Origin of the sequence: Aestuariivita sp., assembly GCF_021404545.1 — a bacterium.
Classification (GTDB): Bacteria; Pseudomonadota; Alphaproteobacteria; order Rhodobacterales; family Rhodobacteraceae; genus Aestuariivita.
The window spans coordinates 1-55,212 of the sequence record NZ_JAAWWD010000062.1; the positions used below are offsets into that span (position 1 = coordinate 1).

Annotated in this window: 57 protein-coding genes, 1 tRNA gene and 2 pseudogenes (1 of these 60 only partly in view); 28 read left to right on the plus strand and 32 right to left on the minus strand. The window is 62.6% G+C overall.

Annotation, left to right across the window (positions count from 1 at the left end):
* Positions 1 to 156: 156 nt before the first annotated feature.
* Together HEP69_RS19255 and HEP69_RS19260 are read right to left on the minus strand one after the other, a co-directional pair.
* On the minus strand, positions 157 to 909 hold the full coding sequence (locus HEP69_RS19255; RefSeq protein WP_290560128.1) for a TIGR02391 family protein: 753 nt from the start codon (positions 907 to 909) through the stop codon (positions 157 to 159).
* A 331-nt stretch (positions 910 to 1,240) separates the two neighbouring features.
* A tRNA-Arg gene (locus HEP69_RS19260) sits at positions 1,241 to 1,317 on the minus strand.
* A 207-nt stretch (positions 1,318 to 1,524) separates the two neighbouring features.
* Between HEP69_RS19260 and HEP69_RS19265 the strand changes: the two are divergent.
* Positions 1,525 to 1,717, plus strand: a pseudogene (locus HEP69_RS19265) (IS3 family transposase); the annotation flags it as partial.
* Between the two features lie 526 nt (positions 1,718 to 2,243).
* On the opposite strand, the gene HEP69_RS19270 reads toward HEP69_RS19265, so the two are convergent.
* Genes HEP69_RS19270 through HEP69_RS19280 form a run of 3 tightly spaced genes read right to left on the minus strand, consistent with a single transcriptional unit; the run spans position 2,244 to position 4,905 of the window.
* Positions 2,244 to 2,897 carry a DUF938 domain-containing protein gene (locus tag HEP69_RS19270; RefSeq protein ID WP_290560129.1) on the minus strand — a complete coding sequence of 218 codons (654 nt, stop codon included), beginning with the start codon at positions 2,895 to 2,897 and terminating at the stop codon, positions 2,244 to 2,246.
* Entirely contained in the window at positions 2,897 to 3,973 is a 1,077-nt protein-coding gene (locus tag HEP69_RS19275; protein WP_290560130.1) for an FAD-binding oxidoreductase, read from the minus strand. Before HEP69_RS19275 ends, HEP69_RS19270 begins: the two co-directional genes overlap by 1 nt.
* Complete coding sequence (locus tag HEP69_RS19280) at positions 3,970 to 4,905, minus strand: aldo/keto reductase (protein WP_290560131.1); 936 nt, start codon at positions 4,903 to 4,905, stop codon at positions 3,970 to 3,972. Before HEP69_RS19280 ends, HEP69_RS19275 begins: the two co-directional genes overlap by 4 nt.
* A 69-nt stretch (positions 4,906 to 4,974) precedes the next feature.
* Between HEP69_RS19280 and HEP69_RS19285 the strand changes: the two genes are divergently transcribed.
* Entirely contained in the window at positions 4,975 to 5,631 is a 657-nt protein-coding gene (locus HEP69_RS19285) for a DUF2461 domain-containing protein (protein ID WP_290560132.1), read from the plus strand.
* 13 nt (positions 5,632 to 5,644) lie between these two features.
* Here the strand turns inward: HEP69_RS19285 and HEP69_RS19290 are convergent, their stop codons facing one another.
* The 9 genes from HEP69_RS19290 to HEP69_RS19330 all read right to left on the minus strand — a co-directional run bounded on the left by HEP69_RS19290 (position 5,645) and on the right by HEP69_RS19330 (position 14,675).
* The gene (locus HEP69_RS19290) at positions 5,645 to 6,421 is read right to left on the minus strand and encodes an SDR family oxidoreductase (protein WP_290560133.1); all 777 of its coding nucleotides are present in this window, start codon (positions 6,419 to 6,421) and stop codon (positions 5,645 to 5,647) included.
* Positions 6,418 to 7,773: a TRAP transporter large permease subunit gene (locus tag HEP69_RS19295; protein WP_290560134.1), complete on the minus strand. Its 1,356-nt coding sequence runs from the start codon at positions 7,771 to 7,773 to the stop codon at positions 6,418 to 6,420. Before HEP69_RS19295 ends, HEP69_RS19290 begins: the two co-directional genes overlap by 4 nt.
* Positions 7,773 to 8,306, minus strand: coding sequence for a TRAP transporter small permease subunit (locus HEP69_RS19300; protein WP_290560135.1), 534 nt, complete (start codon positions 8,304 to 8,306; stop codon positions 7,773 to 7,775). The genes HEP69_RS19295 and HEP69_RS19300 overlap by 1 nt, the downstream gene beginning before the upstream one ends.
* Before the next feature lie 46 nt (positions 8,307 to 8,352).
* Complete coding sequence (locus HEP69_RS19305) at positions 8,353 to 9,381, minus strand: TRAP transporter substrate-binding protein (protein WP_290560136.1); 1,029 nt, start codon at positions 9,379 to 9,381, stop codon at positions 8,353 to 8,355.
* A gap of 81 nt (positions 9,382 to 9,462) precedes the next feature.
* Complete coding sequence (locus HEP69_RS19310; protein WP_290560137.1) at positions 9,463 to 10,212, minus strand: SDR family oxidoreductase; 750 nt, start codon at positions 10,210 to 10,212, stop codon at positions 9,463 to 9,465.
* Positions 10,209 to 11,939, minus strand: coding sequence for a thiamine pyrophosphate-binding protein (locus HEP69_RS19315; protein ID WP_290560138.1), 1,731 nt, complete (start codon positions 11,937 to 11,939; stop codon positions 10,209 to 10,211). The genes HEP69_RS19310 and HEP69_RS19315 overlap by 4 nt, the downstream gene beginning before the upstream one ends.
* Positions 11,936 to 12,898 (minus strand): transketolase C-terminal domain-containing protein, encoded by a 963-nt coding sequence (locus tag HEP69_RS19320; protein ID WP_290560139.1) that lies wholly within the window; start codon positions 12,896 to 12,898, stop codon positions 11,936 to 11,938. The genes HEP69_RS19315 and HEP69_RS19320 overlap by 4 nt, the downstream gene beginning before the upstream one ends.
* Positions 12,898 to 13,896, minus strand: a complete 999-nt coding sequence (locus HEP69_RS19325; RefSeq protein WP_290560140.1) for a thiamine pyrophosphate-dependent dehydrogenase E1 component subunit alpha — start codon at positions 13,894 to 13,896, stop codon at positions 12,898 to 12,900. The genes HEP69_RS19320 and HEP69_RS19325 overlap by 1 nt, the downstream gene beginning before the upstream one ends.
* Complete coding sequence (locus HEP69_RS19330; protein WP_290560141.1) at positions 13,893 to 14,675, minus strand: IclR family transcriptional regulator; 783 nt, start codon at positions 14,673 to 14,675, stop codon at positions 13,893 to 13,895. The genes HEP69_RS19325 and HEP69_RS19330 overlap by 4 nt, the downstream gene beginning before the upstream one ends.
* A 96-nt stretch (positions 14,676 to 14,771) precedes the next feature.
* Here HEP69_RS19330 and HEP69_RS19335 point away from each other — a divergent pair, with 96 nt between their 5' ends.
* Positions 14,772 to 15,569, plus strand: a complete 798-nt coding sequence (locus HEP69_RS19335) for a hypothetical protein (RefSeq protein ID WP_290560142.1) — start codon at positions 14,772 to 14,774, stop codon at positions 15,567 to 15,569.
* Positions 15,570 to 15,574: 5 nt separating this feature from the next.
* On the opposite strand, the gene HEP69_RS19340 is transcribed toward HEP69_RS19335, so the two are convergent.
* The 12 genes from HEP69_RS19340 to katG form a co-directional block, all read right to left on the minus strand.
* A complete protein-coding gene (locus HEP69_RS19340; protein WP_366111691.1) occupies positions 15,575 to 16,426 on the minus strand; it encodes a PaaX family transcriptional regulator C-terminal domain-containing protein in 852 nt (283 codons plus the stop codon).
* Positions 16,390 to 18,426, minus strand: coding sequence for a phenylacetic acid degradation bifunctional protein PaaZ (gene paaZ, locus HEP69_RS19345; protein WP_290560143.1), 2,037 nt, complete (start codon positions 18,424 to 18,426; stop codon positions 16,390 to 16,392). The genes HEP69_RS19340 and paaZ overlap by 37 nt, the downstream gene beginning before the upstream one ends.
* Positions 18,427 to 18,459: 33 nt before the next feature.
* Complete coding sequence (locus HEP69_RS19350) at positions 18,460 to 19,224, minus strand: Phenylacetic acid catabolic protein (protein WP_290560144.1); 765 nt, start codon at positions 19,222 to 19,224, stop codon at positions 18,460 to 18,462.
* A 9-nt stretch (positions 19,225 to 19,233) separates the two neighbouring features.
* The gene (gene paaE, locus HEP69_RS19355; protein ID WP_290560145.1) at positions 19,234 to 20,304 is read right to left on the minus strand and encodes a 1,2-phenylacetyl-CoA epoxidase subunit PaaE; all 1,071 of its coding nucleotides are present in this window, start codon (positions 20,302 to 20,304) and stop codon (positions 19,234 to 19,236) included.
* A gap of 11 nt (positions 20,305 to 20,315) precedes the next feature.
* Positions 20,316 to 20,672, minus strand: coding sequence for a nuclear transport factor 2 family protein (locus HEP69_RS19360; RefSeq protein WP_290560146.1), 357 nt, complete (start codon positions 20,670 to 20,672; stop codon positions 20,316 to 20,318).
* A gap of 17 nt (positions 20,673 to 20,689) precedes the next feature.
* Positions 20,690 to 21,148 carry a 1,2-phenylacetyl-CoA epoxidase subunit PaaD gene (paaD, locus tag HEP69_RS19365; RefSeq protein ID WP_290560147.1) on the minus strand — a complete coding sequence of 153 codons (459 nt, stop codon included), beginning with the start codon at positions 21,146 to 21,148 and terminating at the stop codon, positions 20,690 to 20,692.
* A 1-nt stretch (position 21,149) separates the two neighbouring features.
* Positions 21,150 to 21,911, minus strand: coding sequence for a 1,2-phenylacetyl-CoA epoxidase subunit PaaC (paaC, locus tag HEP69_RS19370; RefSeq protein ID WP_290560148.1), 762 nt, complete (start codon positions 21,909 to 21,911; stop codon positions 21,150 to 21,152).
* Positions 21,911 to 22,249, minus strand: a complete 339-nt coding sequence (paaB, locus tag HEP69_RS19375; protein ID WP_290560149.1) for a 1,2-phenylacetyl-CoA epoxidase subunit PaaB — start codon at positions 22,247 to 22,249, stop codon at positions 21,911 to 21,913. The genes paaC and paaB overlap by 1 nt, the downstream gene beginning before the upstream one ends.
* Positions 22,246 to 23,220, minus strand: coding sequence for a 1,2-phenylacetyl-CoA epoxidase subunit PaaA (paaA, locus tag HEP69_RS19380; RefSeq protein ID WP_290560150.1), 975 nt, complete (start codon positions 23,218 to 23,220; stop codon positions 22,246 to 22,248). Before paaA ends, paaB begins: the two co-directional genes overlap by 4 nt.
* 17 nt (positions 23,221 to 23,237) lie before the next feature.
* The gene (gene pcaF / locus HEP69_RS19385) at positions 23,238 to 24,440 is read right to left on the minus strand and encodes a 3-oxoadipyl-CoA thiolase (RefSeq protein ID WP_290560151.1); all 1,203 of its coding nucleotides are present in this window, start codon (positions 24,438 to 24,440) and stop codon (positions 23,238 to 23,240) included.
* 138 nt (positions 24,441 to 24,578) lie between these two features.
* Positions 24,579 to 25,412, minus strand: coding sequence for a 3-keto-5-aminohexanoate cleavage protein (locus HEP69_RS19390; RefSeq protein WP_290560152.1), 834 nt, complete (start codon positions 25,410 to 25,412; stop codon positions 24,579 to 24,581).
* Positions 25,413 to 25,590: 178 nt separating this feature from the next.
* The gene (gene katG / locus HEP69_RS19395; protein WP_290560153.1) at positions 25,591 to 27,783 is read right to left on the minus strand and encodes a catalase/peroxidase HPI; all 2,193 of its coding nucleotides are present in this window, start codon (positions 27,781 to 27,783) and stop codon (positions 25,591 to 25,593) included.
* Positions 27,784 to 27,991: 208 nt separating this feature from the next.
* Between katG and HEP69_RS19400 the strand changes: the two genes are divergently transcribed.
* From HEP69_RS19400 to HEP69_RS19410, 3 genes are all read left to right on the plus strand, one after another.
* Positions 27,992 to 28,915 carry a LysR substrate-binding domain-containing protein gene (locus tag HEP69_RS19400; RefSeq protein ID WP_290560275.1) on the plus strand — a complete coding sequence of 308 codons (924 nt, stop codon included), beginning with the start codon at positions 27,992 to 27,994 and terminating at the stop codon, positions 28,913 to 28,915.
* Between the two features lie 42 nt (positions 28,916 to 28,957).
* The gene (locus tag HEP69_RS19405; protein ID WP_290560154.1) at positions 28,958 to 29,788 is read left to right on the plus strand and encodes an MBL fold metallo-hydrolase; all 831 of its coding nucleotides are present in this window, start codon (positions 28,958 to 28,960) and stop codon (positions 29,786 to 29,788) included.
* Between the two features lie 68 nt (positions 29,789 to 29,856).
* Complete coding sequence (locus HEP69_RS19410) at positions 29,857 to 31,278, plus strand: FAD-binding oxidoreductase (RefSeq protein ID WP_290560155.1); 1,422 nt, start codon at positions 29,857 to 29,859, stop codon at positions 31,276 to 31,278.
* A gap of 191 nt (positions 31,279 to 31,469) precedes the next feature.
* On the opposite strand, the gene HEP69_RS19415 is transcribed toward HEP69_RS19410, so the two are convergent.
* The 4 genes from HEP69_RS19415 to HEP69_RS19430 form a co-directional block, all read right to left on the minus strand.
* Positions 31,470 to 32,000, minus strand: coding sequence for an adenine phosphoribosyltransferase (locus tag HEP69_RS19415; RefSeq protein WP_290560156.1), 531 nt, complete (start codon positions 31,998 to 32,000; stop codon positions 31,470 to 31,472).
* 38 nt (positions 32,001 to 32,038) lie between these two features.
* On the minus strand, positions 32,039 to 32,668 hold the full coding sequence (locus HEP69_RS19420; RefSeq protein WP_290560157.1) for a LysE family translocator: 630 nt from the start codon (positions 32,666 to 32,668) through the stop codon (positions 32,039 to 32,041).
* Positions 32,669 to 32,725: 57 nt separating this feature from the next.
* A complete protein-coding gene (locus tag HEP69_RS19425) occupies positions 32,726 to 33,565 on the minus strand; it encodes a hypothetical protein (RefSeq protein ID WP_290560158.1) in 840 nt (279 codons plus the stop codon).
* A gap of 79 nt (positions 33,566 to 33,644) precedes the next feature.
* The gene (locus HEP69_RS19430) at positions 33,645 to 34,517 is read right to left on the minus strand and encodes an S-methyl-5'-thioadenosine phosphorylase (RefSeq protein ID WP_290560159.1); all 873 of its coding nucleotides are present in this window, start codon (positions 34,515 to 34,517) and stop codon (positions 33,645 to 33,647) included.
* Between the two features lie 205 nt (positions 34,518 to 34,722).
* On the opposite strand from HEP69_RS19430, the gene HEP69_RS19435 reads away from it, so the two are divergent.
* Positions 34,723 to 36,348, plus strand: a complete 1,626-nt coding sequence (locus HEP69_RS19435; RefSeq protein WP_290560160.1) for a SulP family inorganic anion transporter — start codon at positions 34,723 to 34,725, stop codon at positions 36,346 to 36,348.
* 118 nt (positions 36,349 to 36,466) lie between these two features.
* Here HEP69_RS19435 and HEP69_RS19440 read toward each other — a convergent pair whose 3' ends face one another.
* Positions 36,467 to 37,072 (minus strand): flavin reductase family protein, encoded by a 606-nt coding sequence (locus HEP69_RS19440; RefSeq protein ID WP_290560161.1) that lies wholly within the window; start codon positions 37,070 to 37,072, stop codon positions 36,467 to 36,469.
* Positions 37,073 to 37,156: 84 nt separating this feature from the next.
* Here HEP69_RS19440 and HEP69_RS19445 point away from each other — a divergent pair, with 84 nt between their 5' ends.
* From HEP69_RS19445 to HEP69_RS19510, 14 genes and pseudogenes are all read left to right on the plus strand, one after another.
* Positions 37,157 to 37,645, plus strand: a complete 489-nt coding sequence (locus HEP69_RS19445) for an N-acetyltransferase (protein ID WP_290560162.1) — start codon at positions 37,157 to 37,159, stop codon at positions 37,643 to 37,645.
* A gap of 58 nt (positions 37,646 to 37,703) precedes the next feature.
* The gene (locus HEP69_RS19450; protein ID WP_290560163.1) at positions 37,704 to 38,471 is read left to right on the plus strand and encodes an EcsC family protein; all 768 of its coding nucleotides are present in this window, start codon (positions 37,704 to 37,706) and stop codon (positions 38,469 to 38,471) included.
* A 131-nt stretch (positions 38,472 to 38,602) separates the two neighbouring features.
* Positions 38,603 to 39,076, plus strand: coding sequence for an NUDIX hydrolase (locus tag HEP69_RS19455; protein WP_366111654.1), 474 nt, complete (start codon positions 38,603 to 38,605; stop codon positions 39,074 to 39,076).
* A 69-nt stretch (positions 39,077 to 39,145) separates the two neighbouring features.
* On the plus strand, positions 39,146 to 39,592 hold the full coding sequence (locus HEP69_RS19460) for a DUF1178 family protein (protein WP_290560164.1): 447 nt from the start codon (positions 39,146 to 39,148) through the stop codon (positions 39,590 to 39,592).
* Position 39,593: 1 nt separating this feature from the next.
* Complete coding sequence (locus tag HEP69_RS19465; RefSeq protein ID WP_290560165.1) at positions 39,594 to 40,238, plus strand: SDR family NAD(P)-dependent oxidoreductase; 645 nt, start codon at positions 39,594 to 39,596, stop codon at positions 40,236 to 40,238.
* Positions 40,239 to 40,241: 3 nt separating this feature from the next.
* On the plus strand, positions 40,242 to 40,694 hold the full coding sequence (locus HEP69_RS19470) for an SgcJ/EcaC family oxidoreductase (protein WP_290560166.1): 453 nt from the start codon (positions 40,242 to 40,244) through the stop codon (positions 40,692 to 40,694).
* 79 nt (positions 40,695 to 40,773) lie between these two features.
* Entirely contained in the window at positions 40,774 to 42,012 is a 1,239-nt protein-coding gene (locus HEP69_RS19475; protein WP_290560167.1) for an aspartate kinase, read from the plus strand.
* 211 nt (positions 42,013 to 42,223) lie between these two features.
* Complete coding sequence (ptsP, locus tag HEP69_RS19480; RefSeq protein WP_290560168.1) at positions 42,224 to 44,467, plus strand: phosphoenolpyruvate--protein phosphotransferase; 2,244 nt, start codon at positions 42,224 to 42,226, stop codon at positions 44,465 to 44,467.
* Between the two features lie 342 nt (positions 44,468 to 44,809).
* Entirely contained in the window at positions 44,810 to 45,604 is a 795-nt protein-coding gene (gene phnC, locus HEP69_RS19485) for a phosphonate ABC transporter ATP-binding protein (protein ID WP_290560169.1), read from the plus strand.
* 60 nt (positions 45,605 to 45,664) lie between these two features.
* A complete protein-coding gene (gene phnD, locus HEP69_RS19490; RefSeq protein WP_290560170.1) occupies positions 45,665 to 46,570 on the plus strand; it encodes a phosphonate ABC transporter substrate-binding protein in 906 nt (301 codons plus the stop codon).
* A 59-nt stretch (positions 46,571 to 46,629) separates the two neighbouring features.
* A complete protein-coding gene (phnE, locus tag HEP69_RS19495) occupies positions 46,630 to 47,514 on the plus strand; it encodes a phosphonate ABC transporter, permease protein PhnE (RefSeq protein ID WP_290560171.1) in 885 nt (294 codons plus the stop codon).
* A complete protein-coding gene (gene phnE / locus HEP69_RS19500) occupies positions 47,511 to 48,827 on the plus strand; it encodes a phosphonate ABC transporter, permease protein PhnE (protein WP_290560172.1) in 1,317 nt (438 codons plus the stop codon). Before phnE (HEP69_RS19495) ends, phnE (HEP69_RS19500) begins: the two co-directional genes overlap by 4 nt.
* Positions 48,814 to 49,302: pseudogene (locus HEP69_RS19505) on the plus strand (AAA family ATPase); the annotation flags it as partial. The gene phnE (HEP69_RS19500) and the pseudogene HEP69_RS19505, both read left to right, overlap by 14 nt.
* 57 nt (positions 49,303 to 49,359) lie before the next feature.
* Positions 49,360 to 49,980 (plus strand): chloramphenicol acetyltransferase, encoded by a 621-nt coding sequence (locus HEP69_RS19510; RefSeq protein WP_290560277.1) that lies wholly within the window; start codon positions 49,360 to 49,362, stop codon positions 49,978 to 49,980.
* Positions 49,981 to 50,164: 184 nt separating this feature from the next.
* On the opposite strand, the gene phnF is transcribed toward HEP69_RS19510, so the two are convergent.
* Positions 50,165 to 50,875 (minus strand): phosphonate metabolism transcriptional regulator PhnF, encoded by a 711-nt coding sequence (gene phnF, locus HEP69_RS19515; protein WP_290560173.1) that lies wholly within the window; start codon positions 50,873 to 50,875, stop codon positions 50,165 to 50,167.
* Positions 50,876 to 50,978: 103 nt separating this feature from the next.
* On the opposite strand from phnF, the gene phnG reads away from it, so the two are divergent.
* The 7 genes in view from phnG to HEP69_RS19550 are tightly spaced (at most 9 nt apart) and all read left to right on the plus strand, a layout consistent with a single transcriptional unit that may run on beyond the window.
* Complete coding sequence (gene phnG, locus HEP69_RS19520; protein WP_290560174.1) at positions 50,979 to 51,434, plus strand: phosphonate C-P lyase system protein PhnG; 456 nt, start codon at positions 50,979 to 50,981, stop codon at positions 51,432 to 51,434.
* On the plus strand, positions 51,434 to 52,003 hold the full coding sequence (gene phnH / locus HEP69_RS19525) for a phosphonate C-P lyase system protein PhnH (protein ID WP_290560175.1): 570 nt from the start codon (positions 51,434 to 51,436) through the stop codon (positions 52,001 to 52,003). Before phnG ends, phnH begins: the two co-directional genes overlap by 1 nt.
* Positions 52,003 to 53,094: a carbon-phosphorus lyase complex subunit PhnI gene (locus HEP69_RS19530; RefSeq protein ID WP_290560176.1), complete on the plus strand. Its 1,092-nt coding sequence runs from the start codon at positions 52,003 to 52,005 to the stop codon at positions 53,092 to 53,094. Before phnH ends, HEP69_RS19530 begins: the two co-directional genes overlap by 1 nt.
* Positions 53,091 to 53,693: an HAD family phosphatase gene (locus tag HEP69_RS19535; protein ID WP_290560178.1), complete on the plus strand. Its 603-nt coding sequence runs from the start codon at positions 53,091 to 53,093 to the stop codon at positions 53,691 to 53,693. Before HEP69_RS19530 ends, HEP69_RS19535 begins: the two co-directional genes overlap by 4 nt.
* Complete coding sequence (locus HEP69_RS19540) at positions 53,690 to 54,523, plus strand: alpha-D-ribose 1-methylphosphonate 5-phosphate C-P-lyase PhnJ (RefSeq protein ID WP_290560179.1); 834 nt, start codon at positions 53,690 to 53,692, stop codon at positions 54,521 to 54,523. Before HEP69_RS19535 ends, HEP69_RS19540 begins: the two co-directional genes overlap by 4 nt.
* The gene (locus HEP69_RS19545) at positions 54,520 to 54,921 is read left to right on the plus strand and encodes a VOC family protein (protein WP_290560180.1); all 402 of its coding nucleotides are present in this window, start codon (positions 54,520 to 54,522) and stop codon (positions 54,919 to 54,921) included. The genes HEP69_RS19540 and HEP69_RS19545 overlap by 4 nt, the downstream gene beginning before the upstream one ends.
* A 9-nt stretch (positions 54,922 to 54,930) precedes the next feature.
* A protein-coding gene (locus HEP69_RS19550) for an NIPSNAP family protein (protein WP_290560181.1) crosses the window boundary here: on the plus strand, positions 54,931 to 55,212 show its 5' portion. 60 nt of this gene lie beyond the right edge of the window; 282 of the gene's 342 nt are visible here — the first part of the coding sequence; its start codon is at positions 54,931 to 54,933; the stop codon falls past the right edge of the window.

Consider the following 55,212-nt stretch of genomic DNA (forward strand, 5'->3'; position numbering starts at 1 on the left):
ACGAAACCGGCAGCAGCTCAAAGTCATCATCACAGCCGTCGCCAGAAAGCTGGTCACCATCGCGAACGCTTTATGCAAAAGCCGTCAGAAATGGGCGGCATCCACAACCTGACAGATACAGTTGCTAGGGTCCGATCTTCTTGGATGTCCCGTGATCTATTTGCCGTCCAACGTCCGGCGAGCATCAACAATGCGCAAGAGATGGCTAGCGAGCAAAACAATCTCAATCGCTTCTTGAGCATCATCCATAGATACATTTCGGTGAGAGTGCGGGTTCTTGTAGGACCCGATGGCCCCCGCAAAAAGGTGCATCAATGCTTCGGCCTCGGCGTCCTGTTGTGTAGGGTCGCGCAGTGGTCCATCCTTGAGATTGAAGGCGCGGCGTATCATTGGGACGCCATGATCTCCTTCGGGAAAGCCTGCGGCAGTACGAACTGCAATCTCGACCGCCCGCATTGCCTTAAATACGGCCTCAGCATAGTCTCCCCGAACAAATGCGATCCAGACGTTTGTGGCAATCTCAGGGTGGAGTAAATCGCGTTGCAACCGACGCGCGGTCACATATTGGTCGAAATCTGTCACTGTTTTTAGAGATTTAGCTCGCCTGCTGAGAAGCTTCCAACTCTCGTTTCCAGGTTCCGGCACAAGAAAGCCCTGAGATTGTAGCCATGCCAGAGCTTCTGAAACAGCCAGGCTAACTCGCTCTATATATTCTCTTGGATAACTAGGGGTCCTGTCATTGTGCCCGGCCGAATTCTTTGTCTCCAACATCAAGTTGTGAATGCTGAAGGTGCGATCGCCGCGTTCACATCTTTCGCGAAGGAAGAAAAGCAATTTACCCGCCAACTCTTCAGGTTCAAACGCAAGTACAACCTCTGGATCCGGAAAACCTGCAGGAAGCTCGTGCACAATTAGACCCTATCATAAAATGAGTGTCCTTCTTTGCGCATGTATCAAACCGTTGGCCGAACTCCAAGATGCACGAATGGCCGCTTTGGTGAAGCTGCACAGCAGCGCTCGACGATGTTGCAGGAGTCAGCTTTGGGCCGTCTTCGCCGACAGACAGCCGCTCGAGCGCCAGAAGACCCTAGCAGCGTGACATACTCTGTTGTCTGAAGCACTAGATCCGGAAGATGCGAACCGGACGTCTGCGACCGAGCCACAAGCATCCGGTTCGCGGTGATTGGGTCAGTTCTTGACGTAAAAGCCAATTTCGTCTGACGTTCGACAGGAGGGCAAGTGGCGGACCGAGGAGGATTCGAACCCCCGACCCCTTGATTCGTAGTCAAGTACTCTATCCAGCTGAGCTATCGGTCCACTAAAGTGGGATCTAGACGTCACGGAGGTGCATTGCAACCCCCCAAATTGCAGCGCGAGCTGGGCCGAGTTCTGTGTCATTCGCATCCGCGCTTATACGGGTCGCTTAAGACCGGTCTGTCCGGTTTGTAAGGTCAGTGAAGGTGGCGCCAATTTCGACCGGGCGCCTTGGCCTGGCCCAAGAGGCTTAAGGACGGCTTTGAGCACATGCTGATGTTTGAGATCGAAATCATCACCGATGGCGGCCGAAAAAATGCGGATCGTCGAGAAAACGAGGCCGACAAGGGTATCCTTGCGGTTGCCTGGCGTAATGGCGTGGTGATCGCTGTATCGGTGGCGCAAACTCATGCTCGATGGGGGCTGTAATGCCATGGCCGAAGACGACGATTTCACCGGGAACAGCACCGCATGTGTGAGCGGCGCCTAGATCCATAGACGCTTTGCTTGGTACTTTGCGGACGCAACGGACGATGCACTTGTCAGGTCAGGTTCGATATTCGGACGTGTTGAGGACCGACGCGGTGGCGCAGGTCACCGAACGCGGTTTCTCGGCCAAAGAGGTGGCGGAAACGGCTGGGGCTCAGCACGACCTCGCTCTAAAGATGGACGGCACGGTTTTCGAGGCCGCTGGGGCAAACGCACCAGGAAGCGGAGGGCCGCCGTCTCAAGAAGGAGCTGGTCCGGGTTGGGGAGGAGCGTGACATCCCAAAAAAGGCCACCGCGCAGTTCGCCAGGGACGCCAAGCGCTCAGTGACGCACATCGTCCGCACCATCCGGTCCGTGTTCTTTGCAAGATGCTCAGCGTTCAGGCGCCAAAACTTTCCGGCGTATCGATGTTTCGCACCGAAAAACATCGCTGCAATGGACCATGGATCGACAAGGCACAAACATTCATACCAGACCGGCCGACGGCCGCACGGCACCTCTTAAGACGAGCCGACCCGCCCCGAGATCGCGAGATTGTTTGCTGGCATCTCGTGGATCTTGACCGTGAGGCCTTCGGCCCGCATCCAGCCGGTGACGATGCCGACATCTTTGTAACCGATCATCGGGCCACTGGCGGTCAGGCTTGCGTGAAAGCGGCTGTCGCCCTCCGATGTGAGCGCACCGTCGCGCATGAACGGACCGTAAAGGACAAAGCACCCCTTCGGTTTGAGCGCATGGGTTGCCTCGGTGATGACCGTGCGCGCTTCATCCGTTCGGATGAGGTGCAATAGGTTGATCAGCACGATCAGATCAACCGAACGGGCTTCTCCCCAACCGGGCTGTGTCGCGTTAAGCATGTGCGGGGCCTTAAGGTTGGCAAGTTCCGCCCCCGATGCGTAGGCTGAGATCGAGGACAGACGGTCCTGCGCCACTTCGGTTGGTTGCCAGGTGAGTTGAGGCATCGCGCGGGCGAAGGCCACGATATGTTGGCCGGTCCCGCTGGCCAGCTCCAGCGCGGTGCCGGATCCGGGTGCCGCATCCATCAACAAGGATACAAGCGCATCGGCATTGCGGTCCGCGGCGGGCGCATAGAGTTTGTCCGCTTCTAGCGGGTGCGCGACCGAGGCCGTGGCGGGCAGGGTGCGCCGGGCCATCAGCGCAGCCTTGCAGGCGTCAGATCGGCGACCGTTTCGACCGGCAGATCGGCGGGGCGACCAGCGACCAGATCTGCCACCAGCTGTGAGGCGGCCGGCGCGGTCTGGAAACCGTATCCGCCTTGCCCTGCGACCCAGATGAAATCGGGGTTGGCAGGGTCAGGCCCCAGAACCAGCGCGCGGTCGGGGCTGAAACTGCGCAGGCCCGCCCAACTCCCTTCCAGCCGGGTGACGGGCTCGGTCACCATCTCTTCATACCGCGCGAGGCCCTCGGCCAGCACCATATCATCTGCCCAGGCGTCATGGGCGTGGGTTGCGTCCTCTTCGGCTGGTGAGACGAGCCACTTGCCCGCATCCGGTTTGGCATACCAGGTCTCTCCGGTCCCCAGCAGCATTGGCCAACCTGTCACATCATGTCCGCCCGGGGCGGGCAGGCGGGCCATCGAGCGGCGCTTCGGCGTGATACCCATGGGCTCAATCCCGGCCATTTCGGCAAGCCCGTCGGCCCAGGCGCCCGCCGCGTTCACCAGCATGCGCGCGCGGTATTCCCTGTCACCTGCCATAACTGCCCATCCACCATCCGCACGCCGGATCGCGGTGGCGCGCGCATTGGTTACGACGCTGCCGCCACTTGCGCGGATTTCCCTGGCGAAGTCCTGGATGACGCGGTCGGTATCGATGTCCCAGGCGTCTTTGTGAAACCCGGCATGGGCGACCGTCTCAGGGTTCAGGATCGGCACAAAGGCGCAGGCTTCGGCTACGCTGATCACATCGAGCGTAAGATCACCCACATCCTGGGTAAAGCTCTCGTGCTGATCGGCGCGGCCCAGTACCATCAGCCCCCGGTCCGAGAGGTAGCCACCATGCGCGGTGCGAAAGTAATCTCCCGACGCCTTGTTCAGCGCCACGGTGGCGGGCAGACCATAGCTTACCTCATAAAGGGCGGCCGATCGGCCCGACGCATGATAGCCCAGCGCGGATTCGGCCTCCAGCAGCGTCACCTGCCCCAGAGCGGAGAGCCGTGCGCCGACAGACACACCGGCGATGCCGCCGCCGATCACCAGAAAGTCGATCATGCCTGTTCCTCGATCCGGTCGGTCGGAGGGGGAGGTGTTGGGCTCAGCGCGCTGAGGCGGGCATAAAGCGCATTGTCCATGTCGAACGCCAACGCCGCCAGTGACGGGGCCAGTTGCTCTGCCGTGCGGCCCGAGATGATCGGCATCGGCGCGGTCTCATGCCGGGCGACCCAAGCAACGGCAAGGGTCGCGGGATCAGCACCGATCTCTGCGGCGACCTCGGCGAGACCGCGCGCTGTGTCCTGCATCCAATCCTGACCATAGCGCGCGGCATAGCGTGTGTCCTCGCTCAGCCGCCCTGCGCCGCCTGCGCTGTATTTGCCGGTCAAGAGCCCGCCGCCCAATGGCGAATAGGCCGCCACGGCAATGTCCTGATCGGCGCACATGGGCAGGATTTCAACCTCGGCCTGACGTTTGACAAGGTTGTACATCGGTTGCAGCGCGTCGATGGCCAGGTCGAACTCCCGCGCGACAGAGACGGCCTTCATCACTTGCCAGGCGGCGAAGTTCGACAGACCGATATAGCGGATCCGCCCCTTGGCCTTGAGCTGGGCAAAGCTCTCCATCGTTTCGCGCAGATCGGTGTCGGGGTCGAACATGTGCAGGTAGTAAAGATCCACGACATCCAACCCCAGCGCGGCGCGCGTGGCATCGAATTGCGCGCGCATGTTTGCGGCGCTCGCCCCGTCGCCATGTCCGAATTTCGAGGCGATGAACAGCCCCTCGCGGCCCTCTTTCACGAATTGGCCAAGCAACTCCTCCGACGCGCCACCGGTATAAACGCGTGCGGTGTCAAAATGGGTGATCCCGGCGGCGCGGCAGGTGTCGAACATCGCGCGCGATTGGGCGCCATCGGCCTTGCCGCCGAATTGCATCGTGCCAAAGATAAATCGGCTTGGGCGGGCGCCATCGAGGCATGTCATCTGTGTCATGGACCAAGGGGTGCCATGGCTCTAGGTTTCTTGCAACGGGCAATAGCACACCAGCGGAAAGGCACACAGATGGCAGACGGGTTCGAAGCGATGATCCATGCCGCGCGCGGCTTTTTCGCAGAGCTTGCCCGCAACAATGAGCGGGCGTGGTACGAGGCCAACAAGGCGCGCTATGTTGACCAGATCAAGAAGCCGGCAGAGTTCTTTGCAGATCTGATCGCCGAGGATCTGGCGCGTCTGACTGGGGCAGCGGTCAAGCCCAAGCTCTTTCGGATTCACCGTGATGTGCGCTTTTCCAAGGACAAGACGCCCTATAACACACATCTGCATCTGTTGTGGTCGCCGGTCTCGGGCGGTGTGCTGGCGCCCGGCTGGTTTTTCGGGCTGGGGGCGGATTACTTCACACTGGGGCTGGGCGTAATGGGCTTGCAGGGCGAGAGCCTGGCGCGCTACCGCGCCTTTGTCGACCGGCACGGCGATGCGGTGCAGGGGGCGCTGGCGCGCTCGGGTGCCACGCTGTCGGATTGGGGCCCTGCGCCGCTCAAACGGGTGCCCAAACCCTATGCGGCGGACCATCCGCATGGGGATCTGCTCCGGCGCAAGGCGTTGACAGTCGCGCTGGAGATGCCAGAAGATTGGGAAGCGGTCGGGTTGGTCAAATCGGTCAACGCTCAGTTCGCCCGGCTGCGGCCCCTGCACGATGTGCTGGCCCGGAGCGACGGGTAGTCGGGTCGGGGCCTCAGAGGGTCAGACCGCCATCCACGGGCAGGCAGACGCCGGTGATGAACCCCGCCTCGTCCGAGGCCAGGAACGCCGCCGCCTGGGCCACGTCCCAGGGTGTGCCCTGACGGCCCATCGGTGTCATGGCAGCCCGTTTGGCAGCCAGTTCCTTGGGGTCGGCATCGGGAGCGACAACGGCGGTGACATGCGGCGTGTCGATGGGGCCGGGCAGCACCACATTGGCGCGGATGCCTTTCGGGGCGTATTGCGCCGCAATGGAGCGTGCCATCCGGTCAAGCGCGGCCTTGGAGACCTCATAGGAGGCATAGGAGTAGAGCCCCGACCGGATCGACGCCACGGATGAGATAAAGACCAGCGCGCCGCGCCCGGCCTCCTCCATCATCGGCAGAACCGCGCGGGAGAGGTGGAAGGCAGCACCCAGATTGATGTCGAAGACGCGGGTCCAATCCTCGGGCGTGGTCTCGGTCACGCCGCCGGGCAAGCTGGTGCCGATGTTGAAATGCATCACATCGATCCCACCCCAGTCGCGCAGGATGCCCGTGGCCCGCCCGATGGCGGCGGGATCGGTCATGTCGCCCGCGCAGGCCATGGCCTGACCGCCCTCGGCAGTGATCAGGGCGACGGTCTCCTCCGCCGCCTCAAGCGCGCGGTCCACGACCAGAACGCGGCCCCCCTCCCGCGCGTAAAGCAGCGCTGCCGCTTTGCCATTGCCCATGCCGGGCCCGATGGAGCCGCCACCCGCAACCAGGATTGTCTTTCCGTCAAAGCGCCTCATTTCAGCAGCACATTCGGCAGGTACATCACAAAGCTCGGGTAAGCGATGAAAAGGCCCAAAGCGATCAGTTGCAGCACCACGAACGGCACGATCCCGCGATAGACCTGACCCATCTGAACCCGGTCGCGCGCCGCCCCTTTGAGATAGAACAGAGCAAAACCGAAAGGCGGCGTCAGGAACGAGGTTTGCAGGTTCACCGCCATCAGCACCGCGAACCAGTAAACCAGATCGGCGCGCGGCACATGGTCACCCAGATCCATCACCTGAATGATCGGGGTGAAGATCGGCAACAGGATCAGTGTGATCTCGATCCAGTCAAAGAAAAAGCCCATCACAAAGATCAGAATCATCATCATCGCCAAGAGCCCCCAATCGCCCAGTTGCAGCGACCGCGCTGCGTTGATGATGAAGGTCTCGCCGCCTACATGGCGGAACACATAGGAAAAGGCAGTCGCCCCCACGAAGATGAAAAACAGCATCGCGATGGTGCGGATCGACCGGTCCATCGCGTCGCTGAGCACCGGCAGGTTGAGCCGTCCGCGCACAAACCCCAGCACCAGCGCGGCAAAGGCGCCGACGCCCGAAGCCTCCGTCGGGGTGGCGATCCCGCCGAGGATAGAGCCCAGGACCGCCACGATGATCAAAAGCGGCAGGGCAAGGGCCACCAGGAACTCGCGCCAGAGGCCGGTTTCGCCATCGATCTTGGGCGCGGCTGGCGCGCTGGCGGGATCGAGGGCGGCGCGGATCACGATATAGACCACATAGATCGCCGCCAGCGCCAGACCGGGCAGGAAGGCCGCGACGAACAGCTTGGCGAGGTTGAGCGTTAACAGATCGCCCATAAACACCAGCATCACCGAGGGCGGGATCAGGATGCCCAGAGTGCCGGCACTGGCGACCGTGCCCGAAGCGAGCGCGGGCGAATACCCTTTGTCCAGCATCGTCGGCAACGCCAGCACCGTCAGCATCACCACGGATGCGCCGATGATGCCGGTGGCCGCGGCCAGGATCGTGCCCATCAGCGTCACCGCCAGCGCCAGCCCCCCGGGCACGACACGCAGCGCCTTTTGCAGGGCGATCAGCAGATCCTCGGCGATCCGGGTCTTTTCCATGATCAGCCCCATGAAGATGAACATGGGCGCCGCTACCAGCACCGGGTTCTCGATGATGCCGCCAAAGATCCGGTTGGGCATCAGCGTGACCTGAACGAACCGCATCTCGCCCAGGGCAATGGCGATGCCGCCAAAGCTGAGCGTGACCCCCATCAGAACAAGGCCCACCGGCAGGGTGGAAAAGAGCCCCAGCATCAGAAACAGGAACATCAGGGCGGGCAGAAGGGTGTCAAGATCCATCAGTCACGCTCGAACGGATCAGAGAGGCGCGCGGGATCGCGCAGGACCACCCAGATGCGCAGGGCAACTGACAGGGCGGCGGTGATGGTCAGCACGGCGGTCAGCGGGATCGCGGATTTGATGATCCAGCGGTTGGGCAGACCCAGACCACCCGGCGCGCCTTCGCCACGGACATAGGCGCGCATCGCAAAATCATATCCGAACCAGGCCAGAAAGATCATGAAGGGGATCAGGAACAGGAGGATCGCCACCAGTTCCAGCCAGAGCCGCAGGCGCGGACCCAACTGTTTGGCAAAAAGGTCGATGCGCACATGGGCATCCTTGAGATAGGCATAGCCGAACCCCAGAATCGCAATCGCCCCATGCAGGTGCCATTCCAGCTCCGACAGCACGAACGAGCCTGTGTCGAAGAACTTGCGCCCGATCACATCGTAAAGGATCACCGCCGTCAGAACGAGCAGCAGGCACCCGATAAAGGCGGCGGCCAGGCGGCTGGGCAACGACAGCCAGCGGGAGAGGGTGAGCGCATTCATTATTCAAACCCCCGGGCGCGGGGAAGCCCCGCGCCCGAGATGGACCTCAATCAACGGTGCCCAGACGTTTCCAGTCGGCATATTCCTCGCGGAAGGCGCTGATATGATCCCAGACACGGGCGAATTCTTCGCTTTCGGCGGTCTTTTCGGCGACGACTTCCTGCCAGGCGCTTTCGAAGGCCGTCAGCATCTCATCGGACCAGCGGTGCACGATGGTGCCGTTTTCGGCAATCATTTTGGCCAGGGGCTCGGCCTGGATCGATTCGCCCTGAGCGATGGTGCGGGCGACATTGGCGGCACAGACCTCGGTGATGGCGGCGCGTTCCTGATCGTTCAGCCCGGCCCAGGTGTCGGTGTTCATCATGAACACGATCAGTGATGTCTGCTGGTGCCAGCCGGGGAAATAGTAATGTGTGGCGTGCTCATACATCCCCAGCGCGTTGTCGATCGCCGGAAAGCTGATTTCGGCCGCGTCGATGGTGCCCAGGTTCAGCGCGCTCATCGTATCTGCGGGGGGCAGGGATTGGGCCTGCACGCCCAGCTTCTGGAACACGGCGGCTCCCAGACCGAAGACCCGCATCTTCTTGCCCGCCAGATCCTCAACCGAGTTGATCTCTTCACGGAACCAGCCCGACGCCTCGGGGGCAAGGATCGCACACAGCTCGGAATGTACGTTGAAGGGCGCGCTGATCTCGTTCCACAGCTCATAGCCGCCGCCATTATACCACCAGGCGACGTATTCCTTGACGTCCGGCCCGAACGGGAACGCGGTAAAGAGCGAGGCCGAGGGCACCACGCTTTCGGCAAAGCCGGGCGAATACCACGCGGCCTCGATGGCGCCTGTGCTGATGGCATCCCAGATCTCGTTGCCCGCGACGATCTCACCAGGATTGCGGAACACGATCTCGATCGAGCCACCGGTGAGCGTCGAAATCCGGTCGCCCAGCCCCTGGGCGCTGTCGCCCAGCAGGGGCAAGGTGCCAGGATAAATCGATTGCATCTCGATCTCGCGCGCGCTGACCGCCGTGGCGGCAGCGGTAAGGGCGATGGCGGCTGTGACTGTTTTGAGGTTCATGTGGGTCTCCTCCCTTGGAACGTCATGATTTCAGGGTGATGCGCCTGCCCCCTCTTTTCACCGGGGGGCTTGGGCGGGTGATCAGGGTGGTGCCTGCGCATAGGCGCGGGCCTGGGTCACGCCGACACCGGCGGCAAGATAGCCGCCATCGACGGCCAGGCATTGGCCGGTGATGTGAGACGCACGCGGGCTTGCCAGGAATGCGGCGGTCTCCGCGATCTCTTGAGGTTGGGCATATCGCCCCTGCGGGATGGTCGCGACATAGTCGGCCACCTGTTCGGGCGGGTGCGATCCGGCGGCCAGCGGCCCTTCGACCGGGCCGGGGGCGATGGCATTGCAGGTGATGCCGCGCGGGGCAAGCTCTACGGCAAGCTGGCGCGCGAGATGGATCATCGCGGCCTTCGACGTGCCGTATCCGACGCGCCCAAACCCGGCCCGGATGCCGGAAACAGAAGCGACCATGATCACCGCGCCTCCTTCCAGCATGGAGGGCAGGGCGGCCTGGGTCAGAAACACCGGTGCGGTCAGGTTGACCGTCATGAAACGGTCCCACAGCTCGCGGTCGAGTTGGTCGAAGGGCACGATCTGACCGATCCCGGCACAGTGGATCAGGGCACCGATGGGGCCGTCTTCGATTAACCCATGTGCACAGGCGGCTGGCTCGGTGATATCCACCACCCGGGCTGCCGCGCCGACTGTGCGCGCGGCCTCGTGCAGATGCGGGTCGATATCCCACAGCACCACATGCCAGCCGTCGCGGATCAGCGCGGCCCCGATCGCCAGACCGAGAGTGCCGCCGCCTCCGGTCACGATGGCGGTGCGCGACGTCATGCGACGCGGTCCCCCTTCTTGACCTGAACGGTGCGGTTGTCGACAGCGGGCAGCATGCGCGCGGGATCGCGGGTCACCATCACGTCGATCACGCTGGGCCGGTCGGTTTCGGCAAAGGCCGCCGCCAGCGCCGGGGTCAGTTCATCCGGCGTTTCGACACGCTGGCCGTGACAGCCCATCGCGTTGGCGACGGCGGCGTAATCCGTCTCGGCCAGATCGGCGCTTTGGTAATTGCCCGCGCCATACATCAGATGTTGCAGCGCCTTGACATAGCCGGAGGCAGCATTGTTCACCACGATCACCGTCACGCCCAGACCCATGCGGCGGGCGGTCTCCAGCTCTCCCAGAACCATGTTGAACCCGCCATCGCCTGTCAGGCCCACGACCGTCGCGCCGGGTTTCGCAAGCTGCGCACCCATGGCGCCGGGTAGCCCATAGCCGATGGAGGCGAAACCGCGATCGGGCACGAAATGCCGTCCAGCCTGCCCGGTGTCGAACAGCAGCCCGCCCCAATGCGCGGCAAAGCCCCCATCGGCAATCAAATAGCCATCGGCGGGCAGCGCCTTTTGCACTTCGGTGATCAGCCGGGCCATGTGAACCGGGGTTTCCTCGGACTGCAGCCGGTCGGATACCTCTGTGCGCCAGGTCGCCATCCGAGCAGGGATCTGGCTGAGGTAGTCCTCCCGCATTGCGCGCTGATCAGCGGCGGTCGGTTGCATCGCCTCTGCCATTTCTGCCAAAGACACCTTGGCATCCCCCCACAGCTTGATCGTGGGCGCATAGGTACGCCCCATCTCTTCGGCCACGATGTCAAGATGGATCATGGTCTTGCCCGGGGCAGGCACGGTAAAGCGCTTGGTCGCGATCTCGCCTAGCTTGCAGCCCACCACCAGCAGGCAATCGCTTTCTTCGATCAGCGTATTCGCGATCCGGTCATAGCGGCCAAAGAGTCCGGCACTCAGCGGCGAGGTGCAGGCGATGGCGCCCTTGCCGGTCATGGTATGGGCGACAGGAATGCCGCAGGCCTCGGCGAGGGCCGTGACCTCTGCGGTGGCGCCTGAGATATGAATGCCGCCACCGCAGAGCATCAACGGGCGTTTTGCAGCCCGCAGCAGAGCCACGGCCTCGGCCAGCGCCTGTGCCTCGGGACGGCTTCGCAGGGCGGGCGCGGCCTCATGCGCGGGGTCTGTCTCGAAATCGCTGTCGTCAAAGCCATGCAACCCGTGGGCCACATCTTCGGGTACATCAACGACGACGGGACCGGGGCGACCGGATGTGGCCACGGCAAAGGCCCGGCGCATCGCTTCGGGAATGCGGCTGACCTCCTCGACGCGGATCAGCTCCTTGCAGGCCGGACGCAGGATCGATACCTGATCGGTCTCTTGCGTCATGTTCTTGCCCGCATGCTGGCGCTGGGCATCGCCCACGATAGCCACCAGCGGCGAGCCCGCATTCAGCGCCTCCACCAGACCGGTGACCAGGTTGGTGGCACCGGGTCCCAGCGTGGCGTCGACCAGCCCGACACGGCCCGATACCTTTGCATAGGCATCGGCGGCAAAGACTGCGCAGCGTTCGTCATTGACCAGATTGTGGTTCAGGCCCAGCCTGCGCGCGGCATCGTAGAACGGCAGAAGCTGAAAGCCGCCCATCCCGAACATCGGTCCCGCGCCATGGGCGATCAGCATCCTGGCAAGCGCTTCGCCGCCGGTCATTTCATTGGTGGTCATGTGCACATCTCCCGCGCGGCGGTGGCGATCATATCGACGGTCACGCGCAGCTGATCTTCGAGGTTGGGGGCATAAGGGATCAGCGCGCGCGGCGCGCCGAGCCGTTTGGGCGGGGCTTTCAGCGTGGTGTTTTCCACGACCGAGGCGACGACTTCGGCGCCGAAACCGCCAACCGCCACACTCTCATGCGCCACGATCAGCCGACCCGAGCGGCGCACTGAGGCCAGAACGCCGTCCTTGTCCCAGGGCCAGAGCGTGCGCAGATCCATCACATGGGCATGGATGCCCTCGCCCGCCAGCGTCCGGGCCGCCCGCGTTGCGACATTGGCGGTGTCGGACCAGCTGACAATCGTGACATCGTCGCCCTCGCGCCGGGTGGCGGCACGGCCCCAGTCGAACGGGGCGTCGGTGTCGACCTCGCCCTCATTGGCCCAGATATTCTTGTGTTCCATATAAACCACCGGATCGTCGGCGGCGATGGCGGCATGCATCATCGCGTAGTTGTCCTGCGGGGTTGCAGGCACCGCAACCACCAGCCCGGGCGTATGGACATACCAGTTTTCCAGGCTCTGTGAATGCTGCGCGGCCGAGGATCGCCACATCCCGATCGGCTTGCGGATCACCATCGGCGCACGGGACTGGCCGCCGAACATGAACCGCGCCTTGGCGATCTGGTTGATCAGCTCATCGGTGGCGCAAAGCGCGAAATCGGCAAAGCGCATTTCGACCACGGGGCGGGTGCCGACCATCGCGGCGCCGAATGCCGCCCCCATGATCGACGCTTCCGATATCGGCGCGTCGGACACCCGGTCCGGGCCGAATTCTTCCCTTAGACCCTTGTACTGGCCAAAGACACCGCCGCGCCCCAGATCCTCACCCACGCACCAGACGCGGGGGTCGGCTTGCATCGCTTCTTTCAGGGCGGCCAGCGCGGCCCCGGCATAGCTCATCTGCACCATCAATACGCCACCTCTTCGGGGGATCCGATGTCCTGGACATCGGCAAAGACGGTGTCATCGGAGGGGAATGGCGTGTCTGCGGCTGTCTGTAGGGCCGCATCCATCTCGGCCCGTGCCGCGTCGCGGATCCGGTCGAGATCAGCCACGCCGAGGCCCGCGGCCAGCAGCGCCTCGCGCTGGCGCGCGATGGGGTCGTCGCTGGCTGTGCGGGTCTCCGCCTCTCCCTGTGGGCGATAGGTGGCGGGATCGAAATAGGTGTGTCCGCCCTGCCGGTAGGTGCGTGCATGCAGAAAGGCGGGCGTGCGCGTATCGCGAATACGCGAGACAAGGTCCTGAGCGATGTCTGCGACGGCTTCGGCATCGTTGCCGTCGACCTCAACCGTATAAAGACCCATGGATTGGGCCCGGGCCGCCGCGCCCGCGCCGCCGGTCATATCGGAGGTGCGCGTGGTGGCGGACCACTCGTTATCCTCGCAGACAAAGAGCACCGGCAGGTCAAAGACCTGTGCCCAGTTCAGCCCTTCCAGAAACGGGCCGCGGTTGATCGCGCCGTCCCCAAAGATATCGACCACGATCCGGTCATCGCCCAGCAGCTTGATTCCGTGGGCCGCCCCGGCGCCGATGGTGATATTGGCCGAGACCACGCCATTGGCACCCAGCATGCCCACACCGAAATCGGCGATATGCATGGATCCGCCCTTGCCGCCGCAAGAACCGCCTTTGCGGCCCAACAGCTCGCGCATCATGGCGGTCGGATCGGCGCCTTTTGCCAAGGTATGACCATGGCCGCGATGGGTCGACAGAATAAGATCGTCGCGGCGCAACGCGTGCATGACACCCGCCGCGCAGGCCTCCTGCCCGATGGAGAGGTGGATCGCCCCCAGCACCAGCTGGTCGCGCGTTGCGGCCAATTCGGCGACTTGCTCAAAGGCGCGAATGCGCTCCATCATCGTCACGAGCGCGGTGCCGCGCGCGATATCGTAGTTCGTGGCGGTCATTGGTCTGTCGTGTCCTCCCAGTCAGACATGCGTTGCGCGAGGCGCTTGGCCTCTTCTCGCAATGCCGGCAGGATGACATCGGCGATCCGGTCATCCCCCATGCGTTCATTGATGGCCCCAACCGCGAGGGCCGCGACCGCGTGACCCGGCCCAGTGAGGATGGGCAGGGCGATCGCACTCATTGCGCTAACGACCGAGCCGTCGTTGCGCGCATATCCCGTGCGCTCAAACGCGGCATGGGAGCGTTCCAACCGGTCCGCATCGAACCCGTATTCATCAAGCCACAGGCGATTGACCTTGGTCGCGGCTTGGCGTGCGGCATCGGGCAGAGCACAATAAAGGGCCAGCGCTCCGGCACCCACACCCAGCGGACGCCGGTCGCCGCGATCCAGTGTCAATGTGCGGATCGGATAGGCGCCCACGCGCCGCGCCACACAGACTGAAACCGGACCTTCGGGCACCGACAGAAACACCGTGTCTTCTGTGATTTCGGCCAGCCGATCCATCCCGCGCGAGGCCATGGCGCCCACATCGATCATCGATGCGCGCCGCGACAGCTCTCCCAGTCGGGTGGCCAGGCGGTAGGTGCGCGTGGCCGGTTCCTGAAAGACATAGTTGATCTCCTGAAGGGAGGCCAAAACCCGGTGTGCCGTCGTTTTGGTGAATGCGGTCTGGCTCACCACATCGGTCAATGCCGCCCCCTGGGGCCTGTCGGCCAAGACATCCAGGACACGTGCGGCACGGGCGATGGAGCCGATGGTGGCCATGTCAGTTGACAAGTCTTCCCCCCTGACAGAGTTCCGTTTATCGGAACGAACTATTTATATTATCGGAACATACTTTACCGCAACGCGTCAAGTGCCTAGAAATCGAGCATGAGAGAAATCGTTTTTTTGGGGTCCGTGACCGATGCAAGGCCAGCGCACGCAGGCTGTGTCGCGGTATGTGGATCGCATGGCGGGCTATATCCGGGCGTGGTGGCCAGCCGGTCCGGGCTTTGCGGTGTGATCTTCAATGATGCCGGGCGGGGGCTGGAGGATGCGGGCGTTGCAGGTGTGATGCGCCTGGCCGATGCGGGATGCGCGGCTGCGGCTGCCGATTGCATGTCGTGTCGGATCGGGTCTGCCGATGACATGATGGGCAATGGACGGATCAGTGCGGTGAACGCGCTCGCCATCGGGCTTGGTGTCGCTGTGGATCAGCCGGTTGCCGACGCGATTGCCTGTCTGCGACATGTTGGAGCGCCGGGAGGACAGTTGCCGCCCATGAAGGAGGCGCGGCGGAGGCGGGTGTTGCCCAATGGTCTTTCCGTTCAACTCCTCGATTCGGCCTCGCTTGTCGGCCCTCAGGATGTAGGGGCGGTGGTTGTGACCGGCTCCCATGGCGGGCTGATCGGTGGCGATCCCGCCCGCGCGCTCAAGGTGTCGGCGCGGCTTGCGGTATTCAACGATGCGGGCGGCGGCAAAGATGGGGTCGGATTTGCCCGTCTGTCGGCATTGGAGGCACGGGGGATAGCTGCCCTGACCGTCGGCCATGACAGCGCGCGGATCGGGGACGCGGCCTCGGCGCTTGAGACCGGTGTCATCTCGCAGGCGAATGGGCCTGCGCGGGCGATGGGGGCCGCTCGGGGGCGCCCATTGTTGGAGATGCTCTCGGCACTGTCGGCCATGTGATCTGTTCAACCCGTGCGCCGGGTCTCGCTCACGCTCTGTTCGAGGATGTTCAGCCTTTGCGCAGGCAGCTGTGCCAGCAGATCTGCCACCAGGTCGCGGCATGCCTGACCCGCCCAGTCTTTGGGAAAGACATGGCCGGGCAGATCGGGGGCCTTGAGAGCAACCCGCCGCCAACTGTGAACGACCAGAACCCGCAGTGCGGCGATCTGGGGTGGCGACAGGCTGTGCTGTTCCAACTGTTCGCGAAGTGCGCGCAACCGTTCGACAAGGTCGCGCGATTGCCGGGCCAGTTCGGGGGCGCATATGCGGGCTGTCATCCAACCGGGCAGCGTCGCCTCTGGCCCGATTAGGGAGGCGTAGACACCCTCTCCGGTCGGTTCTGCCGGTGCGATCAGCGTATTCGCGGTGAGCCACGCACCGGTCCCGTCGTATTCCATGGCGGGCAGCGCGGGGTCGGTCAGAACCAGCCATGCTTCCTGCGCTTGCGGCGACTTTGCATAGATGAGCGGAGAGGCTTCGGCACTGCGCGCGCGACCAAAGGGGGTCAGATGATAGGCGCTGGTGCGTCCGCTGCGCTGGCTGTCGATCCAGCCATCCTTGCGCAAACGGTGCAGCGCCACACGCACCGCTTCGGGTTTCAGACCGATCAGCCGGGCCAGGTGGTTCAGCGCCTGGCCGCTGATCCGCGCCGTCTCTTGCTGAGCCAGATCGCCAAAGACCGTGACCAGCAGCGACCAGACCCGCGGCGTCTGCGCACCGCTGATGATGTGGACCAGATGGTCAAATGGGGGTGCGGCGGTCGGTGGCGTGGTCAGGGTCCTCAGCGGGAAAAGGCGTTCATCGTCAAAAGCTCGTATTCGGCGACCGTGTCATTGTCTTGGTTCGTCAGGGTCACATGCCAGCGCACCTCGCCATACTCGTCATTGCGGGGCGTCTTTTTCTTGACCGTCAGGCGCACCTTGATGCTGTCGCCGGCTTCCACCGGTTTCATGAACCGTAAATTGTCGAGCCCGGTATTGGCCAGAACCGGCCCCTCGTTCGGCTCTACGAACAGCCCCGCGGCAAAGCTGAGCAACAGATAGCCATGCGCCACGCGCCCCGGAAAGAATGGGTTTCTCTTGGCCGCGGCATCATCCATGTGCGCATAGAACGTGTCGCCGGTGAAATGGGCGAAATGCTCGATATCGTCCAGCGTGACCTGGCGCGGGGCGGTGTGGATTGTCTCGCCGATCTGCACCTCGTGGAAGGTGCGGGTAAAGGGGTGCGCGGGCGCCTCTGTCTCGGTCCCGCCGGGCACCCAGGTCTGGCCAATCGCGGTGAGGATATCGGGGCTGCCCTGCACGGCGGTGCGCTGCATATAGTGCATCACGCCGCGCACGCCGCCCAGCTCTTCGCCGCCGCCTGCACGTCCTGGACCGCCATGCACCATGTGGGGCAGGGGGGAGCCGTGGCCGGTGCTTTCGCCCATGCTGTCACGGTTGTTGAAATAGAGCCGCCCGTGAAAGGCGCCGGCGCCCAGCACGATCTGACGCGCAACATCGCTGTCACCGGTGATCACGGATGCCACAAGCGAGCCTTCGCCCCGGTTTACCAACTGGGTGGCGTGATCCAAATCGCGGTAGCCCATGATGGTCGAGACGGGCCCGAACGCTTCGGTGTCGTGGATACGATTCGCGCCATCGGGATCGGCGCAGTGAAACAGCATCGGCGGCAGGAAGGCACCTTTGCTCGCATCCGCGCCTGCAACCTCGAACGCATCGGGGTTGCCGTAGACACGCTCGGCCTCGGATCCGATAATCGCGGCCTTTTCCAGAACGTCGCGTTTCTGGCTGCCCGAGACCAGCGCGCCCATCCGCGTTGCCTCGGCCTGTGGATCGCCGATCACCGTTTGCGCCAGACGCTTGGACAGTGCGGCAATCACCGCATCGACCTGGGATTGGGGGGCGAGGATGCGCCGGATCGCGGTGCATTTCTGGCCCGCCTTGGTGGTCATCTCGCGCTGGACCTCTTTGACAAAGAGATCGAATTCGGGCGTGCCGGGCACCGCATCGGGGCCAAGGATCGAAGCATTGAGGCTGTCTTGTTCGGCAACAAACCTGATCGAGTTCTTCAATAGATGCGGGGCGGACCGCAGTTTCAATGCGGTCTCGGCGGAGCCGGTAAAGCTCACCACGTCCTGGCTGGTCAGATGGTCGAGCATATCGCCCAGCCCCCCCGTCACCAGTTGCAGCGCACCGGCGGGCAGGATGCCGCTGTCAATCATCGTCCGCACCGCCAGTTCGGTGACATAACATGTCGCGGTGGCCGGTTTCACGATTGCCGGAACCCCGGCCAGCAGGGTGGGCGCCAGTTTTTCAAGCATCCCCCAGACAGGGAAGTTGAACGCGTTGATATGCACCGCCACACCGCGCATCGGGGTGCAGACATGCTGGCCCAGGAATGTGCCGCCCCGCGAGAGCTGTTCGACCTCGCCATCGAGATAGACATGGCCGTCCGGCATCTCGCGCCGACCTTTGGAGGCAAAGACGAACATCGTGCCGATGCCGCCATCGATGTCGATCAGGTGATCGGCCTGCGTGGCGCCGGTGGCAAAGGACAGATCATAAAGCGCCTGTTTGTGCTGACCCAGATGGGTGGCCAGCGCCTTGAGCATCCGCGCGCGGTCGTGAAACGTCATCGCGCGCAAGCCGGGCCCGCCCACATCGCGGGCATGGGCCAGCATCGCGGCCACATCCAGCGTGTCATTGCCGGCGCGCGCCATCACCGCACCGGTCACGGCATTCTCGATCTCGCGCGCGCCGGGGCCCGGGGCGATCCAGTGACCGGCGGCAAAACTGTTGATCTCAAGAAGGCTCATAGATGTCTTTCCTTTTTATCCGTCAGAGCGGTGTCACGCGGCCTGAAACGTCAGGCCCAGCCGTGCCAGCCCATGACCCAGCTGATCCTGCCAGAGCGCGCGCAGCTCAGGTCCGGTCAGATCGCGCAGGCCCCAGCCTTGCAGTTGCGCCATCCGATCCGCGCCCACATCGCCAAAAATCGCCGCGACGCGCGGGTGCCAATAGGTCAGCGCTGCGGTGATCGCGGGACCATTGCCTTGGGCCAACAACCGCTCCAAACCTTCCTCAGCCAGTTCTGCATGCCGTTGCTCGGTTGGCAGGATCTCACGTATCGCCTCTGACAGGGGCTGATAGCTGACCTTGGTCATCTCGCGCAGTTGCACACAGACGCCCAGCCCCATGCAGAAATTCATCACCACCGCGTCGGCCCATCCTTCCAGAGGGTAATTCATCACCGACAGGCGCATATCGTGGGTGCTGCGGTGCGAACCGGGAGCGGTGTCGCGCGGCAGCCGGTCCGCCCAGGGGTGGTGATTGGCATAGCGGTCGGTATTGGCCCCGAACTCGCCCATCAGGCGCAGCACCCGGTCGGCATTGTCGGTCTTTTCCAGCACGATGCGGGCGGCCGCGATCCGTTCCTTGATGCCGGGGCCGGCATTGATCACATCGGCAAAGCCCGCCGCGCCAGCCAGTTCGCTGTCGACAAATGTCGCCATGATCTTCATCAGCTCGGCGCGGTAACGGGGCGGCACATTGGCCGGGTTGGTCAGCCGCCCCCCCTTGGCCAGATAGTCGGTGATATTCATTTCGTCTGCCATGGCGTGCTCCTATTGATCGTAATCCACGACCACCGTGTCGGTGACCGGATAGGACTGGCACGACAGCACATAGCCTTGGGCCACCTCGTAATCCTCAAGCGCGTGATTGGCGAGCATCTCGACCTCGCCCTCCAGCACCTTGCATTTGCAGGTCGAGCAAACGCCGGCCTTGCAGGCAAAGGGCGCATCCAGCGCGTTTTGCAAAGCGGCATCGAGGATGCTGATATCCTTGCCCATCTCAAAGCTGCGCGCGGTGCCATCCATCGTGACGGTGGCCTGGGTTACTTGTGCCCCGACAGCCGCGTCACCCTTCGCGTTGGCCTTCTGTTTCAGCCGCCCCGGTTGGGAGGAGGCGAAAAGCTCGAACTTGATCTGCGTGTTGGTGAGCCCGTTTGCGCGCAACGCCTCGGCGATGGTCAGCATCATCGGCTCTGGCCCGCAGATGAACGCGGTGTCGACCGAGGCGATATCGACCCAATGCTCGAACAGGGCCGCGCATTTCTCGGCGTCCACCCGGCCCTGGAACAGGTCGATTTCCTGCGCGTCCTGTTCCAGCACATGGATCACGCTGAACCGGCCCATATAGGTGTTCTTGAGGTCCTCCAGCTCTTCGCGGAACATGATCGTGTTCACCCCGCGATTGGCATAGACCAGCGTGAATTGCGATTTCGGCTCACCCGCCAGAACAGTGCGGATGATCGACAGGACCGGCGTGATGCCCGACCCGCCCGCAAAACCCAGATAGTTGCGTGCCGCCGCGGGATCCAGGGGGGTGTGAAAGCTGCCCATGGGCGGCATCGCCTCCAGCACCATGCCGGGTTCCAGGTTGTCATTGGCCCAGGTCGAGAACGCGCCGCCTTCGACCCGTTTGATGCCCACCTGCAACGGCCCGCCATCGGCGGCCGAACAGATCGAATAGGACCGGCGCAGCTCCACCCCGTCGAAGTCACGGCGGAAGGTCAGATACTGGCCCTGAATGAACTGAAAATCCGACCCGTCGGGTTGGGCGAAGGTCACTTCGACCGCATCGCGGATCGTCTTGCGGACCTGTTGAACGGTGAGAGGGTGAAAACGGGCCATGGGATGTGCCTTCAGTCGTGGCGGAAAAGCTTGGAGACGATGCGCCAGCTGTCATCGTCTTGCTGCGCGATATGGAAATGATTGACGAATGAGAGGCCCAGCAGGTTGGCCTCCACCAGGGTCGCCGTTGCGATCTTTCCGGTTTGGTTCAGCGCGGTGATCTCGGCCGTGTAATCGGGACCGACATCATTGGCCTCCAGCGCTTTGTAGAACGGCTTTGGCCCTTTGTTGAGCAGATCGGATCCCATCCAGCCGGTCATCACCGCGTTCTCGTGAAAGATCGCTTTCAGAAGGTCGATATCGCGAGTGCGCGTCCCCTCCACATAAGCCTCGACAACGGCGCGTGGGGTATCGGTGGGATCGGACATCACGGGGCTCCACTTGGTCAGAGACACTTGAAATAGTCGAACGGCTCAAGGCAGTCGTTGCAGCGCCAGTGCGCCTTGCAGGGGGTCGAGCCGAACTGGCTGACGCGCGAGACGTTCTTGCTGGCGCAGCGCGGGCATTTTTCCGGCCCGCCTGCTTTTTGCGGGGGGGCTATGCCGTAAGCCTCCAGCTTGTCGCGGCCCTTGTCGCTGAGCCAGTCGGTGGTCCAGGGCGGGGCGATCTGGGTCCTGATGCGGATATCCTTGACCCCGTGATCGCGCAGCGCGGTTTCGATATCCATCGAGATCACGCGCGTCGCGGGGCATCCCGAATAGGTTGGCGTCACCGCCACCTCCAGCGTGTCGTCGTCCCAGGCCACGGCCCGCACGATGCCCAGATCCACGACCGAGATCACCGGGATCTCGGGGTCGGGCACCTGATCGAGCCAGTCCCAGACCTGATCGACCGTCGGTTTCATCCTACCACGTGGCCCCAGGGTATGCCCGTTGCAGCCACTGCATCTGGGTCAGGATATGGCCCAGATGCTCGGAATGGCGGTAGCCCGTCTTGCCGCCGGAATGGGCGAAATCGCTCTCGGGCACGGTCAGGGTCGCATCGGCCAGCGCGCCGCGCACGGCGGTGTCATAAGCTGGACGCAAGGACGCGGGATCGGGTGCAATCCCCGCCTCGACCATCGCGGCATCGACCTCATCGCTCTGGAACATCTCGCCGACATAGGGCCACAAGAGATCAAGGGCAGCCTGCATGCGCGTGTGGCTCTCGCTCGTTCCATCGCCCAGACCGATCACCGTATCGCCGGAGCGTTCCACGTGATAGCGGACCTCCTTGACCGATTTGGCGGCGATGCCCGCGACCCTCTCGTCCGTGCTGCCTTCCAGTGCCTCCAGCATCAACAGATGAAAGCTGTCGAACAGGAACTGGCGCATCATCGTCTGACCGAAATCGCCATTGGGTTGCTCGGCCAGCAGGACATTACGGAAATCCCAGGCATCCCGCAGCATCGCTAGATCATCTGCTGAGCGGCCCTTGCCCTCGATCTCGCCCGCGAGATCCAGCCACATCTGGGTCTGCCCGATCAGGTCGAGTGCGGTATTGGCCAGCGCGATGTCTTCCTCAAGCACCGGTGCGTGGCCGCACCATTCGCTGACCCTGTGACCCAGAACCAGCGTGTTGTCGCCCATCCGGCAGACAAATTCAAAGAACGCCGCATCCCGGTCCATTACATAGCCCCCACATCGTCGGGGATGTCGAAAAAGGTCGGATGGCGGTAGACCTTGGATTCCGACGGCTCATAGAGCGGCCCTTTTTCCGAAGGCGAGGAGGCGGCGATATGCGCGGCCTCGACCACCCAGATGCTCACGCCTTCGTTGCGGCGGGTATAAACGTCGCGCGCGTTCTTGATCGCCATTTCGGCGTCTGGCGCGTGCAGGCTGCCCACATGGCGGTGGCTCATACCGTGCTGGCCACGGATGAACACCTCCCAAAGCGGCCATTCATGGCGCTGCGGGCGTTCCGGTGTGCCGGGCGTGTCGGGATAGGCTGAGTTCGGAGCGCTCATTCTGCTGCTACCTTTCTTGCGGCCCGTTTCTCGGCATGGGCCAGAAGGCCGTCGCGGACCCATTTGCCGTCGTCCCAGGCCTTGTTGCGGTCGGCGAGCCGTTCCGTGTTGCACGGGCCGTTGCCCTTGAGCACGTCATAAAATTCCGACCAGTCGGGTTCGGAGAAATCGTACCCGCCCTTTTCTTCGTTCCAGGTCAGATCGGGATCGGGCACGGTCAGGCCCAGATATTCCGCCTGCGGGACGGTCTGGTCGACGAATTTCTGGCGCAGCTCGTCATTGGTGTTCATCTTGATCTTCCACGCCATGGATTGCGTGGAATGCACAGAGTCCTTGTCGGATGGACCGAACATCATCAGTGACGGATACCAGAAGCGATTGAGCGCATCCTGCGCCATCTTCTTCTGCGCCTCGGTCCCGCCTGCCATCTTCATCATGATGTCGTAGCCCTGCCGTTGGTGGAAGCTTTCTTCCTTGCAGATGCGGATCATCGCGCGCGAATAAGGGCCATAGGAGGTCCGTTGCAGCGGCACCTGGTTCATGATCGCCGCGCCATCGACCAGCCAGCCGACCGCGCCCATATCGGCCCAGGTCAGGGTCGGGTAGTTGAAGATCGACGAGTATTTCATTCGCCCATCCAGCAGCATCTCGGTCAGCTCATCGCGGGACACACCCAGCGTTTCGGCGGCACAATAGAGATAGAGCCCGTGCCCAGCCTCATCCTGCACCTTGGCCAGCAGGATCGCCTTGCGTTCCAGCGTGGGCGCGCGGGTGACCCAGTTGCCCTCGGGCAATTGGCCCACGATCTCGGAATGGGCGTGCTGTCCGATCTGGCGGATCAGCGTCTTGCGATAGCCCGCAGGCATCCAGTCCTTGGGTTCGATCTTGTCGCCCGCGTCGATGCGCGCCTGAAAGGCCTGCGCCTCGGCGCTGTCATCGGCGGCTTCGGATTTGACCATCTGTGCATACATCTTGGGGATCCTCCCGGTTACACGCGTTCCAGAATCAGGGCAGCGCCCTGACCAACTCCAACACACATTGTGCAAAGCGCATAGCGCCCGCCGGTGCGCTTCAACTGATGGGCGGCGGTCAGCACCAGCCGCGCGCCCGACATGCCCAACGGATGGCCCAGCGCAATCGCCCCGCCATTGGGGTTCACGCGGGGATCGTCATCGGCCACACCCAAGGCGCGCAAGGTGGCAAGGCCCTGGCTGGCAAAGGCCTCGTTCAGCTCGATCACGTCCATCTGGTCGATGCTCAGCCCCGCGCGCGCCAGGATCTTCTGGCTGGCAGGCACCGGACCGATGCCCATCACCCGCGGCGCCACCCCGGCCGAGGCCATGCCGACCACCCGCGCCATCGGCGTGAGCCCATGCGCGCCCGCTGCCTGTTCGGAGGCCAGGAGCAGCGCCGCCGCGCCGTCATTCACGCCGCTCGCGTTGCCGGCGGTGACACTCAGGTCGGGGCCGTTCACACCGCGCAGCTTGGCAAGCTTCTCGACCCCGGTGCCCGGGCGGGGATGCTCGTCGGTGTCCACTACAATCGGATCGCCCTTGCGCTGGGGTATGGTGACCGGCACGATCTCATCGGCAAAGCGGCCCGTCTGATGCGCGGCCTCCCAGCGGTCCTGGCTGCGCGCGGCGAAGGCGTCCTGGTCTTCGCGGCTGATCTGGTAATCCTCTGCCACGTTGTCGGCGGTCTGAGGCATCGAATCGATACCGTATTGCGCTTTCATCTTCGGATTGACGAACCGCCAGCCAATGGTCGTGTCATAGACATCATTGGCGCGGGAAAAGGCGGTCGTTGCCTTGGGCATCACGAAGGGCGCGCGGCTCATGCTCTCCACGCCACCGGCGATGGTCAGATCGTAATCCCCTGCTTTGATCCCGCGCGCGGCAAAACCCACCGCGTCCATCCCGCTGGCACAGAGCCGGTTGACTGTTGTGCCGGGCACATCAATGGGCAGGCCCGCGAGCAGCGCCGCCATCCGGGCCACGTTGCGGTTGTCTTCACCGGCCTGATTGGCCGAGCCGTAAATGACCTCATCCACCCGCGCCCAGTCGACACCGGGGTTCCGTTCCATCAGGGCTGCAATAGGCAGTGCCGCCAGATCGTCGGTTCGCACCGAAGACAGCGCACCGCCATAGCGCCCAATCGGGGTACGTACGCCATCACAGATGAATGCATTCACGGATAAAGCCCTCCCAAGCATAATCGACCGCATGGTCGGTATAGGTCAGCAGAAGGATTCGTGCAAGAATTAAGTTACACAAATTCAGCATTTGATATTTTCGGTAACATATTGGGTGCTGCCGGGGAGTGTTGCGCCTTATGTGGCGGGGCGCAACCCCAGCATCCGCCGCGCCTGGGCCGGAGTTGCCACGGGCCGCTCATATCGCGCGCACAGCTCGGCCGCGCGCCGGATCAGGGCGGCGTTCGATGGGGCGAGCGTATCGCGATCCAGCCGCACGTTGTCCTCCAGGCCCGCGCGGGTGTGGCCGCCCGCGGCAATTGCCCATTCATTGACCACGATCTGGTTTGCGCCGATACCCGCCGCACACCATTCCGCCTCTGGCGCGCGGCTGCGCATCGTCTCTACGTAGAAATCGAACACGGTCTGATCCGCAGGCATGGCGTTCTTCACTCCCATGACGAACTGCACATAAAGCTTGCCATAGAGCTTCTCTTCCCGGTGCATCCGGATCGCTTGCAGGATGTGCGACAGATCGAACGCCTCGATCTCGGGCATGACCTCATGGGTCCGCATTTCGTCGGCCAGCCAGTCGACCAGATCGGGCGGGTTCTCATAGACCCGCGTGGGGAAGTTGTTGGACCCCACCGAGAGCGACGCCATATCGGGCCTGAGCGGCAACATCCCGCCGCGCTCTTGGCCTGCGCCCGAGCGCCCACCGGTCGAGAACTGAATGATCATGCCCGGGCAATGCGCTTCCAGCCCCTCCTTGAGGCGGGCGAACTTCTCGGGATCGGAGGAGGGCGTCTGATCGTCGTTGCGAACATGGGCGTGGCAGATCGCGGCACCGGCCTCAAAGGCTTCATGAGTGGATTCGACCTGTTCTGAAACGGTGATCGGCACCGCCGGATTATTGGCCTTTGTCGGCAATGATCCGGTGATGGCCACACATAGAATGCACGGTTTGCTCATGACATGTCCCCTCATCTGACGAGGTTGAACTAATCAGAACGGAACCGGGATTGATATTGAGAAATTGCGCCGGATGCATAACCAACCGGGTATGAAACCTGTCGGACGGACCGCAAGGCGACCGACAAGGAACAAGGCGCGATCCTGACGAACCGCGCCCTTTGGTTGGCCTATCGGATCAGGTGATATCGAAGCGATCCGCTTCCATCACCTTGGTCCAGGCCTTCACGAAATCGGCCACGAAAATGGAGCCCGCATCATCCTGCGCATAGGTCTCGGCCAGCGCCCGCAATTGCGAGTTCGATCCAAAGATCAGATCGCAACGGGTCGCGGTCCACTTGACATCGCCGCTGGCGCGGTCCCGGCCTTCGAACTCCTGCTGGCTGTCACTGGTCGGTTTCCACTCGGTGCCCATATCCAGCACGTTGCGGAAAAAGTCGTTGGTCAACTGACCTTCGCGATCCGTGAACACCCCATGCCTCGAGCCGCCATAGTTGCCGCCCAGAACCCGCAGCCCGCCGACCAGAACGGTCATTTCGGGTGCTGTCAGGGTCAATAGCTGCGCGCGATCCACCAACATCTCCTCGGCGGAAACGCTGAACTGACCGCTGGCATAGTTGCGGAACCCGTCGGCTTGCGGCTCAAGCGGCTCAAAGCTTTCGGCATCGGTCTGCTCGTCCGAGGCATCCGTACGGCCCGGCGTGAAGGGCACCTCGATATCGTGACCGGCGGCCTTGGCTGCGGCCTCGACCGCGGCCGTCCCACCCAGAACGATCAGATCGGCCAGCGATACTTTCTTGCCACCCGAGGCGGCGGCGTTGAATGCACCTTGGATCTCTTCCAGCTTGGCCAGAACCGATGCCAGTTGCGCGGGTTGGTTTGCGTCCCAATCCTTTTGCGGCGCCAGACGGATGCGCGCGCCGTTGGCTCCGCCCCGTTTGTCCGATCCCCGGAAGGTCGAGGCAGAGGCCCAGGCCGTCTGGATCAGTTCCGCACCCGAAAGGCCGCTGTCCAGCAGCTGCGCCTTGAGTGCGGCGATGTCGCCTGCGTCGATCAGCGGATGATCAACCGCCGGGATCGGATCCATCCAGATCAGATCCTCGTCCGGCACCTCATCGCCCAGATAGAGGCTCTTGGGTCCCATGTCGCGGTGGCACAGCTTGAACCAGGCGCGGGCGAAGGCGTCGGCCAGCTCTTCGGGGTTCTCGTGATACCGGCGCGAGATCTTTTCATAGGCAGGGTCCATGCGCATCGCCATATCGGCGGTGGTCATGAAGATCGGAACTTTTTTCGAAGGATCCTCGGCATCGGGCGCCATGTCCTCTTCCTGCAGGTCGATGGGGGTCCAGATGTGGGCGCCTGCGGGGGTCTTGGTCAGCTCCCACTCGTATTTGAACAGCACGTCGAAATAGCCGTTGTCCCATGCGGTCGGGTTCGGCGTCCAGGCACCGTCCAGACCGGATGTGATCGCGTCCCGGCCCTTGCCGCTGCCATGGGTGGAGAGCCAACCCAGACCCATCGCCTCGATCGGTGCGGCTTCGGGCTCGGGGCCCACATGCGCGGGATCGCCCGCGCCGTGCATCTTGCCAAAGGTGTGGCCGCCCGCGACCAGCGCCACGGTTTCCTCGTCGTTCATGGCCATCCGCGCGAATGTCTCGCGGATATCGCGGCCCGAGGCCACAGGATCGGGTGTGCCATTGGGCCCTTCGGGGTTCACATAGATCAAACCCATCTGCACCGCCGCCAACGGATTTTCCAGCTCACGGTCCCCGGAATAGCGCGCGTCGGCCAGCCATTCGGTCTCCTGACCCCAATAGATATCCTCTTCGGGCTCCCACACATCGACGCGACCGCCGCCAAAGCCAAAGGTCTTGCCGCCCATCGACTCGATTGCGGCGTTACCGGCCAGGATCATCAGATCGGCCCAGCTGATCTGGTTGCCGTATTTCTGCTTGATCGGCCACAGCAGCCGCCGCGCCTTGTCGAGGTTGCCGTTATCGGGCCAGGAATTCAGCGGAGCAAAGCGTTGGTTGCCCGAGCCCGCGCCGCCACGGCCATCGGCGGTCCGGTACGTGCCGGCGCTGTGCCAGGCCATGCGGATGAACAGGCCGCCATAATGGCCGTAATCCGCAGGCCACCAATCCTGACTGTCCGTCATCAGCGCATAGAGGTCGTCTTTGAGCGCCTTGAGGTCGAGGGACTTGAACGCCTCGGCATAGTCGAAATCCGGACCCAGCGGGCAGGACAGCGCCGTGTTCTGGTGCAGGATCTTCAGGTTCAGCTGGTTTGGCCACCAGTCGCGGTTCGACTGAACGCCAAAGCTGGTGTGCATCACCGGGCATTTGCCCGCGCCGATGTCATTTCCGTCCATGAAACTCTCCATTCTTTCATGCAGTATCCGCCCTGACCCCAGGCGGGATCGTGCGGCTTTTGATGTCTGGCACAGCTGTGCAAGCAGCAATGTGACAGCAGGCCCGATTGGGCATGGTCCTCCCATCCGTCAGGCGCTGAGTGGTGCATACCAGATCACATGCATTGGTTTAAGTTGCATTTTCCAATCACCTTGATAAGTTTTCCTTATAATGAACGTGACCCTGAAACAGCTGAGATATTTCGAGGCGCTCACCCGCCATGGCCATTTCGGCCGGGCGGCCGAGGCATCCTCGATCTCGCAGCCCGCATTGTCCCAGCAAATCAAGGAACTTGAGGCAGAGCTCGGTGTCATCCTGTTTGAACGCAGCGCGCGTCAGGTACGTCTGACCGGCTTTGGCGAGGATGTTGCAGGCCGGGTAAGCGATATCTTGCGCTCGGTCGATGAGCTGGGCGATCTGGCGCGCTCGGCTCAGGACCGGTTGGTCGGAAGGCTGAGAATCGGGGTGATTCCCACCATCGCGCCCTATCTCCTGCCAACGCTTCTGGGGCGGTTGTCGGATCTGCATCTGGATCTGGATATCCATGTGCGCGAAACCCTGACCCCGCGCCTGATCCGAGAATTGGCGGACGGGCAACTGGATTGCGCGATCCTGGCCCTGCCGGTATCCGATCCGGCCTTTACCGAGGTCGCACTCTTTTCCGAAGCGATGGTTCTGGTGCGCCCCGGAGATCAGGGCGGCATGCCGGTCCCGACCGCCGACGAACTACGCGAGACGCGGCTATTGCTGTTGGAGGAGGGGCATTGTTTTCGCGATCAGGCCCTGTCGTTCTGCAATCTGGGGGCGGCGCGGCCGCGCGAAGGCCTCGACGGCAGCTCGTTGTCGACCCTGGTCCAGATGGTGGGCGCAGGGATCGGCGTGACCCTGATCCCGGAAATGGCGGTTCCGGTGGAAACCCGCTCGGCCTCGGTCGCGCTGGCGCGGTTCGATCCGCCCGAACCGGGACGCACAGTGGGTATGATCTGGCGCAAGACCAGCCCGCTTGCCACCCGGTTGACGCAGATCGCCGATGTGGTGCGGGACAGCGCCGATCACCTGCGCGCGCTTCGGGCCAGCACATCCGTGATCTGAGTTTTTCGTGACAGTTTGCAGCGCAGCCCTATCTGTCTTGTCATGCTCAGGATCTGTTTTGCCGCCGCCCTTTGCCTGCTTGCCCTGCCACTTGCCGCGCAGGATCAGCGCCGCCCCAGCCACTGCTTCGCGATCGCGGATGCAGCCCCCGGTCTGACCTATATTCACAAGGCCAGCTGGACCGAGCCGGTGCCTGAGTTTTCCGTGCGTTTGCAGTATATTGCCCATGCGAGCTTTCTTATCCAGACACCCGGTGGCCTGACGGCGGTGACCGATTTTACCGGCTTTATCGGCAATACCCGCCTGATCCCCGATGTGGTCACCATGAACCACGCCCATTCCACCCACTGGACGTCCAACCCCGATCCGGCGATCCCCCATGTCCTGCGCGGATGGGGAGAGGAGTTCGGCGCAGGCATCGACCACCACCTCGATCTGGGCGAAATGCTGGTGCGCAATGTCTCCACCGATATCCGCTCGCAGTTTTCGGGGTCCGAGCCGGCCGGTAACTCGATCTTTGTCTTTGAGGTGGCGGGCCTTTGCATCGGGCATCTGGGGCATCTGCACCACGTGCCCAATGACGAACAATTCGCGGCACTTGGGCGGCTCGATGTGGTGATGGCCCCGGTCGATGGGGGCTATACCATGGCGCTGCCAGAGATGATTTCGGTGCTCAAACGGCTGAAATCCTCCGTCGTGATCCCGATGCACTGGTTTAGCGGCTTTTCACTCGACAGCTTTCTGACCGGCATGGCGGATGAGTTCGCGATCGAGCGTCCGGGCGAGGCGTGGCTGGAGGTGTCGCTGCGCAGCTTGCCGGATCGGCCGACGGTGGTGGTGCTCCAACCCGCCTGGCTGCGCGACCCCGAATAGACTGCGAGGTGCGGCCCCGGAGCGGCGCCCGCATTGTGAAGCGTGCCATTGTTTGCTAGGCCTCTGACATGTCCCTCTCTCCGGTTACCGAAGCGGTCGAAAAAGACTTGCGCGCGCGCCTGCCCGCACAGACATTTTGCGCGCCGGAGCCGCGATTTCTGGAAGAGCCGCGCGGACGATACGCAGGCAGCGCAGGCTTGGTTCTGGCACCCCGGACGGCGGCCGAGGTGGCGACCATTCTCGAACGTTGCAATGCGGCCCGGGTTCCCGTGATCCCCTATGGCGGCGGCACCGGTCTGGTCGGTGGTCAGGTGGCCGACGGTGATCTTGCACCGGTCATTCTGACGCTGGAAAGGATGACGACGATCCGCGCGGTTTACCCGGATGAGAATGTGCTGGTGGCGGAGGCGGGTGTGACCCTGGCGGATGTCCAACGTGCCGCCGCGGATCTGGACCGGCTCTTCCCGCTGTCGCTTGCATCCGAGGGATCGGCCCGCATCGGTGGCAATCTTGCAACGAATGCGGGTGGTACCGGAGTGCTGCGCTATGGCAACGCGCGCGATCTGTGTCTGGGGCTTGAGGCGGTTTTGCCCGATGGGCAGATCTGGCACGGCCTCAGCCGGTTGCGCAAGGACAACACCGGCTATGATCTCAAGAATTTGCTGATCGGGTCGGAAGGGACATTGGGCGTCATCACAGCCGCCGCGCTGAAACTGGTGCCCCGCCCCGCGGGCGAAGGCACGGCGGTGATCGCGGTCCCTTCGCCGCAGGCGGCATTGCAGCTCCTGTCGCTGGCACGCACCCAGTTGGGAGAAGGGGTGAGTGCATTTGAACTGATCCATCGGACCGGATTTGACTTTTTGTCCGAAACGCTGCCCGAGATCCGGCATCCCTTTGCGACGCCTCCCGAATGGTGCGTCCTGATCGAGCTTGGCCTCGCCAAGGGGCTCGACCCTGAAATGGCTCTCGCGACGCTGTTTGAGGCTGCCCTTGCGGCCGGGCTCGCAAGCGATGGGCTGATCGCGCAATCCCAAACGCAACGGGCCCAGTTCTGGTCCGTGCGCGAGCATATCCCTGAGGCCAACCGGCGGATCGGCTCGGTTTCAAGCCACGACATCTCGGTGCCACTCGGCGCGATTGCCGAATTCATCGCACGCGCGGGCGAAGCGGTCGCGGCGCGGGGCGCGTTCCGGATCAACTGCTTTGGCCATGTCGGCGACGGTAACCTGCACTACAATGTTTTTCCTGTCCCGGGCAAAACCCGTGCGGATCATCAGCATCAGCGCGAAGAGATCAAACGCGCGATACATGATCTGGTGCATGAGATGGGCGGATCGGTCAGCGCAGAACATGGGGTTGGCCGCCTCAAAGTCTCGGACCTGGAACGCTATGGCGATCCGGCGAAACTGGCGGCGATACGCGCGATCAAGACGGCGCTTGATCCGCAAGGCATCATGAACCCAGGCGCTGTGCTGCGCCAACTGACCTAAAGGCGCGGCTGCGCCGCACATGATTTATTCGTGCGCGGCCGCACGGGCCTTGAGGGACATCTCCCTCAAACTCCCTGTGGCGTTGCGCACCGACATGACCGACAAAAGCACTCCCTGATGCTTCTTCTCGCTTGAAATACGACCTTTGGGCGCAGCCCTAACAGCCGCGCGCGGTCGCAAATACGCGTGCCTCAGGTCCCCTCAAAGGCGCAAAGCGCATGCACGTCCATGCCCAGGTTCTCCAGCACCTTCCGCCCGCCCAGATCGGGCAGATCGATCACAAACGCGCAGGACACGATCTCCCCGCCCAGCCGCTCGATCAACGAAATGCCCGCCGCAGCAGTGCCGCCCGTGGCCAGAAGATCGTCTACGACCAGAATTTTTTCACCGGCCTCGATGGCATCGTCGTGGATCTCCACAATTGCCTCGCCATATTCCAGTTTGTAGTCTTGGCTGATCGTGGTGCCGGGCAGTTTGCCTTTCTTGCGAATGGGCACGAACCCGACAGACAGCTGATGCGCGATCGCACCGCCCAGGATGAACCCGCGTGCTTCCAGACCGACGACCTTGTCGATCTGCTGACCCGCATAGGGGTGCAGCATCTGGTCGATGGCCATCCGAAAACCGCGTGGATCGGCAAAAAGCGTGGTCACATCGCGAAACATGATGCCGTCATGCGGGAAATCCACAATGGTGCGGATGTAATCCTGTACTGTTTTCAAAACCTTGTCCTTTTCGTCACACGGGCCGGATCCGCCCGCTATGTCGCCCGTCGCACCGTCGCGGTCAGCAGTCCCATCGCGACCAGCATAGCCCCGCCTGCCCGGGTCAGCCAGGTGATAACGGACGGTCGCCCGATGGTCTTGCGCAACCGATCAGCCAGCAGCGCATAGGCCAGCGCGTTCAGCGCCGCCAACCCCACGAACGTCGCAATCAGGATCGCAAATTGCGGCGGCAGCGGCGCATCGGGTCGCACGAATTGTGGAACGAAGGCAATAAAAAACGCAATGGATTTCGGGTTGAGCGCCGTCACCGTCGCCGCATGCCCAAAAACACCGCGCGGTGTCACGTCGCGACCGGTTGTGACCGGATCCAGACCCGCCGATGGCGCGGAGCGCAACAGCTTGATCCCCAGCCATACCAGATAGATCGCGCCCACCCATTTCAGAAGGGTGAACGCCGTGGCCGAGGCCAGCACCAGCGCACCCAGGCCCGCCAGGGATGCGGTCATCGCAATCAGATCGCCCAGGGCCACACCCCCGGCGCAGGCCACGGCCACGCTGCGGCCCTTGGACAGCGCATAGCTCAGCACCAGCAGTACCGTGGGTCCGGGGATCAGCAAAAGCGCTATTGAGGCGGCAACGAAAGCCAGCCAAAGATCGAGTTCCATGCACCATACTCCGTCGTTTTCCCAAAAAGGGCATTCACAGAGCGGATTGTCCAGTGATCAGGGCAACTTGATCGCTTGTACGTGCATCCAATCGAAATTGCGGACCCGGCCCAGCGACAGCCAGCCCTCTTCCTCCCAGAACGTCCAGAAATCCAGGCAATCGGCGCGCGCCAGCCGCGATTTCTTCCACCCCCAGTCCAATCTGTTACGGCCCGGATCGAAATCGATGGCTGCGGCGAAGGAGTGCGTCGACCAGGTGGATCCGTTCTGCTTGGCCCTAACGAATTTGCACCCGCCATACAGATCGAGACCCATATCGATGCGCGCGGCTTCGTCATATCTGTCCGCGATCTTGACCAGCACGCGCTCAAGGCTTTCGGCGACTTTCGGATGGCAGCCGATCCGGCTTGTCGTCACACTGCGTTGCCAGTCCAGCTTCATTTCCCACGGCACCGTGACGATCGTCGTTTGCGGTTCGCCACCGTGATTGGGATTGAAATCGAAAAAGTCGAAAAGCGCCTGTTGACCTGCGTGATCCGCAGGCCAGCCATTGGGATTGGCGTCCAGCGGCACGATATCGCGGAAATTCAGCGGCCGTTCTCCGGTTTCCTTGAAAAAGGCGAAATCGGCATAGGCCGTCTCCGTCAGGCTGCCCCAGAGCCCGTCTGCCGGTCCGGGCTCGATCCCGGCATCCTTGCAGGCCAACTGGAACGCGGCCACGCGCTTGCGCGCTGTACTCCAGCCGGATGGATCGCCGCTCAGCTCGGCGGGACGTGCCTCGATCACACCGGCAGCGGATTGATCGAGCGTGTCGTTCAACTGGCCGTCGATGGGACCTTGGTAAAGGCCCGCCGTGGCAAGCTCTTCTTGCAAAATGCGTAATGCGCCCTGCTTCATTCTGTACCCCCAAATAAATGAATAGCCTAAATAGACCTTCACTCTACCAGAGGGGGAAGATTCGCGAAACGTTCGCGTATCAGATGATGCGCCCGGCCACGGCGCTCAGTTTTTCGACCATTGCCGGATCGCGTTTTTCGGGGGCAGTCAGGATCGCATGGTCCAGCGCGCGGTCGCAGCCATGTGGGCAGGGTGCGCGATCGGCTCCCAGAAGGGCTGGCAGGCGCGCAATCAGGCCGCGCGCCTTTTCGGCATTGCCCATCAAGGTCGCGATGATCCGGCTGACATCGACCTCCCCGTGATCGGGGTGCCAACTGTCGTAATCGGTGACCATCGCGACAGAGGCGTAGCAGATCTCCGCTTCGCGGGCCAGTTTGGCCTCGGGCATATTGGTCATGCCGATGACATCCGCCCCCCAGCTTTCGCGATACATCTTCGATTCCGCCAGTGTTGAGAATTGCGGTCCCTCCATCGCCAGATACGTGCCGCCGCGATGCACGGCGATGCCTTGGTCGCGTGCGGCTGTCTCGCACGCCTGGCTCAGGCGCGGGCATGTCGGATGCGCGACCGAAACGTGGGCCACCAGACCCGGGCCGAAAAACGACTTCTCGCGCGCGGACGTCCGGTCGATGAACTGGTCGACGACCACGAAATCCCCTGGCGCCATTTCGTCGCGGAACGAGCCCACCGCAGAGACGCTGATGATATCGGTCACGCCGAGCCGCTTGAGCACATCGATATTGGCGCGATAGGGCACCGAACTGGGGGTGTGCACATGCCCGCGCCCGTGTCTTGGCAGGAACGCCATGTCGACCCCGCCAAGAGTTCCGGTCAGGATCTGATCGGAGGGCGCGCCGAACGGGCTTTCGACGGACTGCCATGCGGCGTCGTGCAGGCCGTCGATCTCATAGATGCCGGATCCGCCGATTACGGCAATCATGGTACGGGTCATGGAGCCTCCAGGGATGTCGCGTTGCCAGTTTTAGAGCCTTGGGGCCGACATGCAACCGCGTGTGTACATATGAGTAACGCGCAATCCTGGCAGCGCTTGCTATGCGCTGGATGCATGGCGGCATTCTCCTCCGTGCGGTAGCGCTGGAGCCGCGCACTGGATATGACACGGGATTGCCCGAAATCCATCAGACAGGACTCCTATTTTGCCCCGTGCCATGCTTGCCTCGTTTGCCGAGCGCCTATCGATGACCGACCTGCGCCGTCCTCAAGGGTTCGGGTTTGAGCGGCTGAGGATCGAGCTGTTGTCCGGTTTGACAGTGGCGCTGGCCCTGGTGCCAGAGGCCGTGGCCTTTGCCTTTGTCGCCGGTGTGCATCCTTTGGTGGGGCTTTACGCTGCGTTTCTGGTGGGGCTGATTACGGCGCTGATCGGGGGGCGACCAGGCATGATCTCGGGGGCGACAGGGGCATTGGCTGTCGTGATGGTCGCGTTGGTCGCGCAGCACGGGGTCGAGTATCTCTTTGCCACGGTGGTGTTGATGGGGATCCTTCAGATCGCGGCGGGGGTGCTGCGGTGGGGCAAGTTCATCCGGCTGGTGCCGCATCCTGTGATGCTTGGGTTTGTGAACGGGCTGGCGATCGTTATCTTTCTGGCGCAGCTCACCCAGTTCAAGGTGCCCGGCACCTTGGAAAACACCGGACACGGCATGGCCGGAGGAGAGTGGCTGCCGCCCGCCGAGATGGCACTGATGCTGGGCCTTGTGGCACTGACCATGGCCATCATCTGGGGCATGCCGCGGCTGACCAAAGCGATTCCGGCACCGCTCGCGGGGATAGGGGTTGTCGCCGGGCTGGTGATCGCCTTTGGGGTGGACGTGCCGCGGGTGGGCGATCTGGCCTCGATCCAGGGCGGATTGCCCTCGTTTCACATCCCCAGCGTGCCCCTGAGCTTTGAGACCTTCCAGATCATCCTGCCTTACGCGGTCATTCTGGCCGCGATCGGGCTCATCGAGAGCTTGCTGACGCTGAACCTGGTGGGCGAGATGACCAACAAGCGCGGTGGGGCCAGTCAGGAATGTGTCGCACAGGGCGTGGCCAACACGGTGACCGGCTTTTTCGGCGGTATGGGCGGGTGCGCGATGATCGGGCAGTCGATGATCAACGTGAAATCTGGCGGACGCACGCGGATTGCCGGTGTGGCGGCGGCGCTCTTTTTGCTGGTTTTTATCCTCTTTGCCTCCCCGGTCATCGAGCTCATCCCGCTGGCAGCCCTTGTCGGTGTGATGTTCATGGTGGTGATCGGTACCTTTGCCTGGAACAGCCTCAAGATCCTGCGCAAGGTGCCGCTGACGGATGCATTCGTCATTATCCTGGTGACCGTTGTAACCGTGATGGAGGATCTTGCGGTTGCTGTCGTTGTTGGGGTGATCGTCTCGGCGCTGGCCTATGCCTGGAACAATGCGCGGCGCATTCATGCGCGGACCTACGACACGCCCGAAGGCGCGCGGGTCTATCAGGTGCAAGGGCCCCTCTTTTTCGGTTCGGCCGAAGGGTTTGCCGAGCTTTTCAGCCCGCAGACCGATCCGGCGCGCGTCATCGTCGATTTCGCAGACAGCCGGGTGGTCGATCAATCCGCGCTCCAGGCGATCGAGGCTGTGGCGCAGAAATACGAGGGACTTGGCAAGCAGATCCAGCTGCGCCATCTGAGCCGGGACTGTCATCAACTGCTGAACAAGGCGGGGCATTTGATGGTGGATAGCGACGACGATCCCGATTATGAGATCGCGGTGGATTACTCGGTGCGGACCGGCATTCTAGGCGGGCATGGGTGATCAGAAACTGACGCAGTTTCTGATCATTTTCTGACCCAGAAAATGTCCGCACTCACTTCAGCGTTCGCGAAAAACTGCGTCAGTTTCTCACCATTTTCTGTCTCAGAAAATGGCCCCTTCAGTCATCGGGGCGCGCCAGCTCGAATACGTCCTGCACCCGGACATAGTCGCGATACCCCAACCGGCTGAGTGGCTGATACGTTGTGACATCCAACCGTCCGTCCTTGAGGCAATCGTCACGGATATGCACGCCGGTGACCTCGCCCAGAACCATATAGTTCGACTGGCCCTCCAGTGTCAGCACCTGTGTCAGCTTGCATTCCAGTGCGGCAGGCGCACCGCCCACACGCGCGCAGTCGATGGTGTCGCATTCAAGGGCCGTCAGACCAGCATGGGTGAACTCATCCACGTCCTTGGGCAGTGTGGCCGAGCTGGCATTCATCGCGTCGCGCATCGCGTATTCCACCACATTGACGCAGAACACCCCCGTTTCGCGGATATTGGCAACACTGTCCTTGGTGTCGCCCTGATCGTCCTTGGCTGTGGTCGATGTGAACATCACCTGAGGCGGCACATAGGCCGTTGCATTGAAGAACGAATAGGGTGCTAGATTGTTGCGGCCCGTTCCATCTCGGGAGGAAATCCACCCAATCGGGCGCGGCGTGACAATGGCGTTGAAGGGATTGTGCGGCAACCCATGGCCGTCCTGGGGTCTATAGAACATCTCGGTCTCCGGTCGGTATTTGCCGAAGACCTAACGCCATGCTAGGCCGAGCGCCACGGAAGAATTGAGCAGAGCGGCCGCCACGTGTTGGAACTTTATCGCGAAACCCCCGAGGACTGGTGGGAGGTCGAGGCGCTCTATGACTTGTGCTTCGCTCCGGGACGGGAGGCCCTGTCCTCCTATCGGTTACGCCAGGACGTCCCGCCTGTGCCCGGTCTGTCGAACGTCCTTCGCGATGAGGCTGGCATTCTGGCAGGCGCCATCCGGTTCTGGCCTGTCCGCGTGGGGGCTGACACCGCACTGCTGCTCGGGCCGGTTGCGGTCCATCCGACCCATCAGGGCGAAGGGCTGGGCGGCTTCCTGATCCGCTCCGGTCTCGATGAGGCTACGCGCGCCGGTTGGGCGCGGGTCATTCTGGTGGGCGACGCCCCCTATTATGCGCGGTTCGGCTTTGGCGTGTTGGACGGTGTCACGATGCCCCCGCCCACCAACCCCGACCGGGTTCTGGGTCAGGCGTTGCAACCAGGCGCCTGGGATGGTGTGACGGGCGATGTTCTGCGTTGGGAGGCTTAGGGGGATTGAAACCGCGCCCCTGCATGCCGACCTTATCTGGTATGAAGGAACTGCGCCCATGAGTGATATCGTCACCACAACCCCCGTCGATCTCGATGCCGAGATGGCCGAGATCTCACGCCGATACCAAGCGGCCTCAAGTCCCGGACTTCAGGTTCTCAACCTGCTGGGGGGGCAGGCCGAAGGGCTGCTTGACCGGTTGCCAGGCCCGGTGCGCAACGGTCTGGATGGCGCCACCGAGCGGGCGCTGTTGATCGCCCTGGATGCCGCGCAAAGCTCGCGCCGGGCGGTACCGGATCAGGCCGGTTGGCTGAATACGGCTGTTGCGACCGCGATGGGGGCTGCGGGCGGTTTTGGCGGCATGCCCTCGGCGCTGGTGGAACTGCCGGTGACCACAACGGTCCTGTTGCGCTCGATCCAGGGGGCGGCATCCGAGCAGGGGTTCGACCCGGCTTCGGAAAACGTGCGGTTCGATTGTCTGCGCGTCTTTGGCTCCGCAGGTCCGCTGGCCCATGACGATGGCGCCGATCTGGGGTTCTTGTCTGTCCGCCTGACGCTCACCGGAGGGACGATGCAAAAGATGATCGCCACCGTGGCACCTCGGCTGGCGGGCGTTCTGGGGCAGAAACTGGCGGCTCAGACCGTGCCGGTGCTGGGCGCGGTGGCAGGGGCGGCAACGAATTACGCATTTACCAATTATTATCAACAAATGGCGCATGTTCATTTCAGGCTGCGTCGTTTGGCGGTCGAAGCGGACACGCCGCATGAGGTGTTGGTCGCAGAGTTGGCCAAACGCCTCAATCGGCCGCCCCCGTCCGGGGATTGATCCAGGCAAAGGAACCAAACCTAGTAGTTCGTCACAAAACTGACACAAGATTTTACGCCAGCCCATCGAATTGACGTGATTTTGCAAAGATCGGCCGTTATACTCTGTCAGATGCCAGAAGGAGCAGACCGGTGTCCGCACCGATGATCAAACAACTTCCCTTGAAACTGCGTGCCGCGGCCAAGAACGATGTCCGCAGCCAGTTTGCGGCGCTGTGTTATCGGATCAAGGCGGACAAACCGGAAGTCTTGCTGATCACCTCACGGGGTACCGGGCGCTGGATCGTGCCTAAGGGTTGGCCCGAGGATGGCATGACCCCCGCAGAATGCGCGCTCAAGGAAGCCTGGGAGGAGGCCGGCGTGGTCGGCAAGGCCCAGGACCGCTGTCTGGGTCTGTTCTCCTATGCAAAGATGATCGAGCCGGGTGTCAGCTATCCCTGTGTGGCGATGGTGTATCCCGTTCGGGTCAAATCATTGGCCAAGACCTATCCAGAGCAGGGGGAGCGTCAGCGCAAATGGCTCACGCCCAAGCGCGCCGCCACCCGCGTGGCCGAGCCCGAGCTTGCCCGCATTCTACGCGATTTCGATCCGCGTATGCTGCGCTAAAGCACGGAGATCCCTTGAATTCAGGGCTGCGGCGGATATGTCTTGCGCCATGCAAGGAGCAGTCGTCTTATGATTCAATACGCCCTCAAATGCACAGATGGGCATAGGTTCGACAGTTGGTTCCAGTCGGCCGAGGCATTCGACAAGCTGGCGCGTGCAGGTATGGTCGTCTGTGCCACTTGCGGCACCACAGAGGTTAGTAAGTCCGTCATGGCCCCCCGGGTGAGGCCCGGTCGCAAGGCCGCGCCGGTGCCCGTGCCAAAGGATGGGGCAGGATCGCTTTCGACACCGGCCACACCGCAGGAACAGGCGATGGCGCAGCTCAAACAGCATATTGAACAGAATTCCGACTATGTGGGCACGAGCTTTGCAACCGAGGCGCGCAAGATGTATGACGGCGAGGCGCCTGAGCGCCCCATCCATGGCGAGGCGAAACCCGAAGAGGCCCGCAAGCTGATCGAAGATGGGGTGCCCGTCGCGCCATTGCCGTTCCGACTCACACGAAAGACCAACTGATATGCATGTTGTCATTACCGGCGCAAACCGCGGCATTGGCGCTTGTCTCGCCGAAGGCTATGGCGCACGTGGAGACCGGGTGACCGGCACTGCGCGGGACGGGTCCTGCCAGATCAGTTTGGATGTCACCGATCCGGCGGCGCAGGCAGCCATGGCCCGGGCCCTGCACAGCCAGCCCGTCGACCTGCTGATCTGCAATGCGGGCGTCTACCTCGACAAGGGCCAGTCGCTGGAGGATGGTTACGCGCCGGATCTTTGGGACCAGAGCTTTGCCGCAAATGTCAAAGGCGTCTTTCTGACCATTCAGTCGCTGTTGCCAAATCTACGGCAGGCGGAGGCCGGCAAGATTGCGATCATCTCCTCGCAGATGGGGTCGGATACCCGCGCGCCGGGGGGCAGCTTTATCTATCGTGCGTCCAAGGCCGCTGCGCTGAACCTCGGCCGGAACCTGGCGAGCGATCTGAAACGTGAAGAGATTGCTGTGGGCATCTATCACCCGGGCTGGGTGCGCACCGACATGGGCACCGACGCGGCCGAGATCTCAACGCAGGAGGCAGCAACAGGCCTTCTCGCGCGGTTTGATGAATTGTCGCTTGAAACGACCGGGCGCTTTCTCACCTGGGATGGCCGCGACCACGCGTATTGATCCATGCCGGTTGCCGCGCCCGAGGACTTTGTCCGCGCCTTCACAGCCGCCTGGATGGCGCGCGATGGGACCGCGTTGGGTCAGCTCTTCGCAGAGGATGCGGATTTCGTGAATGTCGTCGGCATCTGGTGGGAGGACCGCCCGGCAATCGCCAGGGCGCATGCATATGCGCTCAAGAGCTTTTTCGCCGAAACCACGCTGAGGCCGGGTCGGATCAAACTTCGGATGCTGGGCAAGGATAGGGCGATCGTTCATTGCCGCTTTCACCTGTCGGGACAACGCACGCCCGATGGCACTGCCGCCGATCCCCGGACCTCGATCCTGATTTTCGTTCTGGAGCGCCGGTCGGAAGGTTGGATCGCGGTGGCGGCACAGAACACCGACGTGGTGCCAGGGGCAGAGACGCATCTGAACACCGGCGCGCTGAGCCCGGCCGATTACCGCAAGACCGATTGACGCGCCATCGTGCACGGCATCTTGCACCCGGCAGGGCAATTCCTTAGACGCGGGCGCAACCGACTGCACAGGACCCAACATGCCCGTTCTGGTGATGAAATTTGGCGGCACATCGGTCGCCAATCTGGATCGCATCCGCCGCGCCGCCAAACGCGTGGGCGTCGAAGTGGCCAAAGGCTATGACGTGATCGTCATCGTTTCGGCCATGTCTGGCAAAACCAATGAGCTGGTCGGCTGGGTTGGCGAGACTTCTCCGCTTTATGATGCGCGCGAATATGATGCGGTGGTGTCCTCGGGGGAGAACGTGACTGCGGGGCTGATGGCGCTGACCTTGCAGGAAATGGATATCCCCGCGCGCAGCTGGCAGGGCTGGCAGGTGCCGGTGCAGACAACCTCGACACACGCTGCGGCCCGGATCGAGGATATCCCGCCCGCCAATATCCGCCAGAAATTCGCCGAAGGTATGAAGGTGGCTGTGGTCGCCGGTTTTCAGGGCGTGAGCCCCGAGGGGCGGATCACCACGTTGGGCCGGGGTGGTTCCGACACTACGGCGGTAGCCTTTGCGGCGGCGTTTGAGGCAGAACGCTGCGACATCTACACGGATGTGGATGGCGTTTATACCACCGATCCACGCATCTGCGGCAAGGCCCAAAAGCTCGACAAGATCGCGTTTGAAGAGATGCTGGAATTGGCGTCGCTGGGGGCCAAGGTGCTCCAGACCCGCTCGGTCGAGCTGGCGATGCGCTATAAGGTCAAGCTGCGCGTGGTATCGAGTTTCGAGGAACAGTCCGACGCCGCCGGGACGCTGGTCTGCGATGAGGAGGAAATCATGGAATCCAAGATTGTGGCGGGTGTCGCCTATTCGCGCGACGAAGCGAAACTGACGCTGTTGTCGGTGGCCGACCGTCCGGGGATCGCCGCGCTGATCTTTACCGCGCTCTCGGATGCGGGCGTGAATGTGGACATGATCGTGCAGAACATCTCGGAAGACGGGCGCACGGACATGACGTTTTCGTGCCCCACAGATCAGGTGGCGCGCGCCGAACGCGCGCTGTCGGAGACCAAAGAGCACGGTGTTCTGAATTTCGCCGAGCTGGTGGCCGACACGGATGTGGCCAAGGTGTCGGTGGTGGGGATCGGCATGCGCAGCCATACCGGCGTTGCGGCGAAGATGTTCAAGGTGCTGTCGGATGACGGGATCAACATCAAGGTGATTACCACGTCCGAGATCAAGATCTCGGTTCTGATTGACCGCAAGTATATGGAGTTGGCGGTGCAGGCACTGCACGATGCGTTTGAACTTGAGAAGGCGGTCTGAGGCCCAGCGATCCGATTTTTCGTATTTGAGGCGAGAAGAACTGTAGGATGACGCCGGATTTTTCAGCGTTTGTCAGCTGTTTTGACCGCAGTGTGCAAGACGGTGCGGCGCGCGCGTCTGCGCGCTTAGAAATCCGTTTCATACACGCATCAGGTGTGATCTAACCCGGTGAGGCGGAAGGGACCCGCGCCCGGGAGGCACGTGTAGGATCATGTCCGAGCAAACCGACAGCGAGAGCCGCAAACTGCTGGGCAGGTTGCGCGATGCCATGGCCAGCGATATCGCGGGGCAGGCGCGTCTTGACGAGATCACCAAGCTGATTGCCGACAGCATGGGAACCGAGGTGTGCTCGATTTATCTGTTCCGGGATGAGGAAACGCTGGAGCTGTGTGCGACCCAAGGGCTGAACAAGCAGGCCGTACATCAGACGCGGATGCGGCTTGGCGAAGGGCTTGTGGGACGGGTTGCGCAGAAAGGCCGGGTGATCAATGCCGCCGATGCACCGCAGGCCCGGGGCTTTCGATTCATGCCGGAGACGGGCGAGGAGATCTATTCCTCGTTTCTGGGGATACCGGTTCAGCGGCTGGGTGAAAAGCTGGGCGTACTGGTGGTGCAGTCCAAGAGCAAGCGCGAGTATTCCGCCGACGAGGTCTATGCGCTTGAGGTGGTCGCGATGGTTCTGGCGGAGATGGCCGAGCTGGGCGCGTTTGTGGGCGAGGGCGCTGCGCTTTCGGCGCGCCACCAGCAATCGGTTCTGATCCGGGGCACGACCGGGCAGGAAGGCTCGGCCCAGGGTCATGTCTGGCTGCACGAGCCCCGCGTGGTAGTCTCCAACCCGATCGCCGATGACCCCGAACGTGAGTTGGCGCGGCTGCACGAGGCGGTAGAGGATCTGCGGGTGGGCGTCGACAAGATGCTGCGGGCTTCCGAAGGTGGCGATGGCGAGCAGCTTAAAGTGCTCGAGGCGTACCGGATGTTCGCCAATTCCAAGGGCTGGATGCGCCGGATGGAGGAGGATATCAGCCTGGGCCTGAGTGCCGAGGCGGCGGTGGAAAAAGAGCAATCTGTCGCGCGGGCCCGGCTGGAGCAGGTCCAGGATGCCTATCTGCGCGAACGGCTCAGCGATCTGGACGATTTGTCGAATCGGCTTTTGCGTCTTCTGACCGGGCAAGGGGCCGAGACCGGGGCAGAGATGCCCGCCGATCCGATTCTCGTTGCGCGCAATATCGGCCCGGCGGAGCTTTTGGAGTATGGGCGATCGCTTAAAGCGGTGGTGCTGGAAAACGGATCGGTTGGATCGCACGCCGCGATTGTTGCGCGCGCATTGGCCATTCCGTTGGTCGTGCATGCCGAACGGATTACGACAGAGGCACTGACCGGCGATCACATCATGGTCGATGGCGATCAGGGGATCGTGCATCTGCGTCCGGACGATACGGTCGTTTCGGCCTTTCGCGAGAAGATCGCGATGCAGGCCCAGGCGCAGGAGCGCTATGCCTCGATCCGCGACAAACCGGCCGTGACCCGCTGCGGTCAGACGATTTCGCTGCACATGAATGCGGGGCTGATGGCGGATCTGCCGTCTCTGGCAGGGTCTGGGGCCGAAGGTGTCGGGCTGTTTCGGACCGAGTTGCAATTTCTGGTGCGCAACCAGATGCCCCGCCGTGGCGAGTTGAGCGGGATCTATGCGCGGGTGCTGGATGCCGCGCAAGGCAAGCGCGTGGTGTTTCGGACCCTCGATATCGGGTCGGACAAGGTGCTGCCCTATATGAAACCCAATGATGAGCCGAACCCGGCCCTGGGATGGCGCGCAATACGCGTCGGGCTGGACAAGCCCGGGGTCATGCGGATGCAGCTTCAGGCGCTGATCCGGGCGGCGAATGGGCGGCCGTTGACGGTGATGTTCCCCTTTGTGGCGCAGTTCGATGAATATCGCCGCGCACGCGCCGAGGTCGATAAGGCCATCGCACGCGAAGACAAGCTGGGTCATGTCCTGCCCTCCAGCCTTGAAATCGGAGCCATGCTGGAGACGCCCAGCCTGGCCTTTGCACCGCCCAAGTTCTTTCAGGAGGTGGATTTTCTCTCAATCGGCGGCAATGATCTCAAACAGTTCTTTTTTGCGGCAGACCGGGAGAACGAGCGGGTCAGGCGGCGCTATGATACGCTCAACGTCAGTTTCTTGACCTTCATCGAACGTATTGTGGAACGCTGTGTCGCGACAGATACGCCCTTGTCCTTTTGCGGCGAGGATGCGGGGCGCCCGGTCGAGGCGATGTGCTTTGCCGCCATAGGGATCCGCACGCTGTCCATGCGTCCTGCCTCGATCGGGCCGGTCAAGAGCCTGCTGCGGCGCGCCAACCTGGACGATCTGCGCAAGATCATCTCGGATGCCCGCCATCGCGGCGATCAGTCGGTGCGCCCGGTCGTGATGGAGTGGTTGCGCGCGCAGGGCTGATCGCCACATTGGATCGTCGATGGTCCTGGGCTTGCGCGCAGATTGCCTGGCATTGCGCGTGCAATCTGGCTTGCAGCTTTCAACCGATTGGCAAAGCCCGGATTTCCCGTCTTATCCACATATGACCCGACTGTCACAAAGGATGTGGATAACGTCATTTTCTGGATACGGCTGATATCCACAGGGTGTCTTCCTGATTTCCATTTCTGAATAAGGTATTGAATTTAAAAGAGTAAAGCTTCAGCAATCGATGAATTCGCGCTGTTAGAAAAACTTCAAGAAAATCTTACACGGCTGTCATGGCTTGCGACGAATGTCCGCGCAGCAAAGCGGGGATGCAGAATGCTGAAAGTTGATGGCCTGAACAAACTGTTCGGGCGGAACAAGGCGGTTGACGATCTGACATTGGAGGTCGACCGTCCTCAGTTCGTGGGGATTATCGGCCGGTCCGGTGCCGGGAAATCGACTTTTCTGCGGATGGTCAACCGGCTTACCGATGCGTCTTCGGGAACGCTGACCTTTGAAGGTCGGGACATTCTTGCGCTCAGCGGCGGCGAAAAACGCGCCTGGCAGTCGGATTGCGCGATGATCTTCCAGCAGTTCAATCTGGTGCCGCGCATGGATGTGGTGTCTAACGTGCTGCACGGTACGCTCAATGAGCGCTCCACCTTGGCCACGATGTTCAACATCTATCCCCAGGCCGACATCTATCGCGCGATTGATATCCTGGAGCGTCTTGGCATCGCCGAAAACGCGGCCAAGCGGGCCGAAGCGCTGTCAGGCGGACAGCAGCAGCGCGTGGCGATTGCGCGTGCGCTGATGCAAGACCCAAAGATGATCCTGGCCGATGAGCCGATTGCCTCGCTTGACCCGATGAACGCGCAGATCGTGATGGATGCGCTGCGCCGGATCCACGAGGAAGACGGGCGCATGATCATCGCCAACCTGCACACGCTCGATACCGCGCGGCGCTATTGCGACCGCATTATCGGCATGCGCGACGGCCGCAAGGTGTTTGACGGCACCGCCGAGCAACTGACCCTTGGCGTTGCCCGCGACATTTACGGGGCCGATGCCTCGTTTACCGAAGAGGCCACCTCCACGGATATGGCCACGCTGAAAAAAGAATACGCCTGATTTCGACTTCCCCGTCGCTCTGCCGAGCGGCGGGTTTTCATCAACTGGAGAGACGTGACGATGAAACACCTTCTTGCAACTGCCCTGATGACAACCGCGCTGGTCGCGCCTGCCTTCGCGGCCGAGCCCATTGACGAATTCCGCATCGGCATTCTGGGTGGCGAAAACGCCCAGGATCGCCTGAACTCCAACGAGTGCCTGCGCGCCTATACCGAAGAGGCGCTGGGCGTTCCGGTGCAGCTGTTTGCGCCTGCCGACTATGCAGGGGTGATCCAGGGCCTAGTGGGCGGCACGCTCGACATGGCGTGGCTGGGTGCCTCGGCCTATGCCGCCACATATCTGCAAGACCCCGACGCGGTCGAGCCGGTGCTGGTCAAGATCAACCTCGATGGCTCATACGGCTATCACTCCATCGGATTTGCCCGCGCCGATAGCGGCATCACCTCGCTGGAAGACATGCAGGACAAGGTCTTTGGCTTTGGTGATCCGAACTCTACTTCGGGCTATCTGATCCCGTCCATCGAGATTCCCCAAACCACCGGAGCGACCATGAGCTCGGGCGACTACTTTGGCGAAGTGAAATTCACCGGCGGTCATGAGCAGACCATCGTGGCGGTGAACAACGGTGATGTGGACGCCGGTGTGACCTGGGCAGATGGCCAGGGCAACTGGGAAGACGGCTATAACTCCGGCGCGCTGCGCAAGGCCGTGGATTCGGGTCTCGTGGACATGAACGACCTGGTGGAGATCTGGAAATCCAAGCCCATCCCCGAAGGCCCGATCGTCCTGCGCACATCGCTGCCCGAGGATGTCAAAGCGACCATGACCGCGCTGGTCGACAACATGTACGAGACAGACCGCGAGTGCACCTACAACATCTCGGCCGGTGAATCGCTGGGCTTTAACCCGATCACACATGAGGCCTATGTGTCGATCATCGAAGCCCGCAAATCCAAGTCCAACTGATCTGAGCGGATCACACCAGGGCAGGCCCGTCTGGGCCTGCCCTTTTGCATGAGGGTTTCATGACCGATCTTTCCGCACCTCACCAACCCGCCAGCGATGTCCGCGCCTCGTATCTGGCACAGATCCAGCGGCGTCGCCTTTACTCCGGCATCACGCTTCTGGTGTTCGTGCTGCTCATGGTTTCGGGTTTCAATACTGCGGCCGCGCGCAACGGCGGCGGGTTCTGGGACGGGATTGGCAATTTCTTCGACTACCCGTCCGAGCTGGTGCTGGAGGCGGTTTCCAAGATCGATCAGTTGCCGGGGCATTTCCTGACCTATCTGCCTGCGCTGATCGAGACGGTGAATATCGCTGCCGTGGCCACCCTGATCGGTGCGCTTTTCGCGGTGATCCTGTCGCTATTGGCGACCCGCGGGCTGGCCAAGTATCCGCGGCTGATCGGGGTGATCCGCCGGTTCATGGATATCCTACGGGCGGTTCCCGATATCGTCATCGCGCTGGTGCTGATCTTTATCCTCGGCGGCGGGCCGGTGCCTGCGATGATCGCCATCGCCCTGCACACTGTGGGCGCGCTGGGCAAGCTTTTTTCCGAGGTCAACGAGAATGCTGATCTCAAGCCTATCGAGGGGCTAAGCTCGGTCGGCGCCAACTGGTCGCAACGCATGCTGCTGGGCGTGGTGCCGCAGGTCGCGCCCAACTGGCTCAGCTATGCGCTGCTCAGGTTCGAGATCAATATCCGCGCGTCGGCCATCCTCGGCTTTGTCGGCGCGGGCGGGTTGGGATACGAGCTGCGCAACGCGATCAGCTGGGGGCAGGGCCGCTACGACGAGGCGGCCGCGATGTTCCTGCTTCTCTTCATCACAATCGTGATCGTCGATCAGCTTTCGGGTCATTACCGCGAACGCCTGACCCATGGCGCGTCGGCCAAAGGGGCTGTGGCATGAGCATGGTTGCCGATACCGCCGATCTGCGCGCTCAAACCGCGCGCCTGTTCCGCCGCAAACGCCGCGCCGCGCTCGCCGTGCCGGTCGTGATCCTCGTCTATCTGATTTATGCGGTCTTTGCCTTTGACATCCCGGGCCTGGTGCAGCGCGCCAGCGGCGACAATGCCCGCGCGCTGATGGCAGATACCTACAGCTACAAAACCCATGTCACGCGCGACAATCGCGATGCATCGGTCTCGGTCTCGATCGAAGGAGAGCGCAAGGGCCGCTATGCCGAAGGCACCGCGCCTGAATGGGTCGCCCTGGGCGAGACCACGGTGATCGATCTGGGCGAGGGGCATATCGTAACCTTCGGGCCCGAGACCATCACCTATGACATTCCGGGCTATGGCCTGATCCGGGCAACGCCAACGACCACCCAAGGCGTGGTGCAGGAGTTCCCGTTCGAGACATTGCCCGACTGGATCAACTCGTCACGCAACCGGCTGGCGATCACGACCGAGGCGGGGCGTCTCAGCGTCACGCGCAACCGGTCCGAGGTGTTTCGCTATTTCACCGGGTGGGAGCTGTTCTTTTTCACGCTCGACAGCCCTTATCACGGACTGAGCGTGGGTCAGGTCGCGTCAAAGGCGATGAGCGGTCAAGCGGGTGCGATCTGGAGCGATTTCTGGAACAACACCATGTGGCGTCACGCCGATGTGGCCTGGGCGATTTTCGAGACGATCCTGATGGCCTTCCTGGGCACGATGGGGGCGGCCTTGGTGGCCTTGCCGCTGGCGTTTCTGGCGGCGCGAAACTTCACGCCGATTGCAACGGTGCGCTTTGCCTTTCGGCGGTTTTTCGATTTCGTGCGGGGGGTCGACGGGCTGATCTGGACGATCATCCTGACGCGGGCCTTTGGCCTGGGACCGCTCACAGGCGCGCTGGCAATCTTGATCACGGATACCGGCAGCTTTGGCAAGATGTTCTCCGAAGCGCTGGAAAACGTGGATGAAAAGCAGATCGAGGGCCTGAAATCCACCGGCGCCAAACCGCTGCAACGCTACCGGTTCGGGGTGATCCCGCAGATCACGCCGATCCTGCTCAGCCAGGTTCTCTATTTCCTGGAATCCAACACCCGCTCGGCCACGGTGATCGGGGCGATCACCGGCGGTGGGATCGGCCTCTTGCTGACCCAGGCGATTATCACGCAAAAGGACTGGGAGGAGGTGACCTATTACATCATCCTCGTGGTTGTGATGGTGGTTGCGATGGACACGATCTCGGGCTGGTTGCGGCGCAAGCTGATCAAGGGCGGCGATGGCGGATATTGAGCCTGCCACGCAAGCGCCGGTGATTTTTCTGCATGGGGCCTCCTCTGCCGGAAAAACGACACTTGCGCAGGCGCTGCTGCCGCAGTTGCCGCGCCCGTTCTGGCACCTATCCATCGACCATCTGCGCGATGCAGGTGTCTGGCAAGTGCCCGGCTGGCGGGCTGAACGCGCGGCGCATTTCGCGGGGTTTCACGGGATGATCCGTGCGGTGCTGGAGGCAGGTAATGCGGTTTTGCTCGAACACATCCTCGACACGGCCGATATGCGGCGCCAGGTGCGGCAGGCTCTGGCGGGGCAGGATGTATTTTTCGCCGCCGTGCTGACCGCGCGCGACTGTCTGGCCGCGCGGGAGGCCGCGCGCGGGGATCGGCCCCATGGCAGTGCTGTGGCCGATGCCGCCCATATCCATATTGGCCAGCGCTATGATCTTGAGCTCGACGGCTGTCGGCCAGCGGATCACAACGCCCAAACCCTTTTGGCGCGTTGGCAGCAGCGCAGCCCCGAATTCAGCATTTTTCGACGGAGAGACCTGATGCCCGCCCGCCTTTCTGACAGCCCTTTTGTCCATCCCGATTGCGAGATCACGGCGAGCACGCTCGGCGCATATACGGAAGTCGGGCGCGGGAGCCGGTTAAACCATGTGGAGATGGACGATTATTCCTATTGCGACCGCTTTGCCGATATCGCCAATGCCCGGATCGGCAAATTCGCCAATATCGCGAGCTATGCCCGGATCGGCCCCACCGATCACCCGATGGAACTGGCCTCACTGCACCATTTCCACTACCGCTCGGACGATTACTGGGAGGATGCCAGCCGCGATCCCGATTTCTTTGCCCGTCGGCACGCGCGGATCGCCCATATCGGCCACGATACCTGGATCGGGCACAATGCGGTTATCCGGCCAGAGGTAACAGTGGGCCACGGGGCCGTGGTTGCGACAGGGGCCGTGGTGACCAAGGATGTGGCGCCCTATACCGTGGTCGCCGGCCTGCCCGCCACGCCGCTGAAACAGCGTTTGCCTGCCCCGGTCGCGGATCGGCTGATGGCGCTGGAGTGGTGGGAGTGGGATCATGACACCTTGCGCGCCCGGCTTGAGGATTTCCGCAGCCTGCCAGCAGAGGCATTTCTTGAGAAATACGAGGCCGCATAATGCCTGTGCAGGCGTATCCTTCGGAGCCCATAGAACGCCTTGTGCCATGCGAAACCGCGACGTGTAGCTTGTCCGGCAAATACGCTGTGGCCGTCTGGCAAAACCTGTCCTCAGCGTGCGCGGCCATTTTCATCACGAGGCCGACGCCCTGCGTGTTGCGCGCGATTGCGGTTCTTAGGATCTTTCAATCCGGCGTCACCGTCAGCGTGATCCGATCCGAAGCGAAATAGGTGATGCCAAATTCCACCGGGTGCCCGTTTGCGTCAATGTTCACGGCGGTCGCGCGCAACAGCGGCGCGCCTTCCCGCAGCTGAAGATGCGCGGCCTGCGGCCCGGTCGCCGCCACCGCCGTCAGCCGTGTCTCGGCCCGGGTGTAATCGGCAACACCGACCTGTGCCAAGGCCTTGGTCACCGAGGATACCTCCCGCAGGATGTCCGGCAGGTCGGCGAACCGGCCAGCCGGGAACAGGCTCTGGAACCACGCAATCGGCTTGCCCTCGGCCAGCGACAGTCCTTCATAGACATGGACCGGCGTCGCGGTGGCGATCTGCAACGCCTCCGCCTCACGGGGATCGGCGGACCGTGTCTCCAGCCGCAGCACCCGCTTTTCGGGGAACTGGCCCGAAGCCTTGATGTTTTGGTGAAACCGGACCCGTTTGCTGATCGGATATTCCGTCGGATGTTGGGCCACAAAGACACCTGATCCGCGGCGCGCAGCCACAATGCCCCGCTCGGCCATATCCCCCAGGGCACGTCGCACCGTGTGCCGGTTCACGCCGAAGCGCGCCGCCAGAGCCGCCTCGGTCGGCAGTTTGTCACCGGACCCGTAATGACCCGACGCTATCTCGGTTTCCAGTGTTTGGACGATGGCTTTCCAGATTGGGGTGCGGGGCATGTGTCACCAAAGTTTCACGAAACAATTCTTGCATCGCGGGACCGCTGAGGTTTATGAGTTGTATAGAAATAGACAAATATAGACAAATCCGCAAGGTGTCTAGATGCTTGATCAAACAGGTCCTGAGATGGACCGAAAATCCTGGATGGGCCTTTTGGCCCGCGCACCCCAGGCGCGGCTGGACGCCCTTCTCCGACAGGTTGGGGGGCTGCCCGCGCATGATTGGCTGCGCCCGCCAGAGACTGGGGGCGTGATGGTACGCGGTCGCGCGGGCGGTACCGGTGCCGCATTCAACCTTGGTGAGATGACGGTCACCCGGTGTGCGCTGCGTCTGACGAACGGGGCGGTTGGCCATGCCTATGTGCAGGGTTGCTTCCGGGCGCATGCCGAACGCGCGGCGTTGGTCGATGCTTTGATGCAGACCGGGCGCGCCGACGAGATCCGCAGTCAGGTGCTTGGCCCGCTTGAACGCGAAGAGACCGAGCGCCGCGCGGCGCGCGCCGCCCGCGCCGCGGCCACCAAGGTCGATTTCTTTACGATGGTTCGGGGGGAGGATTGATGCAGACCGATGTTCTCACGGGGGGCTTCTCCAACCCTGCGGTTCAGTCGGCCACGGGTTTTCGCGCCGCTCTTTCGGCGCTGGCGCGTCCTGGCCGGATTGAGGAGATTGCAGGTGCGCAGGCCCCGTCTCCGGTCTCGGACGCGGCGGCGACGCTGTTGCTGGTCCTTTGCGACCCGGAAACACCGATCCATCTGGCAGGCGCTTGCGATACGCCGGAGATCCGGGAGTGGATTGCCTTCCATATCGGTGCCCCGATTGTGGCGCCGGAAGGGGCGCATTTCGCATTGGGCACATGGTCTGCCCTTGGGCCCCATCACCGCTTTGCCATCGGCACGCCGGAATATCCCGACCGCGCGGCCACGCTGATTGTCGAGACGGAGGCGTTGGAGCCCGGCGGTGCCCGGCTTTCGGGACCCGGGATTGAGGACAGCGCGCGTCTTTGCCTGCCTGATACTGACCTGTTTCAGGCCAACCGCGCCCTCTTTCCGCTTGGCCTCGATTTCTTTTTCACCTGCGGAACCCGTCTGGCCGGTCTGCCGCGCAGCACATATGTGGAGGCGATCTGATGTATGTTGCCGTCAAAGGGGGTGAGCGGGCGATTGACAATGCCCATCAGTGGCTGGCCGAGGAGCGGCGCGGCGACACAGGCGTCGCAGAGCTGAGCCTTGATCAGATCCGGCAGCAGCTTGGCCTTGCGGTCTGCCGGGTGATGGCAGAGGGATCGCTGTACGATCCGGACCTGGCCGCGCTGGCGATCAAACAGGCGCGCGGAGATCTGATCGAGGCGATCTTTTTGATCCGCGCCTATCGCACGACGTTGCCCCGGATCGGGCATTCCGAACCGGTGGAGACCTCCGCGATGCGCTGTGACCGGCGCATCAGCGCCACGTTCAAGGATCTGCCCGGCGGGCAGGTTCTGGGCCCGACCTTTGATTACACGCACCGGCTTCTCGATTTTGCGCTGGCCGCCGAGAGCGAGGGCCTGGCCGAGGTCGCGCAGGCTGCGCCTGATCCTGCGCCCAAACCGCGTGTCACCGATTTCCTGGATCGCGACGGGTTGATCCAGCCCGAAATGCCGTCGGATGCGACCCCCCCCGACATGACCCGCGAGCCGATGGAATACCCCGCCGAGCGGCCCTTGCGGCTTCAGGCGCTCACACGCGGCGATGAAGGCTTTGTGCTGGGCATGGCCTATTCGACCCAGCGCGGCTACGGGCGCAACCACCCTTTCGTGGGCGAGATGCGGGTCGGCACAGTCCCGGTGGAGATGGAGATCCCCGAGCTGGGTTTTGCGATCGAGATCGGTGAAGTGCAGCTCACCGAATGCGAGACCGTCAACCAGTTCACCGGCTCCAAGACCGAACCGGCACAGTTCACCCGCGGCTATGGCCTGGTCTTTGGTCATTCCGAGCGCAAGGCGATTTCCATGGCGCTGGTCGACCGTGCGCTCAGATGGGAGGAGCTGGGAGAGGACAGGACCGGCGCGCCCGCCCAGGATGAGGAGTTCGTGCTCAGCCATGCCGACAATATCCAGGCCACCGGATTTCTGGAGCATATCAAGCTGCCCCATTACGTCGATTTCCAGTCCGAACTGGAACTGATCCGAAAATTGCGGGCCGACGCGTTGGCGGCCACACAAAAGGAAGCTGCCGAATGAAACCGTCTGTTGTGGTGTTTGATATTGGCGGGGTGCTGGTGGACTGGCAGCCGCATCTGGTCTGGATTGACGAGCTGGGTTCGCGCGGCGCGGTCGAGACGTTTATGGCCCGCGCGGATTTCAAGGCGCGAAATGCGCGGGCAGACAATGGCGCGCGGTTTGACGACCTTGCGGCAGAACTCGACGATCCCGAAGACGCCCGCCTGATGCGCCAATACGTGCCGGGCTATGCGCGCGCGGTGGAAAGCGCGATCCCCGGCACATGGGAGTTGATCGACCGGCTCAAGACACGCGATGTTTCGGTGCATGCGATCACCAACTGGTCGGCGGAGACCTGGCCCGAGGGGTTGAAATCCCAGCCGCGCCTGGCCGAGGTTTTTGGCGTCACGGTGATCTCGGGCCGCGAAGGGGTGATGAAACCCGATGCCCGTATCTTTCATCTGCTGTGTGAGCGCGCGGGCGTGACACCGCAGGATTGCGTGTTCGTCGACGACGGGCTGCACAATGTGGACGGGGCCCGTGCGGTGGGCATGGATGGCATTCATTTCACCGGCGCGCCCGCCCTCGAGGCGGCGTTGCAGGACCGGGGGCTGCTGTGAGCGACTATAATTTCGCCTATCTCGACGAGCAGACCAAGCGCATGATCCGACGCGCGATCCTCAAAGGTGTCGCGATCCCCGGCTATCAGGTGCCCTTTGCCTCACGCGAGATGCCGATGCCCTATGGCTGGGGCACCGGCGGGGTGCAGGTGACGGCGGCTTGCCTCACGCCCGACGATCAGCTCAAGGTCATCGACCAGGGTGCGGATGACACCACAAACGCGGTGTCGATCCGCAAATTCTTTGAAAAGACGGCTGAGGTTGCGACCACGGAACACACCAGCGAGGCGACGGTCATCCAAACCCGCCACCGTATCCCCGAAGAGCCCCTGGGCGAGGATCAGATCCTTGTCTATCAGGTGCCCATCCCCGAGCCGTTGCGGTTTCTGGAGCCGCGCGAGACCGAGACCCGCAAGATGCACAGCCTTGAGGAATACGGGCTGATGCATGTGAAGCTTTACGAGGATATCGCGCGCCACGGCCATATCGCGACCGCCTACGCCTATCCGGTCAGGGTCGAGGGGCGCTATGTCATGGATCCTTCGCCGATCCCGAAATTCGACAATCCCAAGATGGAAATGGCCGCGATCCAGCTTTTTGGCGCGGGACGGGAGCAGCGTATCTATGCGATCCCACCCTATACCCAAGTGGTCAGCCTTGATTTCGAGGATCACCCGTTCGAGGCGTCCAAGGCGGATCATCCCTGCGCGCTCTGCGGTGCGGAGGACAGCTATCTTGACGAGGTGATCGTCGATGACGCGGGCGGGCGGATGTTCGTGTGTTCGGACACTGACTATTGCGCTGGGCGCCGCGCGGGGCAGGCGGCATGACGGCCCTGACCCAAGGCATCGACCATCTGGGCCTGACGGTTGGCGATCTGGCCGCAAGCCGCGCCTTTTTTGTCGAGGCGCTGGGCTGGACGCAGTTTGGCGGCAATCCCGATTACCCGTCGACCTATGTGACCGATGGCGTCAGCAAGATCACGCTTTGGCAGCAGACCCAGGTGGATGGGCCAACGTTCGATCGCCATGCCAATCTGGGCCTGCACCACACCGCCCTGAAAATCGGATCCGAGGCGGCGCTGCGCACCCTGTTCGAGCAGGTCAAGGACTGGCCGAAGGTGGTTGTCGAGTTTGCGCCTGAACCTTCGGGCAAGGGCCCGAAGATCCATTTCATGATCCGTGAGCCGGGCGGCACACGGCTGGAGGTCAGCTATGACCCGCGATGAGGTTCAACGATGATCAATCAACTGCGTATCTACCAGGTTCCCCCCGGCAATCGCGGCCCGTTTCTGGACCGGTTTCGCGATCATGCGGCACGGATCATGACCGACCGCTATGGGTTCCGCATTCAGGCCATGTGGACCTCGGACGCGGATGAGGCGCTGCGCTTTGTCTATCTTTTGGCCTGGAACGACGAGGATGAGATGGCCGATTGCTGGGCTGCGTTCATGGCCGATGCGGAATGGAAGGACATCAAGGCCGCAACCGCCGCCGAACACGGCGATTTCGTTCTGGGG

Coding starts and splice junctions, on each gene's coding strand:
- HEP69_RS19270 (WP_290560129.1), bottom strand. CDS start 2,897: ATGGCCCGGCGCACCCTGCCCGCCACGGCCTCGGTCGCGCACCCGCTA.
- HEP69_RS19275 (WP_290560130.1), bottom strand. CDS start 3,973: ATGATCGACTTTCTGGTGATCGGCGGCGGCATCGCCGGTGTGTCTGTC.
- HEP69_RS19280 (WP_290560131.1), bottom strand. CDS start 4,905: ATGACACAGATGACATGCCTCGATGGCGCCCGCCCAAGCCGATTTATC.
- HEP69_RS19285 (WP_290560132.1), top strand. CDS start 4,975: ATGGCAGACGGGTTCGAAGCGATGATCCATGCCGCGCGCGGCTTTTTC.
- HEP69_RS19290 (WP_290560133.1), bottom strand. CDS start 6,421: ATGAGGCGCTTTGACGGAAAGACAATCCTGGTTGCGGGTGGCGGCTCC.
- HEP69_RS19295 (WP_290560134.1), bottom strand. CDS start 7,773: ATGGATCTTGACACCCTTCTGCCCGCCCTGATGTTCCTGTTTCTGATG.
- HEP69_RS19300 (WP_290560135.1), bottom strand. CDS start 8,306: ATGAATGCGCTCACCCTCTCCCGCTGGCTGTCGTTGCCCAGCCGCCTG.
- HEP69_RS19305 (WP_290560136.1), bottom strand. CDS start 9,381: ATGAACCTCAAAACAGTCACAGCCGCCATCGCCCTTACCGCTGCCGCC.
- HEP69_RS19310 (WP_290560137.1), bottom strand. CDS start 10,212: ATGACGTCGCGCACCGCCATCGTGACCGGAGGCGGCGGCACTCTCGGT.
- HEP69_RS19315 (WP_290560138.1), bottom strand. CDS start 11,939: ATGACCACCAATGAAATGACCGGCGGCGAAGCGCTTGCCAGGATGCTG.
- HEP69_RS19320 (WP_290560139.1), bottom strand. CDS start 12,898: ATGGTGCAGATGAGCTATGCCGGGGCCGCGCTGGCCGCCCTGAAAGAA.
- HEP69_RS19325 (WP_290560140.1), bottom strand. CDS start 13,896: ATGACCGCCACGAACTACGATATCGCGCGCGGCACCGCGCTCGTGACG.
- HEP69_RS19335 (WP_290560142.1), top strand. CDS start 14,772: ATGAGAGAAATCGTTTTTTTGGGGTCCGTGACCGATGCAAGGCCAGCG.
- paaZ (WP_290560143.1), bottom strand. CDS start 18,426: ATGAGCCTTCTTGAGATCAACAGTTTTGCCGCCGGTCACTGGATCGCC.
- HEP69_RS19350 (WP_290560144.1), bottom strand. CDS start 19,224: ATGGCAGACGAAATGAATATCACCGACTATCTGGCCAAGGGGGGGCGG.
- paaE (WP_290560145.1), bottom strand. CDS start 20,304: ATGGCCCGTTTTCACCCTCTCACCGTTCAACAGGTCCGCAAGACGATC.
- HEP69_RS19360 (WP_290560146.1), bottom strand. CDS start 20,672: ATGTCCGATCCCACCGATACCCCACGCGCCGTTGTCGAGGCTTATGTG.
- paaD (WP_290560147.1), bottom strand. CDS start 21,148: ATGAAACCGACGGTCGATCAGGTCTGGGACTGGCTCGATCAGGTGCCC.
- paaC (WP_290560148.1), bottom strand. CDS start 21,911: ATGGACCGGGATGCGGCGTTCTTTGAATTTGTCTGCCGGATGGGCGAC.
- paaB (WP_290560149.1), bottom strand. CDS start 22,249: ATGAGCGCTCCGAACTCAGCCTATCCCGACACGCCCGGCACACCGGAA.
- paaA (WP_290560150.1), bottom strand. CDS start 23,220: ATGTATGCACAGATGGTCAAATCCGAAGCCGCCGATGACAGCGCCGAG.
- HEP69_RS19390 (WP_290560152.1), bottom strand. CDS start 25,412: ATGAGCAAACCGTGCATTCTATGTGTGGCCATCACCGGATCATTGCCG.
- katG (WP_290560153.1), bottom strand. CDS start 27,783: ATGGACGGAAATGACATCGGCGCGGGCAAATGCCCGGTGATGCACACC.
- HEP69_RS19405 (WP_290560154.1), top strand. CDS start 28,958: ATGCTCAGGATCTGTTTTGCCGCCGCCCTTTGCCTGCTTGCCCTGCCA.
- HEP69_RS19410 (WP_290560155.1), top strand. CDS start 29,857: ATGTCCCTCTCTCCGGTTACCGAAGCGGTCGAAAAAGACTTGCGCGCG.
- HEP69_RS19420 (WP_290560157.1), bottom strand. CDS start 32,668: ATGGAACTCGATCTTTGGCTGGCTTTCGTTGCCGCCTCAATAGCGCTT.
- HEP69_RS19425 (WP_290560158.1), bottom strand. CDS start 33,565: ATGAAGCAGGGCGCATTACGCATTTTGCAAGAAGAGCTTGCCACGGCG.
- HEP69_RS19430 (WP_290560159.1), bottom strand. CDS start 34,517: ATGACCCGTACCATGATTGCCGTAATCGGCGGATCCGGCATCTATGAG.
- HEP69_RS19440 (WP_290560161.1), bottom strand. CDS start 37,072: ATGTTCTATAGACCCCAGGACGGCCATGGGTTGCCGCACAATCCCTTC.
- HEP69_RS19450 (WP_290560163.1), top strand. CDS start 37,704: ATGAGTGATATCGTCACCACAACCCCCGTCGATCTCGATGCCGAGATG.
- HEP69_RS19460 (WP_290560164.1), top strand. CDS start 39,146: ATGATTCAATACGCCCTCAAATGCACAGATGGGCATAGGTTCGACAGT.
- HEP69_RS19465 (WP_290560165.1), top strand. CDS start 39,594: ATGCATGTTGTCATTACCGGCGCAAACCGCGGCATTGGCGCTTGTCTC.
- HEP69_RS19470 (WP_290560166.1), top strand. CDS start 40,242: ATGCCGGTTGCCGCGCCCGAGGACTTTGTCCGCGCCTTCACAGCCGCC.
- HEP69_RS19475 (WP_290560167.1), top strand. CDS start 40,774: ATGCCCGTTCTGGTGATGAAATTTGGCGGCACATCGGTCGCCAATCTG.
- ptsP (WP_290560168.1), top strand. CDS start 42,224: ATGTCCGAGCAAACCGACAGCGAGAGCCGCAAACTGCTGGGCAGGTTG.
- phnC (WP_290560169.1), top strand. CDS start 44,810: ATGCTGAAAGTTGATGGCCTGAACAAACTGTTCGGGCGGAACAAGGCG.
- phnD (WP_290560170.1), top strand. CDS start 45,665: ATGAAACACCTTCTTGCAACTGCCCTGATGACAACCGCGCTGGTCGCG.
- phnE (WP_290560171.1), top strand. CDS start 46,630: ATGACCGATCTTTCCGCACCTCACCAACCCGCCAGCGATGTCCGCGCC.
- phnE (WP_290560172.1), top strand. CDS start 47,511: ATGAGCATGGTTGCCGATACCGCCGATCTGCGCGCTCAAACCGCGCGC.
- HEP69_RS19510 (WP_290560277.1), top strand. CDS start 49,360: ATGCCCGCCCGCCTTTCTGACAGCCCTTTTGTCCATCCCGATTGCGAG.
- phnF (WP_290560173.1), bottom strand. CDS start 50,875: ATGCCCCGCACCCCAATCTGGAAAGCCATCGTCCAAACACTGGAAACC.
- phnG (WP_290560174.1), top strand. CDS start 50,979: ATGCTTGATCAAACAGGTCCTGAGATGGACCGAAAATCCTGGATGGGC.
- phnH (WP_290560175.1), top strand. CDS start 51,434: ATGCAGACCGATGTTCTCACGGGGGGCTTCTCCAACCCTGCGGTTCAG.
- HEP69_RS19530 (WP_290560176.1), top strand. CDS start 52,003: ATGTATGTTGCCGTCAAAGGGGGTGAGCGGGCGATTGACAATGCCCAT.
- HEP69_RS19535 (WP_290560178.1), top strand. CDS start 53,091: ATGAAACCGTCTGTTGTGGTGTTTGATATTGGCGGGGTGCTGGTGGAC.
- HEP69_RS19545 (WP_290560180.1), top strand. CDS start 54,520: ATGACGGCCCTGACCCAAGGCATCGACCATCTGGGCCTGACGGTTGGC.